Annotated in this window: 45 protein-coding genes (2 of these 45 running past the window's edge); 29 read left to right on the top strand and 16 right to left on the bottom strand. The window is 50.1% G+C overall.

Translation table 11 applies throughout. The features are described from left to right. From MKY96_RS25090 to MKY96_RS25050, 9 genes are all read left to right on the top strand, one after another. A protein-coding gene (locus tag MKY96_RS25090) for a BadF/BadG/BcrA/BcrD ATPase family protein (protein ID WP_340944229.1) crosses the window boundary here: on the top strand, window positions 1-880 show its 3' portion. Its footprint begins 101 nt before the window's first position; 880 of the gene's 981 nt are visible here — the last part of the coding sequence; its start codon lies off the left edge, out of view; the stop codon is at window positions 878-880. Beyond that, entirely contained in the window at window positions 877-2,205 is a 1,329-nt protein-coding gene (locus MKY96_RS25085) for a 6-phospho-beta-glucosidase (protein WP_340944228.1), read from the top strand. Before MKY96_RS25090 ends, MKY96_RS25085 begins: the two co-directional genes overlap by 4 nt. Window positions 2,206-3,051: 846 nt before the next feature. Beyond that, window positions 3,052-3,504 (top strand): peptidoglycan-binding domain-containing protein, encoded by a 453-nt coding sequence (locus tag MKY96_RS25080; RefSeq protein WP_340944226.1) that lies wholly within the window; start codon window positions 3,052-3,054, stop codon window positions 3,502-3,504. Window positions 3,505-3,518: 14 nt separating this feature from the next. Further along, complete coding sequence (locus MKY96_RS25075) at window positions 3,519-4,151, top strand: hypothetical protein (RefSeq protein ID WP_340944225.1); 633 nt, start codon at window positions 3,519-3,521, stop codon at window positions 4,149-4,151. A gap of 343 nt (window positions 4,152-4,494) precedes the next feature. Then, the gene (locus tag MKY96_RS25070; protein ID WP_340944223.1) at window positions 4,495-4,827 is read left to right on the top strand and encodes a nucleotide pyrophosphohydrolase; all 333 of its coding nucleotides are present in this window, start codon (window positions 4,495-4,497) and stop codon (window positions 4,825-4,827) included. Between the two features lie 15 nt (window positions 4,828-4,842). Then, entirely contained in the window at window positions 4,843-6,210 is a 1,368-nt protein-coding gene (locus MKY96_RS25065) for a DNA/RNA helicase domain-containing protein (RefSeq protein ID WP_340944221.1), read from the top strand. 505 nt (window positions 6,211-6,715) lie between these two features. Continuing rightward, window positions 6,716-7,909: a DNA adenine methylase gene (locus tag MKY96_RS25060; protein WP_340944219.1), complete on the top strand. Its 1,194-nt coding sequence runs from the start codon at window positions 6,716-6,718 to the stop codon at window positions 7,907-7,909. Further along, entirely contained in the window at window positions 7,906-9,723 is a 1,818-nt protein-coding gene (locus tag MKY96_RS25055; RefSeq protein ID WP_340944217.1) for an McrB family protein, read from the top strand. The genes MKY96_RS25060 and MKY96_RS25055 overlap by 4 nt, the downstream gene beginning before the upstream one ends. Then, a complete protein-coding gene (locus MKY96_RS25050; RefSeq protein WP_340944215.1) occupies window positions 9,717-11,621 on the top strand; it encodes a DUF2357 domain-containing protein in 1,905 nt (634 codons plus the stop codon). The genes MKY96_RS25055 and MKY96_RS25050 overlap by 7 nt, the downstream gene beginning before the upstream one ends. 18 nt (window positions 11,622-11,639) lie before the next feature. On the opposite strand, the gene MKY96_RS25045 is transcribed toward MKY96_RS25050, so the two are convergent. Together MKY96_RS25045 and MKY96_RS25040 are read right to left on the bottom strand one after the other, a co-directional pair. After that, window positions 11,640-12,530, bottom strand: coding sequence for a GIY-YIG nuclease family protein (locus tag MKY96_RS25045; RefSeq protein ID WP_340944214.1), 891 nt, complete (start codon window positions 12,528-12,530; stop codon window positions 11,640-11,642). Between the two features lie 181 nt (window positions 12,531-12,711). After that, on the bottom strand, window positions 12,712-12,963 hold the full coding sequence (locus tag MKY96_RS25040) for a helix-turn-helix domain-containing protein (RefSeq protein WP_340944211.1): 252 nt from the start codon (window positions 12,961-12,963) through the stop codon (window positions 12,712-12,714). Between the two features lie 152 nt (window positions 12,964-13,115). On the opposite strand from MKY96_RS25040, the gene MKY96_RS25035 reads away from it, so the two are divergent. The 7 genes from MKY96_RS25035 to MKY96_RS25005 all read left to right on the top strand — a co-directional run bounded on the left by MKY96_RS25035 (window position 13,116) and on the right by MKY96_RS25005 (window position 20,899). Beyond that, entirely contained in the window at window positions 13,116-13,613 is a 498-nt protein-coding gene (locus MKY96_RS25035) for a hypothetical protein (protein ID WP_340944209.1), read from the top strand. 140 nt (window positions 13,614-13,753) lie between these two features. Further along, a complete protein-coding gene (locus MKY96_RS25030; protein WP_340944207.1) occupies window positions 13,754-14,440 on the top strand; it encodes a nuclease-related domain-containing protein in 687 nt (228 codons plus the stop codon). Window positions 14,441-14,445: 5 nt separating this feature from the next. Further along, window positions 14,446-14,769 carry a nucleoside triphosphate pyrophosphohydrolase gene (locus tag MKY96_RS25025; protein WP_340944206.1) on the top strand — a complete coding sequence of 108 codons (324 nt, stop codon included), beginning with the start codon at window positions 14,446-14,448 and terminating at the stop codon, window positions 14,767-14,769. Window positions 14,770-14,811: 42 nt separating this feature from the next. Continuing rightward, window positions 14,812-17,064, top strand: a complete 2,253-nt coding sequence (locus MKY96_RS25020) for an MrcB family domain-containing protein (protein ID WP_340944204.1) — start codon at window positions 14,812-14,814, stop codon at window positions 17,062-17,064. Next, complete coding sequence (locus MKY96_RS25015; protein WP_340944201.1) at window positions 17,036-19,450, top strand: restriction endonuclease-like protein; 2,415 nt, start codon at window positions 17,036-17,038, stop codon at window positions 19,448-19,450. The genes MKY96_RS25020 and MKY96_RS25015 overlap by 29 nt, the downstream gene beginning before the upstream one ends. 54 nt (window positions 19,451-19,504) lie before the next feature. Next, window positions 19,505-20,302 carry a DUF6602 domain-containing protein gene (locus tag MKY96_RS25010; RefSeq protein ID WP_340944199.1) on the top strand — a complete coding sequence of 266 codons (798 nt, stop codon included), beginning with the start codon at window positions 19,505-19,507 and terminating at the stop codon, window positions 20,300-20,302. Window positions 20,303-20,368: 66 nt separating this feature from the next. Continuing rightward, window positions 20,369-20,899, top strand: coding sequence for an NADAR family protein (locus MKY96_RS25005; protein WP_340944197.1), 531 nt, complete (start codon window positions 20,369-20,371; stop codon window positions 20,897-20,899). Window positions 20,900-21,106: 207 nt separating this feature from the next. Here MKY96_RS25005 and MKY96_RS25000 read toward each other — a convergent pair whose 3' ends face one another. Continuing rightward, window positions 21,107-21,157: a hypothetical protein gene (locus tag MKY96_RS25000; RefSeq protein ID WP_229521449.1), complete on the bottom strand. Its 51-nt coding sequence runs from the start codon at window positions 21,155-21,157 to the stop codon at window positions 21,107-21,109. Window positions 21,158-22,180: 1,023 nt separating this feature from the next. Here MKY96_RS25000 and MKY96_RS24995 point away from each other — a divergent pair. Next, window positions 22,181-23,284, top strand: coding sequence for a slipin family protein (locus MKY96_RS24995; RefSeq protein ID WP_340944195.1), 1,104 nt, complete (start codon window positions 22,181-22,183; stop codon window positions 23,282-23,284). 64 nt (window positions 23,285-23,348) lie between these two features. Here the strand turns inward: MKY96_RS24995 and MKY96_RS24990 are convergent, their stop codons facing one another. The 5 genes from MKY96_RS24990 to MKY96_RS24970 form a co-directional block, all read right to left on the bottom strand. Continuing rightward, window positions 23,349-25,106: a hypothetical protein gene (locus tag MKY96_RS24990; protein WP_340944193.1), complete on the bottom strand. Its 1,758-nt coding sequence runs from the start codon at window positions 25,104-25,106 to the stop codon at window positions 23,349-23,351. A 57-nt stretch (window positions 25,107-25,163) separates the two neighbouring features. After that, window positions 25,164-26,054: a carbohydrate ABC transporter permease gene (locus MKY96_RS24985; protein WP_340944191.1), complete on the bottom strand. Its 891-nt coding sequence runs from the start codon at window positions 26,052-26,054 to the stop codon at window positions 25,164-25,166. A gap of 11 nt (window positions 26,055-26,065) precedes the next feature. Next, window positions 26,066-27,028, bottom strand: coding sequence for an ABC transporter permease (locus MKY96_RS24980; protein ID WP_340944189.1), 963 nt, complete (start codon window positions 27,026-27,028; stop codon window positions 26,066-26,068). Between the two features lie 192 nt (window positions 27,029-27,220). Next, window positions 27,221-28,786 (bottom strand): response regulator, encoded by a 1,566-nt coding sequence (locus MKY96_RS24975; RefSeq protein ID WP_340944187.1) that lies wholly within the window; start codon window positions 28,784-28,786, stop codon window positions 27,221-27,223. Window positions 28,787-28,798: 12 nt separating this feature from the next. Then, on the bottom strand, window positions 28,799-30,565 hold the full coding sequence (locus tag MKY96_RS24970; protein WP_340944185.1) for a sensor histidine kinase: 1,767 nt from the start codon (window positions 30,563-30,565) through the stop codon (window positions 28,799-28,801). Between the two features lie 215 nt (window positions 30,566-30,780). Here MKY96_RS24970 and galA point away from each other — a divergent pair, with 215 nt between their 5' ends. Continuing rightward, the gene (gene galA, locus MKY96_RS24965; RefSeq protein ID WP_340944183.1) at window positions 30,781-33,543 is read left to right on the top strand and encodes a beta-galactosidase GalA; all 2,763 of its coding nucleotides are present in this window, start codon (window positions 30,781-30,783) and stop codon (window positions 33,541-33,543) included. Between the two features lie 436 nt (window positions 33,544-33,979). Here galA and msrAB read toward each other — a convergent pair whose 3' ends face one another. From msrAB to MKY96_RS24940, 5 genes are all read right to left on the bottom strand, one after another. Beyond that, window positions 33,980-35,533 (bottom strand): bifunctional peptide-methionine (S)-S-oxide reductase MsrA/peptide-methionine (R)-S-oxide reductase MsrB, encoded by a 1,554-nt coding sequence (gene msrAB / locus MKY96_RS24960; protein ID WP_340944181.1) that lies wholly within the window; start codon window positions 35,531-35,533, stop codon window positions 33,980-33,982. A 17-nt stretch (window positions 35,534-35,550) separates the two neighbouring features. Then, window positions 35,551-36,267 carry a cytochrome c biogenesis CcdA family protein gene (locus MKY96_RS24955; protein WP_340944180.1) on the bottom strand — a complete coding sequence of 239 codons (717 nt, stop codon included), beginning with the start codon at window positions 36,265-36,267 and terminating at the stop codon, window positions 35,551-35,553. Between the two features lie 45 nt (window positions 36,268-36,312). After that, window positions 36,313-37,269, bottom strand: coding sequence for a HAMP domain-containing sensor histidine kinase (locus tag MKY96_RS24950; protein WP_445671498.1), 957 nt, complete (start codon window positions 37,267-37,269; stop codon window positions 36,313-36,315). Between the two features lie 83 nt (window positions 37,270-37,352). Continuing rightward, window positions 37,353-38,057: a response regulator transcription factor gene (locus MKY96_RS24945; protein ID WP_340944177.1), complete on the bottom strand. Its 705-nt coding sequence runs from the start codon at window positions 38,055-38,057 to the stop codon at window positions 37,353-37,355. 75 nt (window positions 38,058-38,132) lie between these two features. Further along, complete coding sequence (locus MKY96_RS24940) at window positions 38,133-38,675, bottom strand: hypothetical protein (RefSeq protein WP_340944175.1); 543 nt, start codon at window positions 38,673-38,675, stop codon at window positions 38,133-38,135. 223 nt (window positions 38,676-38,898) lie between these two features. On the opposite strand from MKY96_RS24940, the gene MKY96_RS24935 reads away from it, so the two are divergent. The 4 genes from MKY96_RS24935 to MKY96_RS24920 all read left to right on the top strand — a co-directional run bounded on the left by MKY96_RS24935 (window position 38,899) and on the right by MKY96_RS24920 (window position 44,525). Next, window positions 38,899-40,056, top strand: coding sequence for a 5-methyltetrahydropteroyltriglutamate--homocysteine methyltransferase (locus MKY96_RS24935; RefSeq protein ID WP_340944173.1), 1,158 nt, complete (start codon window positions 38,899-38,901; stop codon window positions 40,054-40,056). Between the two features lie 856 nt (window positions 40,057-40,912). Beyond that, on the top strand, window positions 40,913-41,980 hold the full coding sequence (locus MKY96_RS24930) for an ABC transporter substrate-binding protein (protein WP_340944172.1): 1,068 nt from the start codon (window positions 40,913-40,915) through the stop codon (window positions 41,978-41,980). A gap of 1 nt (window position 41,981) precedes the next feature. After that, window positions 41,982-42,749, top strand: coding sequence for a (2Fe-2S)-binding protein (locus MKY96_RS24925; RefSeq protein ID WP_340944171.1), 768 nt, complete (start codon window positions 41,982-41,984; stop codon window positions 42,747-42,749). A gap of 51 nt (window positions 42,750-42,800) precedes the next feature. After that, entirely contained in the window at window positions 42,801-44,525 is a 1,725-nt protein-coding gene (locus MKY96_RS24920; protein WP_340944169.1) for an AraC family transcriptional regulator, read from the top strand. 30 nt (window positions 44,526-44,555) lie between these two features. Here the strand turns inward: MKY96_RS24920 and MKY96_RS24915 are convergent, their stop codons facing one another. Together MKY96_RS24915 and MKY96_RS24910 are read right to left on the bottom strand one after the other, a co-directional pair. After that, entirely contained in the window at window positions 44,556-44,987 is a 432-nt protein-coding gene (locus tag MKY96_RS24915) for a hypothetical protein (RefSeq protein ID WP_340944771.1), read from the bottom strand. Next, window positions 44,987-45,190: a helix-turn-helix transcriptional regulator gene (locus MKY96_RS24910; RefSeq protein ID WP_036730779.1), complete on the bottom strand. Its 204-nt coding sequence runs from the start codon at window positions 45,188-45,190 to the stop codon at window positions 44,987-44,989. Before MKY96_RS24910 ends, MKY96_RS24915 begins: the two co-directional genes overlap by 1 nt. A 170-nt stretch (window positions 45,191-45,360) precedes the next feature. On the opposite strand from MKY96_RS24910, the gene MKY96_RS24905 reads away from it, so the two are divergent. The 5 genes from MKY96_RS24905 (at window position 45,361) to MKY96_RS24885 (ending at window position 52,646) form a co-directional block, all read left to right on the top strand. Beyond that, window positions 45,361-47,094, top strand: a complete 1,734-nt coding sequence (locus MKY96_RS24905; protein ID WP_340944168.1) for an ABC transporter ATP-binding protein — start codon at window positions 45,361-45,363, stop codon at window positions 47,092-47,094. After that, window positions 47,091-48,845, top strand: a complete 1,755-nt coding sequence (locus tag MKY96_RS24900) for an ABC transporter ATP-binding protein (protein ID WP_340944167.1) — start codon at window positions 47,091-47,093, stop codon at window positions 48,843-48,845. The genes MKY96_RS24905 and MKY96_RS24900 overlap by 4 nt, the downstream gene beginning before the upstream one ends. 73 nt (window positions 48,846-48,918) lie before the next feature. Next, complete coding sequence (locus MKY96_RS24895; protein WP_340944166.1) at window positions 48,919-50,466, top strand: GGDEF domain-containing protein; 1,548 nt, start codon at window positions 48,919-48,921, stop codon at window positions 50,464-50,466. Continuing rightward, window positions 50,456-51,394 carry a phosphotransferase gene (locus tag MKY96_RS24890; protein ID WP_340944164.1) on the top strand — a complete coding sequence of 313 codons (939 nt, stop codon included), beginning with the start codon at window positions 50,456-50,458 and terminating at the stop codon, window positions 51,392-51,394. Before MKY96_RS24895 ends, MKY96_RS24890 begins: the two co-directional genes overlap by 11 nt. An 82-nt stretch (window positions 51,395-51,476) precedes the next feature. Continuing rightward, window positions 51,477-52,646 carry a DUF4317 domain-containing protein gene (locus MKY96_RS24885; protein WP_340944161.1) on the top strand — a complete coding sequence of 390 codons (1,170 nt, stop codon included), beginning with the start codon at window positions 51,477-51,479 and terminating at the stop codon, window positions 52,644-52,646. A gap of 425 nt (window positions 52,647-53,071) precedes the next feature. Here MKY96_RS24885 and MKY96_RS24880 read toward each other — a convergent pair whose 3' ends face one another. Further along, window positions 53,072-53,674, bottom strand: a complete 603-nt coding sequence (locus tag MKY96_RS24880; protein WP_340944158.1) for a DUF4304 domain-containing protein — start codon at window positions 53,672-53,674, stop codon at window positions 53,072-53,074. Window positions 53,675-53,825: 151 nt separating this feature from the next. On the opposite strand from MKY96_RS24880, the gene MKY96_RS24875 reads away from it, so the two are divergent. Both MKY96_RS24875 and MKY96_RS24870 read left to right on the top strand, forming a co-directional pair. Beyond that, window positions 53,826-54,560: a hypothetical protein gene (locus tag MKY96_RS24875; RefSeq protein ID WP_340944155.1), complete on the top strand. Its 735-nt coding sequence runs from the start codon at window positions 53,826-53,828 to the stop codon at window positions 54,558-54,560. Between the two features lie 273 nt (window positions 54,561-54,833). After that, a protein-coding gene (locus MKY96_RS24870) for an S-layer homology domain-containing protein (protein ID WP_340944154.1) crosses the window boundary here: on the top strand, window positions 54,834-57,671 show its start. Its footprint extends 3,474 nt past the window's final position; only the first 2,838 of its 6,312 coding nucleotides appear in the window; its start codon is at window positions 54,834-54,836; the stop codon falls past the right edge of the window.

The following is a 57,671-nucleotide window of genomic DNA, read 5'->3' as shown; positions in this document are numbered from 1 at the left end:
CCATCAGATCATTGGAGTCCGGGCGGCGGTGCTCAACATTCGCGGAGCGCTGTTCGGTGCACTTGCGAAGGCAGGGGTAGGCATCGGCCAGCTCGATCATGTGCAGTTCGGTCTTGCGGGCGCTGACCGCAGGCCGGATATGGACAAGCTATATCCTGAGATCAGCAGTCAATTGGAGCTGCGGAGCTGGGATATCGTCTGCGATACGTTCGAGGGGCTTCGTGCCGGGAGCCCGGATAACACAGGAGTGGTGCTTGTCTGCGGAAGCAATACGAACGCGGCCGGCCGCAACCGGCTCGGGCAGACAGTGCAGATAGGCGGCTTCGATACTCTGTTCGGCGACCGGGCCGGAGGCTTCTATCTTGCGGCACAGGCGTTCAGCAGAGCGGTGCGCTGCTGGGACGGAAGGGAGCCGTACAGCGAGCTGGTGGAACGGATACCGCAGAGACTGGGTTTTACAAGCTTCGAAGAGATGGTGGACCGTTACCTCGACGATGAGATAACAGCAGCACCGCTGGAGCTATCACTGGTCGTTCATGAAGCGGCAGCGGCGGGGGATTGGCTCTCCCGCCAGCTGCTTACGGATATGGGCAGAGAGCTGGGGATCGCTGCGGCGGCTGTCATCCGCAGGCTGGGCGGCTTCGAAGACGAAGCGGTGCCGGTCGTCCTGACCGGGAGTATCCTGCAATCAGGGAGAAGTCCGCTGCTGCTGGATGCACTGCTTGAGGCAGTGTGGGCGGAGCATCCCCGCTGCACACTGGTCATTCCGGAGCTGCTGCCTGTATTCGGTGCCGTGATGCTGGCGATGGATCGGCTTGGCATCCCTGTAACCAGTGCAATACTAGAGCAATTCAAGAGAGACGGAGGAAATCACAGATGAAGAAGAAGCACTTGAAGCTTGCAGTGATCGGAGGAGGTTCCTCCTATACGCCGGAGCTGGTGGAGGGCCTGATCCGGTATCATGATGAATTTCCGGTTGCGGAGCTGTATCTCGCCGATATTGAGGCAGGGGCGGCTAAGCTGAACATTATTGGCGAACTCGCGCAGCGGATGATCGATGCCAGCGGCAAGCCGATCCGGCTACATACCACACTGGACCGGCGCGAAGCGATCCGCGGTGCGGATTTCGTGGCCACACAGATCCGTGTCGGCATGCTGGATGCACGCTCCAGAGATGAGAGAATCCCGCTGGCCCATCATCTCATCGGCCAGGAGACAACCGGAGCGGGCGGCTTCGCCAAGGCGCTGCGCACCATTCCGGTCATTCTGGACATCTGCCGGGATATCGAGGAGCTGGCTCCGGATGCGTTCATGATTAACTTCACCAATCCGGCCGGTATCATTACGGAAGCAGTCTCCAAGCATTCCCGGGTCAAGTCTGTGGGGCTATGCAATCTGCCGATCAGTACCAAGATGCAAATCGCTGAGCTGTACGGAGTTCCCCAAGCAGAGATGTTCATTGAGATTGTCGGCATCAATCACCTCAACTGGACAACCCGGGTGATGATGCAGGGGGAAGATGTGACGGAGGACTTCCTGAACAAGCTGGCCGGAGCTAAGGGGCCATCTATGGCCAACATCCCCGATCTGGAGTGGGATTCCGAATTCATTCAGTCCGTGGGTGCGCTGCCGTGCCCTTATCACCGTTACTATTATATGAAGGAAGAGATGTACCGGGAGATCTCCGAGTATTACCAGGAGACCGGCAAGACACGCGCCGATGACGTGAAGGAAGTCGAAGCCGAGCTGTTCGAGATCTACAAGCAGCCTGAAGTCAACAGCAAGCCGGCGCAACTGGAGAAGCGCGGCGGCGCCTACTATTCAGAAGCCGCCGTTCAATTGATGAAGTCGATCTATAACGACACCGGCGACATCCAGACCGTCAATGTGCGAAATCAGGGGATCATTCCTGAGCTGCCCGCCGATGTCTCCATTGAGATCAACTGCGTCATCAAATCCGACGGCCCGCACGCACTCGCCCCCACCAAGCCCCTCCCTCCCCAGATCCGGGGCCTGCTCCAGGTCGTGAAGGCGTATGAGGAGCTAACAATCGAGGCTGCCGTCAGAGGAGATTACGCCTCTGCCCTGCAAGCCCTCACCATCCACCCCCTCGTAGGCGACGAGCACCTCGCCAAGGAAGTGCTGGCCGACATTCTGGAGCAGAATGCCGATTATCTGCCGCAGTTTCGGGTGCGGGTGCGATAAGGGATTGGATTATGGATAGCCCCCACCAACAGCGACAACCCGCTGTTGATGGGGGCTGTTGTTATTTATGAGGGAGGATATGGCGTGAACCAACATTGCTGAAATAATAAGTAAGCTGGAGAATTATTTTGAATGATAAAGGAAAAAGAATGCGTCCCCTCGGGTCAATGTCATTAAGATAATTTAAGGATAAGACAGTACTGCGTCGGTTGCGATATGTAAATCTGAACCATCAATAGCCAGTAATCGATACCAGCGATAGTCTTTAACATTCGTGCAGGACTCCGTAAATTTATGAAACAAGCACTCCGCTGTAGAAGGCAGAATTTTATTCCTCGGGTAAACGATCTAAGGAGGCTTCTATAGAAGGAATAAGAGGCTTCTGTTTACCCTCTACCCATCGTATAACAAAGTGCAGTGGGGATGGGTCACCTCCGTAATGAATTCTCCGCGAATATTTTTACATGGTGCTGGTACGGTTACAGCGGTATCCAAGGTTAAGGATTGCAACTTTGGAGCTATATTCATTGCTGAAAATAGATAAATAGTTCGCTGGATGTCAAAAGTTGTCGAACGGCGGGCTTTTAATGCTGTCAGAAGATGTAAACAATCTATTTATCTTTAGTAACCTTTTTCAACTCTAAATGATATAACAACCTGAAGCCTAGATACTCCGCTCATATTCTACTGAAAATGGCACCATAGACCCAATCTATATATACATAAATGGTGTATAATGGAATTGTTGTATATCTGTTGAGAAAGAATATCCATATTCTTTCAAGGGAGGGCGATAAATACGCTGTGAGCTGTATGTAACTGTAAATTTAAAAGGAGGAATATCTAATGAAAAACAAAAAAATACTTTCTATAGGTTCTCTTTTACTTACAGGATCACTTTTAGTTAGTGGAATGGCTGCTGCTGCTGGATTTAATGGTTGGCCTACGCTGAGTCAAGGAGCATCTGGAGGTTATGTTAGGGGGCTGCAAGCCAATCTCTATTCCTTTGGGCAACAATCTTCCGTAGGCTCGATAGATGGAAACTTTGGGGCAGGCACAAGAAACGGATTAATTAATATGCAAAATTCCACAGGATTAACTTCCGATGGTGTAGCGGGTTCAGGCACATGGAATACCATGAACAGTTACTCCATCTTTGAGACGCAATACAATTGGATTGTTCATACACCCTTTAGTACGACATATCAAACATCATATAGCGAATCTGGTAGCTCATTGCAATATCGTCTTATGTATAAGAATACAAGCACCACTGTACAAAGCGGTTACATCTATTAAAGGAGGATGAAATTATGAAAAAGAAAATTATTATTGCTGCCTTAACGAGTGCACTTGTGTTGACTAGTAGCGGCATAGTATATCAGGCGTATGCTTCAGACGTAACCACAACAGTTCCAGTTGAGAATATAGTGCAAGATGCGACTACTCCTGTAGTTGCACCACAAACTGAAATAAAGATAGCTCCCGATCCAAACGCCCAACAAATAGGCGTCGATCTATCGGAAATTCCGAAGGGAGAACTCATTCTTCCTGAGACTATTGTAAGTCCTTCTAGTAAAGCAACAATAAGTAGCTCAATTTCTGCTCCTACATTAAAACAGACAAGCTTAAATGCCAAAAATTTAAATAATGGATTGAGCTTCCAAGCAACATACCAAGCTCAGGATGGATCTGAATACGTAGTCCTTCAAAACCCAATTGACACGGATGCCAATACAACAATTGGACAAATCAAAGATTTTTACCAAGAACCTGTTCAGGATACAGAACTAAACGGTCAACCGGCAGTCTATGTTGACGGGACAGCGAGAAAAGTTGTTCATTTCTTCTTGAAAGATCGCAGTGTAGCTGTATCCACATATACCGGGACGGTTGAAGACGCATTAAATGTTGCTAAACAAATAATTGAGGCATCTTCACTATAAAAATGAAATGAAATCGACTTTTTTCCAAATAAAAGAGCTGCTTACTCCAGTGGAGAAAGCAGCTCTTTTATTTGGAAATTAATCAGCGATGGATATGCCGCACTTAGGAGAGGGAACGTTATCTTACAGAGCACCAGATCAAGGATTAAATGAGGCGCTGATCTCCATTGCTGAATAGCCCAGGAACCTATTGAGGTCATTTATATACCAAAACTATCGTTAAATACATCATATGTAAGGATTCTGATCTAGCAGGAGCCTTTCTCTGCTTAATTTATGCTATCATTATTCCATACAGAGAAATTGTGGAAAATTGAATTTGACCAACTGGGCGGAGGTACACATGGACGAATTAATGCAGAGAATCATTCAATTCCGTGACGACAGGGACTGGAAGCAATTCCATGATCCCAAGGATCTGGCGCTCTCGATCACGCTGGAGTCTAGCGAGCTGCTGGAGCTTTTTCAATGGAAGAACAGTCAGCAGGCTATAGAGCAGCATTACTCCGACATGCAGGACGAAATCGCGGATATTCTCATCTACACGCTAACGCTTGCCCATGATCTGGAGATCGATGTTAAGGATACGATCCTCCAGAAGATAGACAAAAACGCGAAGAAATATCCCATATCCAGCTCCAAGGGAAGCTCACGCAAAAGCACACAGCAGGAATGAATAGGGGAGAGCTCTATGATTATCTATGAATCGACCAAGCAGCAATTTATGGATGATGTGACCGAGGATACGATTGCGGTAAAGATCCATAACCAGTACGTCCAAAAAATCGGCAGGGCCGCCATGGGCGAAATCAACGCATGGAACAATTCCATGAATTATCTATATAAAGTACTGAACACATCTGACATTCCAGATGACGTAGGAATCGCGATTGAATATAGAATTCCAGCGACCCCGAGAAGAGTTGACTTCATGATCACAGGCCTGAACGAACAGGATCAATACTCTGTGGTCATCATTGAGCTTAAGCAGTGGACGGAAGTGGAGACGGTTGAGGATGCAGATGGACTGGTGCAAACCTATTTTAACCGGACCAAGACTAGAACGTCGCATCCATCTTACCAAGCGTGGTCTTATGCCAGGCTGATCAATGATTATAATGAGGCCGTGCAGAACGAAGCTGTGCAGCTCTATCCCTGCGCCTATTTACATAACTACATTCAAACCGACAACGATCCGTTATTACATCCAGTCTATGATCCATACATTGAGGAAGCACCGATTTTCTCCAAGGGAGATGCGCTGAAGCTAAGAGGGTTTATCACCACCTATATTAAAAAGACCGATAGAACCAAATCGCTGTACCTTATCGAGCATGGCAAAATTAAACCCTCCAAATCGTTGCAGGATTCACTCCTCAGTATGCTCCAGGGCAACCAGGAATTCATTATGATTGACGATCAGAAGGTCGTCTATGAGGAAGCTTTAAGATTAGCGAAGCAGGCTCATTCTGGAAAAAAGCAAGTCCTGATTGTCGAAGGCGGCCCGGGGACAGGCAAGTCGGTGCTTGGCATTAACCTTCTGGTAGAACTGACCGCCCGGGAACTCGTCTGCCAATATGTAACCAAGAATAGCGCTCCGCGTTCCGTATACATGAAGAAGCTTCAGCAGAACGTGAAGAAGTCGGTGATTGATAACCTGTTCAAGGGCTCAGGCGTGTATTATGAGGCATTACCCGATGAATTCGATTGCCTGATTGTGGACGAGGCGCACCGCTTAAATGAGAAGTCCGGTCTGTTCAAAAATAAAGGGATCAATCAGACGATGGAGATCATCCGCGCTTCCCGGTTCTCGGTATTCTTCATCGATGAATATCAGAAGATTGCTATGCATGATGTGGGCAGCAAGGAGCAGATTCGACACTATGCGGAGCTGATGGATGCGGAGATCACGGAGTTGACCCTGGCGTCCCAATTCCGGTGCAATGGTTCGGACGGATATTTGGCATGGCTGGATGATGTGCTTGAGATTCGGGAGACGGCGAACGCCGACGGCTTCGACTTCGAGTATGACATCCGGCTCTACGATAAGCGCTGCTGAGTTAAATAGTTGCGAATGGCAGAGTGTTCGGGTACGATATCGGTATGAGACATTGTGATTTCCCCTTCGTGAAAAAGTGTGTTGTGGTGACTACTTTTTAACACAAGGAAAGCACTTTGTCTCTATTATTTTGCATTTTACAGTTTACTGGAGTGAATTTGCTCATTTATGGATTATAGTATTTAAAATCCTCAGCCGGATGAGATTTGGATAAACTAAAACTCATATAAGTCTAGTTTACAGCTTAAGCTATGAATGAGAACTAATGTTTGGTATACTGTTTGATAGAGTAATATTTTCTTTTATTGTATGATGCGAGATGAATTAATTGTATTAATTTTATTTATTGAATTGGGAAAAAAATTCTTGAACAGCTTAATTTCTTACAAGTTTGAGTGTGTTAAAATTAGATGATGGTGACTAAAAATTTATAGTTTATTATCTATATTAAGAGGGAACTGTCCACCATTAAACTGTGTTGTACGAAACAGGAAGGAATTATGAAATGACTTTAATTTATGATGATAACGTACCTCATATAATAAAATATATGGGTTCTAAAAGAAAAATTTTAAACCAAGTAATAGAAGCAATTAATAGCGTCTACAATACTGGAGACTTTATATGTGACCTTTTCGCGGGAACAAGTGTTTTATCTGGGGCACTAAGAAATTCTGCACCAATGATTTCTAACGATATCCAACAGTACTCAAAAGTATTAGCAAAAGCTTATCTTAGTGATTACGATTGGAGTCTATATCCAGATATAGTGCGGAAAATGATAGCACAAGCAGAAGATCACATATCATCATTTCGCTTCCAATTCCCCCAATATAATTTTCAGTATAATTCAGAAATGTCACTAGAGCGTTTTAATATCCTCGAACATGATCAGCAGTCACTAATCAATCAGAATTTTGAAGGTCATCCATATCACCTGTATGCTAAAAATTATTCTGGGACATATTGGTCATATGATCAATGTTTATGGATTGATGCGCTTCGTGCTGTATTAGAGAGTTACAAAGAGCACACAGCCCTTTACTATTCAGGAATGGCAAGTCTAATGTTTGCTATGTCATATACATCTCAAAGTACAGGACATTATGCACAGTATCGAGATGCTAGAAGTGAAGCATCAAAGAATGATATTTTATCATATAGAATGCGTGAGATAGCACCTCTTTTTGAGAGAAAAATGGTTGAATTTCAACAACAATTTGGTAAACAATTATTTAATCATTTGGTATATGCAGAAGACTATAGAGATTGTTTGGAATTAATACCCAATAGGACGACTGTTTATGCTGACCCGCCCTATTGTTTTGTTCATTATTCAAGATTCTATCACGCTATTGAAACTTTAGTAAGATATGATTATCCAGTTATTGAGCATAAAGGAAGATATCGCAATGATCGACATCAATCTCCCTTTTGTATAAAATCACAAGTTGAGGAAGCTTTTCAAGCTATGTTTCAGAGAGTTCGGGAAAGTGAGGGACAACTAGTTCTTAGTTATAGCAATACAGGAATGATTGAATTGCCAGATTTGCTTGAATTAGCCAATGATTCTTTTGGAGTTAAATATAAAATTGAACCCTCATATTTTGAGTATGTTCATAGTACTATGGGAAGAAAAGAAGATAAAAGCCGTGATGTACAGGAAGCAATCATTGTTGTTAGGAGGAGAGAATTATGATAAGAAACCTCCGTGCTTCATTAACGAAATACGGAATTATTGAACTTCTATCAATGCTACAAAATAATCAGGTGGAAAACTATTTGAATGGATCATTCACTCCTGGTCGTGTTATTGATGAGCCACAGTTTAGAGCTCTTCTTGGAATTGGAGCTGATAGACAACTTCCTAGCTATTGGACAGAAATTCGTAACTATCCGAATGAAATGGGTCAATTTTGTCTTGTAGCAGTTATATTTATGCATATTGATACAATTAATCTTTTTAAATCTGCTGGTTCTCAGGAATTTGGATGTGGAATAATTAGAAGTGATATGCTCGACAGGAAAGGATTTACTAATTTAAGAGGTATAATTGAAAAATTTTTAGAATTACGACCTGGGGCTGTTTCATTTGATGCTGTACCATACAATTTTTTAAAGATTCTAGCTTCTGGAGAAGTGGGGCTTTTAGTTAAAAAGCTTATAATAAACACATTGAATAAAATAGGTTGGAACGAACACCCACTAACAAACGAAGAGTTTTACAGATCTTTTTTAGAGCAATGCGAATTTTATGAGTTTAATAAAATATTTAATATTACAACTGAACAGTTTAGAATTTGGGTTGAAGGCCAGGGGATTATTTCAGGCACTGAAGAATGTAATACATCTTTCAGAAGTAACTGGGAAAGTGAAGAAGTCAAATTTGATCCTCATATTGTAGTTTCATTAGCCGCAAAGCCGTTTTTAATTATAACTGGGTCTAGTGGTACAGGAAAGACCTATGGAATTAGAAAATTAGCTGCTGAATTAAATCCTTCAACAAGCCTGGAATTTAATATGACTTTTATTGCTGTAGAAGCCGGTTGGAAAGATGGTCGACATCTTATAGGACACCGAAATCCATTTGGAGTTGACGGGGAAATATATCAGCCAACTCCTCTTGTAAATATGTTATTAAAAGCAAATTTCTCAGCCTTTCGACATATTCCATTCTTTGTCTTATTTGATGAAATGAATTTATCTCATGTTGAGATGTACTTTGCTAAATTTTTAGCTTTAATGGAAACCGCTCGGCATAGAGGACTCCATTCACAGCCATTACTTACAGATGCTGATTTAGATTTATTGTTAAAATACTATAAAAACAGTCATGAATATACCACATATATTCTTGAGGCAAAATCAAATGGTGGCCTTTTTATTCCACCAAATGTCTTTTTTGTCGGTACTGTTAATATTGACGAAACAACATACATGTTCTCGCCTAAAGTATTAGATCGGGCATTCGTCATTGAAAAAAATACATCTTTACCATCTACTTTGAAAAACATGACAACTAATGGATTTGTTAAATCATCTAGATCAACTTTGAATACCTTCCTTCTCGGTGATGAATTTAATGGGTTCCGTCAAAATCTTGATGGGCAAGAAGGTTTTGAAAAAATTAATATGAATGAAGAATCTATTGTTATCCCTACGGCTGTATTTGTCTTTTTGGATTCAGTGTATTCAATTTTGAGGGCTTTTCCATTTGGCTATCGAGTTGTCATTGAGTGTGCAGAGTATGTTCTGAAAGCAAGACAGCTCCATGAGGTAACTAACCAATCAATTCCTTGGCTCGTGGATCAAAATTCTTTATTTGATGAGTTGTTGCTTCAGAAAGTACTTCCTAAAGTTCATGGGAACAGAAAGCAAATAGGTACAACATTAAATGAAATAAAAAACATATGTGTGCAAGATACTCAAGTATTATTTCCTAAGACACTCTCAAAAGTTTTAGTAATGGAACATAATCTATTGACAGTTGGATACTGTGGTTTTGTATGTTGAAGCCAATATCTAAATGGTCGGTCCAACTAGAAGCTGGAACTATAGGTAGAGAAAGCGAATTTATGATTTTTCTAAATGGGTCAATTAGTGAGGGGCAATCATTTTTTATACCCATAATGCCTCATTATGAATTTTTTTCGGCATTAAATGAAACTTTAAGTTTATCTCAACGTGAAGTTCCTTTAATGGCTGTGCAAGATGAAGAGTCAGATTTATTCAGGCCAATTAGGATGAGAGAAGAATGCGAATTTGAGTTTGTTCTTAATGTTCCATTGTCAAAAAAAGAGATTCTTGAAAGACAAAGTGAGCCGGGAAATTCATTATTTCCGTTTAATAACTTACGTTTAAAATCTTTTGTTACATTTAATAACAATAGGATTTGGTCTGAAAAAGATGGTTATACACTTTTATCTGGTAGACTTCAATTTAAAAGTTTTGCTGGAGTTGTAAAGTTTGTTTTTTCAGAAGAAATTTCTGACCAACAAGTGGAAGTTGAAATTGTGACCTATAAGCTTAATTATGAGGAAGATTTTCGTGCTCTACTATCAAATTTGGCTGATTATCATGCAGAGCTAATCCTTCAGCTAGACAATCCTACAGAAGTAGCACTAAACATCAAACAAGCTGAGAATGTATCTAATCAAGTGCTATTGCTGCATTTTCGAAAACTGATGGAAAAGGAAAGAATACCATCAGCATTAGAAAATATTCTTTCTTCACCGCATACAAAGATAATTCATGAAACAAATTGGGATAATCCTTCTCTTGTGGCTAATGTGGACTTATTAGAACTAGAAAATAATTATATGGATTCTTTAATGCATAAAGGGGGAGCATTAAGGGAGGTTTTTCAAGGTTATACTCCTCAGCTACTTCCTGAAGAAACTACGGTGTCAACAATAGATACACAGGAAAACCGTTATGTTAAATTCTGTCTTAATGAGTTACAATTTTTAGTTTATACTTTAAGGCAGAAGATGAGTAAAACTAGGTTTGAATCGAGTTTTCTCTTTTTAGATTCCTGTGAACGAATTCTAGATGAGTATCTTCAGCAACCCTTTTTTGAAGAGATTGGAGCTTTTACTTATCTGACAAATTCCATGGTTATGCAGAAGCGGAATGGGTATAAAGATTTGCTTCAATATATGCAGCAATTCGAGATGGGAATTCAGCTGGAAAGTCATGTTGAAGAGTTGGATGTTGTAAATGGTGATTTAAGGCCTATCCATCAATTGTATGAATATTGGTGTTATTTTCAACTTTTGTATATTTTGGAGGAATTGACAGGCCAGACTTCTAATATTGCAGAATCATTAATTCAGAGTACTGAGCAAGGTTTTTCATTGAACTTAAAACATAGAGTGGAATGTAGAGTTCCATTTACTTATTTAGGGTTGGAAATATTTTTGTACTATAATCGGGATTTCAAGAGGTCCCTTGAGAATGAGTGGGAGGGTTCGTATGATGGTGGTATATACCATCCCGATTTTAGTATTAGAATAAGGCACAAGAATCAGATACATTGGCTCCACTTCGATTCAAAATACAAAATTGATTATTCAAAGTTGAAAAGAATGCTACGAGAAGGGCAAGACAAGGCAGCCTTTAAACAGAACGATATTCATACCGCTCATGCATATAGGGATGCAATTCTTGGGTCTAGAGGGGTATATATTCTTTACCCTGATGAGGTTGTGTTGAATAAAGATTTCATATTCGTTAGGCACCCGGATTCTGATTACCCGTACAATATTCCTTCAATTGGAGCATTTCCGCTCAAACCTGGTGTCAAATATATAGAGCAAATAGCAGAAATTAAACTGTACCTTAAGGATATCTTTGACTTGCTTGCTGAAGAAGAAAATATCTATAACGAAGAAACCGGATTAAATTACTAATCCGGTTTAATATTTTGTCTATGTTGCAGCATCAAATCGTTGTTGCTGATTTTGTTTATAAGTCCTGTTTTTAGCGTCAATCCACTCAAGTGGCCCTGATGCTTGTCGTCCTAAAACAACTGAAGTGGCTGCACTTATACTAGAAAAAACTGCATTTTCATTGAATTTGTATAACTCTCCATCATCTACTAAAATGCCTGTTTGTATTAATTTATTTCGAAGCTTGGTCCAGCTTTCTGATAGGGAACTAACTACTTGTTTAACACTTTGAGATCCTGCTAACACTACATATCCTTTGTCTGTTTCAACTAATGTGGCTGCGGCTTTTTTACTTTTTAAAGTGTAATAATCTTGTTTCAAAAGTAAGTCTCTATCAGAATTAATACTTTTAGATTGCTGAATAGTCGATGGAACTAAAAACATAAACGTCATAACTGGAAGAATTAACTTTATTTGATCCAAAAAATACTCCATATCGGAAATATCAGCTTCTGGAAGTGTTGAAAGTTCTGGTTGTACTGTATTGTCGATTTCTGCATTCTTTGCATTTTTTGCTAGTTGAATAATTTGAGATTCTAAATATTTAATATGCGACTTTGTGAGCATCTCATCCTTACTTATAAATGCAATGATTTCAATGAAATCTTTATCTGAATCGGCCAAATGCTTCTTCAATCTTTTTCTTAAATTTTCGGCCTCACCTATATAAATACGTTCGTTGAAATTTTCGTTATTAGGTAGAGATTTTAGTATATAGACTCCAGGTCTATCAAATTCCGATCTGGTAAGTATTTTAGGTAAGGAAGAACGCTGCGAATAAACTGCCTTCCCTGACCAATTACCGATCTCAATCGTTCTAGGCCCAGTTTCAGAACCGTCAACTAGAAAAATAGTTAGTTTTTTGCCCATAACTCCTCCATAGAATAGAATGTTAACATTGATTACTTTAAGCCAAAGCTTTATTTTGAGCTTTGTTGTTACAAGGGAATATGTTTTAAGTTAAAAATAAAAGGATGTTTGTTTGCTGCACTTAATACATAATGAGATACGGAAATTTTTTTGTTAGTCTAAATTTACTATATATTCTAAGTCACTTAATCTTTCCCTCCAACAACTCCCCAACCGAAACCTCCAACGCCTTCGCAACAGCCACCACCTCATAATCCTGAACAAGTCTATGCTGGCCCTCCAATCTCGATAAACTGGTCGGGCTGATATCTAATCCAAAGGTTTGTAACCGGGCAAGAAAATCCTTCTGCTTCATTTTCTTAGCTTTGCGAATTGCTACGACTCGGCTCCCGATGATGTTTTTGTCACCTGGGGGCTCTTTGCGATGTCTCATTTCTGTGTCACCTCACAATATTAACCAAATTGTATGCGAGGCAGGAGTTGTTTTAATGCGGATATCGAATTAAAATAAAATAAACCGATAAACGCATTAAAATGTCTATGCATCGTCTACTACAATAGCTTTGCCAGAAAGGTGAGGGTGCAATGCAGAATCTAATTCACAAGTATGAGGAGGAGAAGCAAAGGCTGAATGAACTCGGGCAGAGATTACTGGAAGAAGGGGTTCCGTTAAGCACTAATGAAGCGCTTCAGGCTCAGAGCCGTAGGGTGGATGAACTTATTAATCAGATGTACCAAGAAAGGAACGGATATTCGGAGGCTTTGCGTTTAAACTTCTGTCCAGGAGGAGATGTGGTGAATTTTCCGGCATGGTTTATACAAACAATTCAGGGTCGACTAAATGAGGTGACTGCACAAATAGAATATGAATCCGAGCCTAGACAAGCTTTTGAAGAGGAAAGTGAGGCATTTCAGGCGTTGTTCGATTCCTTAGATATCGCACGTATGCCGAAATTTGAGGATTGGGAGAATAAACTCCTGGTAAAGCAATCCGTTATTTATGAACGCTTATATCTACAAGGACTTAAAGATGGAATGCAGCTTGCACATTCCTTTAATGCTCCTTCTGCTCTCTCGGAATAGCACAATAGACAACATAAGCATATTCACGTTTGGGCTGTTCATGCGACAGTCCTTTTCTTATGCCCTTTTTGGGAGGGAATCCTTCCCATATTGTCGAATTATCATACATATTGTAAATCTAGAGGATATGGGGTTGGGTTATGTTTGAAGCACTTAAGAAACTCTTCCAAAAGTCAGACCCTAAGCCACAACGGGCTGTACATAAGGCACATGCTCCAAAAGCTAAGCCCAAGGTTGCTTCCACCCGAATCGGTGAACTAGGCGAGCATAAAATTAACATTCAGCTTGACCAGCTACCTAAGGACTGCAAATTCTTAAGTGATCTGTTGCTTCCTAATCCTAAGTCTAGAACAGGTTACGCCCAGATTGATCATGTTGTAATCTCCCCGTGTTGTCTATTTGTAATCGAGACGAAAAACTACAATGGAGAAATTAAAGGTGGGCGGGCGGATCAGCAATGGTCAGTGAGTAACCGGTACAAGATGTATAATCCGTTGAAGCAGAATTATGGGCATATCAAGGCCATTGAGAGTCTGCTGAAAGATGTAGCTATAGTAAAATACATCTCTATGATTTCATTCACGATGAGATGTAGGTTCAGTATTGATCCGGAGCTGCGGAAGATTCACTCAGATGAACTGGTTGTCTATGATGTGGAATTAAGTGAGTTTATCTCCAGGAAGCTGATCAGCTTGAAAACGGAAACCTCTGAGCCCCCCATTTCCGCGGCGCAGATCCAAACCATATATGATCATCTGGTTCATGCCAACATCACCGATGCCGAGATACGCAAGCTTCATATAGATAAAATCAAGAAACGGAGCTGATTGGAATGCCAATTTACAACAAGCTTGTTCGTGACAAAATCCCTGAGATTATCCAAAGCACGGGTAAGGACTCTAATTGCATAACTTTAGAGTATGAATCCTATGTTTCTGAACTGAAGAAGAAGCTTCTTGAAGAGGTAGAAGAGTATAACCAAGCCGCTGGTGATGCAGAAGCGGTGGAAGAGTTGGCCGATATCCTTGAGGTGGTCCATGCTCTTGCTCAATTACATAAGATCCTGCCAGAGGATCTAGAGAAGGTTCGTGCAAAGAAGGCTGAGGAACGTGGAGCCTTTAGAGATCGGACTTTTCTAATTGAAGTGACGGAATAGTCAAATTCGCTTGAAATCAAATGTGCCTATTGGGGGATCAACATGACATTACCAGAATCCATTGGTCAAATTTTCAGGAAAAAACAAAAATCATATAAGATGGTCCTTATCTTATCCTTAATTGAAGAGTTGAAAAGTACTAATCAGGAGAGAGCGGCCTTTGATAAGGTGAAGGAGCGATTTCTTGGTTATTATATACAGCAACAAGACAATGGGCAGAGAGTAGATGAGACACCATCTCGCTATCCCGCCCGGTGGAGGGAACTAACAAAGGGCCAACTTAATACTATTTTGACGACGCCTGTTAAGGTGCTTTCAGAAATGTTATCGGTTGATCCTGAAGATAATTCAATTGGGTTCAAACCAGAGGTGAAGCGTCAACTCGGAGAGGCTGGACTAAGCCAACTTGAGAATTTGGCACAAGAGGAGCTGCATGAGTACAATTCGGCAATGCAACAGTTCTCTCTGAAAAAACACCTGGAGAATATTATGGAGCATTATGTTCAGGCCAAAAGAGAGCCTTTTAAAGATCATTCCTTAGGCACCCTATTACGCAGGACGATTCCATCTGAGCTAAGAGCGTTGCCTTTCCTGAATGAGGAATACTATAAGATTCAAGGCTCTATTGGTCAGGGAAAGTGGGCGGATGTACCTTGGTTCTCCATACTAGATAAACGAATTACTAGTACCACGCAGAGTGGTGAGTATGTCGTCTATCTTTTTGCGGAAGATATGAGTGCGGTGTATCTATCATTTGCTCAAGGAGTAACAATTACACCGAAGGAGAAGGGTAGCAACGATAAGTATACCTACCTACGCAATAAAACCCAAGAAATTCGTAAGCTTATTCCTCTCACAAATATGAATAAGGACGAGAATATTCAGCTTCTGGGCCATGGCCGAGGGAAGGATTATCAGGCATCTACGGTTGCATACATAAAGTATGAACGTGGTAAAGTGCCTTCAGATGAGACATTGATACAGGATCTACAGAACGTAGTGGAAGATTATCGCATCTACGTTGAAGAGCACGTACTTAACGAAACGGCAAGCACTCTGGAGGTAGAGTCAGTGACAGAGTATATCGAATCCGTACTTGAGCCGATTGAAGACGCCGAAGTCCCATCCATCCTCCACCACATCCAATCCCACATCCGCCGCCAGGGCTTCTTTTTCCCGGAGCATCTGATTGAGAATTTCTACCTGTCGCTGAAGGCGAAGCCGCTGGTGATTCTGGCGGGAATCTCGGGGACGGGGAAGACGAGGCTGGTGAAGCTGTTCGCGGAGGCGCTGGGGGCGACAAGGGATAATGGGCAGTTCAGGCTGATTCCGGTGCGGCCGGATTGGAGTGATCCTGCGGATCTGCTGGGGTATAAGGATCTGTCGGGCAGGTTCCAGCCGGGGCCGATGATGCAGGTGTTCGTGGAGGCGCGGCAGCCGGAGAACCGGCATCAGCCGTATTTTATCTGCTTGGATGAGATGAACTTGGCCCGGGTGGAGCATTATTTCAGTGATCTGTTAAGTGTGCTGGAGACGCAGGAGTGGCGGGAGGGGGAGATCCAGACCCAGGCGCTGATCTCTCCGGCTACGCTGGGGAACCCTGAGGATGAGCGGACCTACGGCGGCCTGGGCATCCCGGAGAATGTGTTCCTGATCGGGACGGTGAATATGGACGAGACCACCCACCCTTTTAGCAAAAAAGTCCTCGACCGCGCCAGCACCCTGGAGTTCAATTACATCAATCTGCAGCAGTATCCGCAAGAGGCGGTTCAGGCTGGAGACGTTCCCGCTGAGCTTGCGGAGCTGAATCATCTGTTCGTCCGTTCGGATTATCTGAAGCTGGCAGATGCCTACGATAATTATCAGGAGCTCGTGGTGCGGACGACCGGGAGACTGGTGAAGATCAACGCGCTGCTGGAGGATATTCATGCTCATGTGGGGTTCCGGGTGCGGGATGCGGTTTGCTTTTATATGATCTATAACGAGCGATATGGGCTGATGGATGAGGAAGAGGCGTTCGACTGGCAGCTGCTGCAAAAGATTCTCCCGCGCATTCAAGGCAGTCATTCCTCGGTGCGCCGGGTCCTGCTGAGCCTGATCAAGGAGGCCACTGGCCAGGGGACGAGCTTAACGTTCAATATGGAATCGCTCATGGAGGATGCATCGCCTCTCTATCTGGCCTGGGCTGGCGGGAAAACTCCGCTAGGGCTGAAGCATCCGCAGAGCGCCCGCAAATTGGCGTACATGCTGAGGAGGCTGGAGGAAGATGGATTCACCTCATACTGGCTCTCGTGACCAGGCGGTAGAATTGCTGCGGGTGGAGACGGAGCTGTTCACGCTGTATCTCCTGGGAAAGCCCTATCATCCTACGGTGGAGACGTTGCAATTACATCGTTCCTCAGAGCAGGAGTGGGTGGAGGCCACGCTTGGCATCACTTGCTCGGAGCGGCTGGGTGAGGTGCAGATTAAGGTGTTCTCGCCGGAAACGTATGGGCTGGTGGAGTGGGTGCCGGGGGAGACGGCTTTTCCTTGCTTTTATGAGACGCAGTCTTACGAGCTGGTGGTTCAGCATAAGCAGGTGGAGAGTCTTACGTTCTATCATGAGAATGTGCTGCTCCGGCAGGCGGTGAAGCCGCTGGGGGACTCGATTCTGGCGGGTGTGCTGAACTTCAGGAATGAGGTCGGGCTGACGGAATGGGAGCTTCGGGTAGCGGGGAGGATGCTGCTGCGGGTGGAGATGGAGATTTTCCCCTCGAAAATGGATTACAAGCTGGACTACCAGAATATTCTGCATGAGGTGAACGCGCAGATCTATAATCTGGCCTTCGACTTCCTGCGCCGGACCTACCAGCTCACCGGGCTGCGGGAGACCCCGCATCAGAGCCTGACGGAATTCTTCACGATCCTCCAGCACATCTTAAGGCAACTGCTGGATGCGGTTGAGCGGATCAACAAGAACCCTCACTATGCGCTGCTCCAGGAACGAAGGCTAATGGATGCGGGCCGGGTCAAGCAAGCTGGAAAAGAGAACATTCGCGAGCTCGCCAAGCACCCTGAACGGTTAAGGGAGGATGCGAAGCACGGGTTCCTGACGATCGGTAACCGCAGCTACACGGCCACTCACTTGATGGAGACGCGCAGGCGCCTCGCCTATGATACGAATGAGAACCGCTTCGTCCGCTGGATGCTGGAACGGGTTCGCGGGAAGCTGAAGGAGCTTAAGCTCCGCTGGAGAGAGAACAACCGAACCTCAGACCCCTTGCTGATGGCAAGGGTGGATTCTATGCTGAAGCAGATGGACCGGGTGCTGCAGATGGATTTTGTGCGTGAGGCGGGTGTGATGAAGCAGATGTCCGTTACATTGGTGCTGCAGATGGCTCCCGGGTACCGTGAGGTCTACCGCTTCTATCTCATGCTGCTCAAAGGCCTGTCGATCCAAAGCGATCTCCTCCGGCTATCCATGAAGGATGTCGCGCAGCTCTATGAATATTGGTGCTTCCTGAAGCTGAATCAGCTGTTGGGGCAGAAGTATAAGCTGGTGAAGCAGAATATCATCCGGGTGAACCGGAGCGGGATCTTCGTCACGCTGGACCGTTCGCAGAGCGCCCAGATGGTCTATGAGAACCCGGTGAACGGGGAGCAATTCATCCTCTATTACAACTCGATTCCGGGCACGGATCAGACGCCGACACTGAGCCAGCGGCCGGATAATGTGCTCACCTTGAAGAAGAAGGATGCGGGTCAGGAGAAGGAGTATAAGTATGTTTTTGACGCTAAATACCGCTTGAATCCTGCCTATCCAGGCACTCCCTATGAGAAAAGGTACAAGCAGCCCGGGCCGGAGGAGGACGACATCAATACGATGCACCGCTACCGGGATGCGATTGTGTATCAGGAGAAGAGCTCCGGGGAGTATGAGCGCAGCATGTTCGGGGCGTATGTGTTATTCCCTTATCCGGACGAAGAGCGGTTCAAGAGCCACCCGTTCTACCGGAGCATTGAGCTGCTCAACATCGGCGCTTTTCCGTTCCTGCCGAATGCCACCGGTCTGGTGGAGCAATTCCTGGAGGAGATCATCCGTGACAGCCCGGAAAAGGCCTACGAACGCTCCACACGCCCGCGCGGCACGAAGGAGTATTATGCCGATAAGCTGGCGGGCAAGAATGTGCTGGTCGGATCGGTGCGGGGGCCGGAGCAGGTGGGGGTGGCGTTGCGGAACGCTTTTTATCATATGCCGCTTGAGAATCTTGCCAGCCAGAAGCTGCTGACTCAGATCGAATATATCGCGATGTGCCAATCCCGTAAGAAGTTCATTGATCCGGCCAAAACAGGGATTCACTGGGTAGGCAAGGTAGCAGATTGGAAGGTGCTGCGGCGTAAGGAGATTACCGAGGTTCCTTGCCGGCTGGGTACGGAAGAGGACTTGTATGTCCGGTTCACCATTGAAGAGTGGAAGAGGTTAGCTGATCCTATCGCGCTGGGCGGACAAGGGATTTATACCGTGCTCCATACCAGCAAATACATTCTCGACCGGGCCTTGGAGCTTGCCGAGCTTCGGCTGGAGACGGAGGAAGCGCTGCGGGAATGGCGGGAGAAGCGCCGCAGGGGCCGGGTGAAGGTCCGGCTGGATCATGAGGAGTATGTGGATTTGGGTCGGGTGGTGGAGGTACGGAATATATGAAGAAGAGAGTAAGCATAAAGAGGAATAGAACAATGCTGATGACAGAGGTGAAGTATGCCTGTTGAGAGAAGCTTGCCGAGTTATTATCAGAGCTTTAGCAAGGAATTAGATGTTGCAAAAAACCGGGTGAGAGACATCATCGGAAATGCTCATTGGATATCTGACGGGACACATAAAGAGGCTATTTTGCAGGATGTATTAAAGAGATTTATTCCTCAGAAGTATTCGATTTCAAGTGGATTTATACTCTCTAACGATGGGAAATCCTGTAGTAAGCAACTGGACATTATCATTTATGATCAAGCCTCTCCATTGCTTTTTAATGGGCCTAACTTTGTCATTATTCCAGATCAATATGTTAGAGCCGTAATAGAAGTGAAAACCAGCTTAAGTGTGGGGACGAAATTGACAGATGCTCTAGAGAATCTCTATACCGTACAATCAATAATGGAGCGGGCTTCTGACAACGTTTATTTTGGCATATTCTCATATGGCTATCAGGATTATCGAGACATTGGACCAGCGCTTGTCGCACAACGGTTATTTACGAGAATCCAAGAATTCTACCGGGATAAAAGACAACGTTATGATGGGACGGATCTGCAATTTTTGCAGACGAGAACTTTAACGTCTTTATGTATGAATGGGCAGCTTTATGGCCTACATTGGAATAATACAGCTCATAGTAAGCCTGAATTTGGATTATATGATACTGGAGAACAGTCCTTTAATTATTTTGTGTCCAATCTATTAAGTACATTAGATAATGATGCAATTACACTTTCAAAACCGTTATGGTTTCCTCAGTCTAAGGAGTCTAGTGTGCTTCTTAAGGAGAGGATTGGGTTTTAATTATATGAGATCAAAGTTATGAAATAGTTAAGTCCATACTACCAACACAAGGAGGCCAGACCTGCCATGGACACCCCGGAACACATTCAAAGGCTGCACGATGAACATCGAAAGGAATGGTTATCGGCTAAGCCAGAGGCGCGTATAATACGTTTCTATGAGACGGATAAGCCTTATGGTTGTTTTTCTAATTTTGCGAAGTATCCGATTCTGTTAAAAGGCAAAGAGTGGGCGACATCGGAGCATTATTTCCAAGCGCAGAAGTTCGCGGGAACAGAACATGAAGAGGAAATTCGGCTTGCCAGTACGCCGATGATAGCCGCCAGGATGGGGAGGGAACGGAATCGGCCGCTGCGCCCGGATTGGGAGGAGTGCAAGGTTGAGGTAATGCGGGAAGCCTTGGTCGCCAAAGTCGAGCAGCATGCTGTGATAAAGTCGATCTTGCTATCTACAGGGGATTGCATACTTGTTGAGCACACTGCGAATGATGCCTACTGGGGAGACGGCGGGGACGGTCAGGGCGGTAATATGCTGGGGAAGCTGCTGATGGAGATTCGGGACGGCCTGGAGAGCGAAGCAGTCACCGGAAGCTCTTAAGGAGTACGATGGGTACTTCAATAGATAACTTCATACATTTTCTTACTTTATGAACTGATTTGTGGTATAGTAAAGGCAGAAAAAACGTAGAATACAAAGAGAGCCGTGCTGCTAACACGACTCTCGGAGCAATAGCCGCTTTTAAGGGCGGTGGCTTCAAAAGGTAAACCAGTCAAGAAATAGACCGAATCCTTTGGACAGGGCGGTCTATTTCTTTTTGAGGTAATTTAGCAGCGCGATAATGAACATGCCAAACATGAACATCAGGGACAATGCTTGATAAACCTCCATTGGCGTCACCTCCCTTCCGGGAGATTAGCCGACCGCCCATATAAGCCTTTCTATTGCTCTTGCGATTATACCACGGATGGAAAATTTTGAATATACGAACAGCGCAGTCTCAACCAATGGAGCCCGCCGGAAGAGTGGGCTCAGGCTAATGAGAAATTTTGAGAGAGCGGTGCAATAGGCAGAAGAAAGTATAATGAATAAAGAGAGCCGTGCGCTAAAACGACTCTCGGAGCAGTATCCACTTTTAAGGGCGGTGGCTTCAAAGAGGTAAGGCAGTTAAAGAATAGACCGCTACCCTTCAGAAGGGCGGTCTATTTTTTGTAGTAATTTTGAATACACAAGCCCAATCCCCTACTCAAGCTCAAAAGCAGGCTCCCCCACCTGCCTTTGGGCTTTTTTTCATGCCTCTAAAAACTCCCCCCTGGAAATTTATTCTCCCCTCGTAATACTTCCGCCATGTTCGTTCCGCCCGATCTAAGCGATGATAGACCCTGTAAGATAACGCCAAGCGCGTTCATCCTACATCCGGTTCTTATCCGAACGGGCGTAACGAGGCGGGGATCTCCGGTGATCCCGCAGTGCCGGCATGTATGTTACGGTATCCTGTACGGTCCGTTGCGGTAAGAGCAAACAAGGGGTTCGATTCCCCGATCGCCTTCACAGCGACGTTGGTTACACTACTCGATTTCCATCGAGCGACTATTGAAGCACAATCAGAGTAAGGAAGCCAATGGACAGAGTCCCTGGCGGCTGGTCTAGCGCTACTGCGGCAGGGCTTTGTAATCCGTGGATACCGTCAGCAGGGAAGCTTGCGGAGACTAGGGGCAAGGACAGAAGGGAACGAAGGCTTACTGAAGTATAGGTTAGCTTCGGACCTCAGGCAGTCCTCCCGGACCTCCCGGCAGACCGCCTGTCTCAAGCGTGATTCCGCCCGGTCCGCAGCGGGATTCTGTCATCCATTGGTCAATCATGAAGGGGGTAATACATACGATGTTGAAGCCAATCACGATTCAAGCGGACCAGCGCGGTCTGCTCTTTCATAAAGGAAGTTATGTCAAGCGGCTGCTGCCGGGAACCTACCGTTATTTCTCATGGTCGCAGCATACGGTGGTGGTACTGGATATTGCCAAGCCTTTTAGCGCTGGCGGGAAGGACCTGCAGCTGTTCTTACAGGATGATGAGCTCCTGCGGGAGCTTGATGTGGTGCGCGTACAGGATCATGAGAACGTGCTGCACTATGAGGATGGTCAATTCATGCAGCTGCTGAAGCCGGGGGTGTATGCGTATTGGAACCTGCTGAGGAAGCATACCTTTGTACACACGGATATCCGTGTGCCGGAGCTGCCCGCCGGAATCGACCGCTCGATCATCGCGCGGCTGACACCGTATGTGCAGAGCTGCGAAATCGCCAGCTACGAGCAGGGATTCCTGTTCTATGATCATACGCTCCAGCGGGAGCTTACGCCGGGGAAGTATTATTTCTGGAAGGGACCGGTCTCGGTGCTGACCAAGAAGGTCGATCTGAGACAGCAGCAGATGGATCTGCTTGGCCAGGAGATGATGACGGAAGATAAGGTGACGCTGCGCCTGAACTTCGTCTGCCAGTACCGGATCGTAAGCCCGCACCGCGTGCTGGAGATGAAGGATTTCGATGAGCAGATCCACATCCAGCTTCAGCTCCTGCTGCGGGAGTATGTGGGGACGCTGAGATTGGACGATCTGCTGAAGCGGAAAGAGGATGTGGCCACCTTCATCCTGGACCGGATCCGGGAGAAGGAGGAAGAGTTCGGGGTGCGCTTCCTAGGGGCGGGGGTGAAGGATGTGATTCTGCCGGGAGACATGAAGGACATCCTCAACACCGTGCTGCTCGCTGAGAAAAAGGCCCAGGCGAACCTGCTGACCCGCCGGGAAGAGACGGCCTCCACACGCAGCCTGCTGAATACGGCGAAGCTGATGGACGAGAATCAGACCCTGTTCCGGCTCAAGGAGCTGGAATTCCTCGAGAAAATATGCGACCGGATCGGTTCCATCTCGGTTACGGGCGGCGGCGATCTGTTGGAGCGGTTAAGCTCACTCATCGGCAGCAATAAGTAGACCACTTAAGATATAAGTAAAAGACGCCCGGGAATGTCTCCCCGCAGCGTCTTTATTTGTTGCCTTATTGATAAGTTCCAGTATACTTCGGCGATACCAGCTTAGTGCCGGTGGCTTCTTTGAGTTCCTGGACGCGAACATTCTTCGCGGCTTCGATATCCTTCAGGCCCAGCTTGTCCAGGGTGGCGAGGGCTTCGGTGTAGACGGATTCGAATTCGGCTTCACTTTTGGCGAAAATGATTTTGGGAACGATTTGTGCCCAGTAGACATTGATCTTCGCTTCAGCATTGGCTTCCTTGGAGCCGGGCTCATAGGCATCGAACAGGTTGCCGGAATCCATAACATCATTGCTGAACATATATTTGGCTGTGCCGGAGAAGAGCTTGTCCATATATTCGGTCTGCTCGGTCTTTTCGGCTTCTTTGACATCCTTCAGCCATACCTCATTGACCATCCACCAGATGGAGTCGAAGCCCCATTTCTTGGAGGCGGCGTTCCAGTCCTTATTGATCGCTTCCTCAATCTCGGCGTTCAGCTTATATTTGCCGTCTGCCGTTACCGTGAAGGTCTCGCCTTCCTTACCGAAGCTGTTGACGGTCTGGCCATGCTCGCTGTACAGATACTCCAGGAACTGAATCGCACGGTCCTGCTGCTTGGATTTTTTGTTAATGAAGGTCAGGGTCCAGCCTTTGTTGAGCGATCTGCCGTATTGCGGCAGCGTGCCTTCCTTGGACTGAATCGCGTCAACGGTTACATATTTCGCTTCCTTATCCGCTTGATAGAGATTGTTGACCGGATCTTTGTAGTCGGCATAGCTGCCGATCTTCATGAAGATCGAGCCCTGCGTCATTTTCTCCGCAATCTGGTTGTGGTCGCTTGTGAAGTTCTCCAGCGATAGCAGATCTTCCGAATACAGCCGGTTGACGAACTTCAGCACGTTCTTGAATTCGCTGGTGCGGCGGACATCTGAATAAGAGCCGTCCTCGGTCTCGCTAACGGCGCCGAAGGAGCCGCTCAGCACGCCCAGAGAGTCGTTGATATATTTATCCTTATCGTCCAGATAGATCGGAATGACATCCATGCCGTTATATTTCACCCCGGCGGCCTTCACCTTCTTCAGCGCTGCAATCAGGGAATCCTCCTGCTGCAGGTCTTCCATAGTAATGCCAAGATCGTTCATGATGTCCTGGCGGACCAGAATCTGGCCATTGGAGCGTTCATTGTAGAACTTCTTCACCCCGGGATACTGATCCAGCATCTCCGGAGATACATAGTAGTTCGGAATGGAGTAGAGATTGCCGTCCGGCTGGGTGTACCAGTCCACCATGGATGGCGGCAGAATGGTCGTCAGGTACGGATCATACTCCTCCATCAGCTTGTTAAGGGGAGCCACCGTGCCGCTGCTCATCAGCGTCTGGATCAGTGAGTTGCTGTTCCAGCGGTCCAGCGTGATAATGTCGGGCAGATTGCCGGTAGCCATCATCACGTTGAATTCGGAGTTCACATCATTCCCGGCGAGTACATAATCTACGCTGACGCCGGTCTCCCCGGTAATAAGCTTGTCTACATAGTTGTTCTGTGCATCCCATTTCTTGGAGTATCCCGGTACGCCTACATACCAGGACAAGGTGGCAGGTGCCGTGTTAGATTTCCAGCCGGGTTCTGAGGATGTCGCTGCATTCGCGCTTGCGCCTTCGCTGCCGGCAGCCGCTGTAGGTGACGGGCTGGCTTCGTTAGTGGCGTTGCCCGCTTTGGAGCAGCCGGTTAATACGAGTGTCAGACTGAGACAGATGGATAATAAGGCCGTTGCTGTTTTCTTCATTTTTTTACCCCCAAGTTATCATCGTAAGCTATATGTTCATCCCACCTTAAGGCGGATTTATCCTTTGACAGAGCCAATGAGCATGCCTTTGATGAAATACTTCTGTACAAAAGGATAGATCAGCACAATCGGGAGCGATGCGGCGACCATGGCGGAAAGTTGCAGGGTCGTTGTCGTGACGGTACTGTGCGATGTGCCGACGTTGCCCGACATATTAGCCAGCAGTAAAGCGGCTTCTGTGCTTTGAACCAATTTCAGGATATAGAGCTGGACCGTCTGCAGATGATCGCCGAACGTATAGATCATGGCGTCATAATAAGCGTTCCAGTGGCCGACGGCCGTGAAGAGTGAGACCGCAGCGATCACGGGCTTGGACAAAGGTAGAATAAACTTGAAGAATATGGTGTATTCCCCCGCGCCGTCGATTTTGGCGGATTCGATCAGTGCTTCCGGCAGCTCGGCGAAATAGGAGCGGAACAGAATCACATTCCAGAAGCTGAACAAGGCCGGAATAATGAACACCAGGAAGTGATTGTACAGCCCCAGCGAGTTGATCAGAATGAAGAACGGAATCATTCCGCCGCTGAGGTACATGCTGCTGAGCCCCAGCATAGAGTAGAATTTCCGGTATTTCAGGTTCCGGCGGGAGAAAGCGTAAGCGAACATAGCTGTAAACACAATATGGGTGAACGTACCGATCACCGTCCGGGCGACTGTAACCCCGAAGGCCCGGATCAGAGCGCTGTCGCTGAACAAAGCGCTGTAGTTGTCCCATGTGAACTGCCGGGTGAACAGGTACACGCCGCCTCTGGCGTAGTCAGCGCCTTCATTGAAGGAGCCGATTACGGAATACCAGAACGGATAGAGCGTAAATACAATCAGAATGAGCATAATCAGAACATTGCATGCATTGAACAGCTGTTCACTCCATGAGCGATCCTTAACCACAAGCGTACCCCCTAGAAGATTCCTCTTTTTGTTATTTTTTTGGCCGTGAGATTGGCGAGATAGAGCAGGATGAGCGCGATGACCGTCTTCATTAAGCCAACAGCCGTAGCGTATTCCATACGGAACTCCCTTAGCCCCACCTTGTAGACATAAGTGTCAATGACCTCACTGTTATCAATATTCAGAGGATTCTGAAGCACGAAGAACTGGTCGAAGCCGCTGTTCAGGATATTACTAATGGAGAATACGAGTAAAATGACAATCGTGCCGGTAATAGACGGCAGTGTAATGTGCCAGATGCGCTGGAAGCGCGTGGCCCCGTCCATGTAGGCCGCTTCATACATTTCTTGATCAATGCCCGCAATGGCGGCGAGATAGAGAATGGCACCCCAGCCCAGCTCCTTCACGAGATTCGTCAGCACGGCAAGCAGCCAGAAGTAGTCCTTTTCCCCAAGGAAATGGATCGGCTCGGAAATGATCCCAAGCTGCAGCAGCACATAGTTAACGACCCCGCTGCTCGGCGACAGAATGTTGATAATCAATCCGCCGAAGATGCTCCAGGAGATGAAGTGGGGCAGATAAGTGACCGTCTGCGTCAGCTTCTTGAAATGCTGGGAGGTCAGCTCGTTGAGCATCAGCGCGAACAGGATGGTCAGGGGGAAGTTGATGAGCAGCCCCAATAGATTGATGCCCAGCGTATTGCGCAGCATATTCCAGAAGTTGATATCGTTCACGAACTCCTTGAAGTTAGCCAAGCCGACCCACTCTGCAGTAAAGATGCCTCTGATCCCTGTGACGATGTTGTATTCCTTGAAGGCAATCAGTACCCCATAGAGCGGAATAAACGTAAAGACGAGAATGAATATAATACCGGGAAGAATCATCGTCTGAAGCGATAGCTGATCCTTGTTCTGGAAGTTTGTACTTGTGCCCGGGGATTTGCGCGCCGCAAGCGTAACCTCTGAATCTGTCATCTGGCAACCTCTTTTCTCTTGTGCTCATCCAATTGTAAGCGGATTAAGAAAGCGATAACAGGATTGGAGGTTATGAAAAGGTATCATTATTCATCCTGATCAGACAAAAAGCCCCTCATTTCGCGTCAGCGAAACGGGGAGCTTGCCGTCATGAGGCAGAGTGGGGCGGAAGAATCACCGCTTAGGTTGAATTCACCGGGATTGCTTCTGGAATTCCTTCGGACTGACCCCGAAATAGCTTTTGAAGACGCGGGAGAAGTTCTTGGGGTTGCTGTAGCCGAGCTGCTCGGATACTGTGTGGATTTTGACATTGAGTCCGCTGAGGGCCTGCCTGGCGTATTCCATCCGCTTCATCGTGACATAATCCTGGAAGTTGACTCCGGTGCTGTCCTTGAACATTTTACTGAAATAGTTATAGCTCATATTACAATAATTGGCGATAAAAGCCATGTTGATGCCGTTCAGCAGCTGCTCCTGCACATAGGTCTTGGCAATCTCCACTACATCACCGGTGTGCACCAGGCTGGCACGGGCTTCGATCATGTGCAGGATGCAGGACTTGAGGTACAGCCGCAGGGCCTCGCTTCGTTCGAAGGTAGAGAAGTCGCGCTTCTGGCCGGGAATCCAGCCGATCGTGTGCAGAATGATATCGTAATTGTGGCGAATGCTGCTTATGCTGCTGCTCTTCAGGGCTTCTTCGTTAAAATAATGCTGGATCAGCGGGAGCACCTGCTCCCGGCGCCCCATATCGATCAGCTCCACCAGCGTTCTCAGATGCTCCGGCTTGATCCGATTGTCTTCCTTGTTCAGTGTGTCCTCGTACAATATAAGGCTCTGCCGGGAGGCGATCAGCTTGTACTGAAGGGTGTCCAGCGCACTCTGATACGCATACGCCAAGCCGCTGGTGCGGCTACCGGACTCAGTAGCACCGGCTGCTTCGGGCTGAACCGCGCCGGGTGCGCAGTGGACCGCAGCACCGACGGCAACCGCGGCGGAGCCATCTGCCAAGAATGGCTGGAGCAGCTTGTGTATGCCGCCAGCATCATACAGCTGATCATTATAGTTGAGCCAGAGGACCAGGTCATTATGGCGGTTATAGAAGGGGAGCAGCGTAAGCTGGGGCTGATCCCAATCGGCGGCCAGAAGGATATGCTCCCAGTTGCCGCTGGCGGAAGGCTCGTGCGGAGCCGGTTGGTTCACGGAGACGATGGCCGCCGCAGTGACAGGATGAGGCAAGCGGCAGCCCAGCTCATCCAGTACGGCCTGGATGGCGTCATGGTCATCCGGGGCAGTGTGCAGAACCTGATTCATGCTGCGGCTGGCTTTCTCCAGCAGGGCCAGCTTGTTCTCGGAATGGCCTTCAAGGTCCTGCTGCTGCTCCTGCTGAAGCTCGTGCACCGTCTTGTTCAGCACCTCGGCAAGGTCGCCCGAATGGACGGGCTTCAGCAGATAGTCGCGCACGCCCAGCTTGAAGCTCTCCTTCACCAGATGGAAATCATCGTATCCGCTGATGACGATGATCTTGTGGCGCTGGTGCCGTTCCTTAAGCGAACGGATCATCTCCAGCCCGCCCATGCCGGGCATATTGAGATCCGTCAGCATGATCGACGGTTCTTCCCGCGCGATCACCTCCAGCGCATCCGCGCCATCGCGCGCAGTCAGCAGCGGGCCGATATGAGGCACCTTCAGGTACTCGATAATATCCTGAAGACCTTCGCGCACGATTTGTTCATCATCTACGATCAACAGCTTGTACATCCCTGTGCCCTCTCATTCATAAGGAATTCTAATCTGAACCTTCGTATAGTCATTGCTCTTGCCCTCCATGGTAATGGGGTAGGCGTCGCCGTAATACAGGCGCAGTCTGGAGTTGATATTGTGCAGGCCGATGGAGCGGCGGGGCGGCTCGGCCGCAGGGTCCTCGTAATGGAGCGGGGCGCGGAACTGTTCATTCAGGCCGGCAATCAGCTCTTCTTCCATGCCCCACCCGTTATCGGTGATGTCAATGATAAGCTGCTGCTGTTCGGCGTAGGCCCGCACCTGGATATGCAGCAGCTCCCGCCGGGCGGTCTGTCCGTATTTAATACTGTTCTCCACGATCGGCTGGAGCAGAAACTTGATCACCGGAAATGCTTTTAACGATTCATCGATCTCAATGTCCAGCCTAATTGCCTTGCTGCTGCTCAGCGATTGCAGACTGACGTACTTGCGGATTAAGCCGATCTCCTCGTTCAGCGTCGTATGCAGGGTATTGTCGCTCAGGTTGTAGCGCAGGATCTTCCCGAAATCCGCCAGCCGGTCCGCCGTGTCGAAGATCTTGGCCTTAATCAGCTGCATCCGGAAGATATCGAGTGTATTGTAGATGAAATGCGGGTTGATCTGATATTGCAGCGCCTTGATCTGGGCTTCCTTCCGCAGCCGCTCCTTCATGACCACCCGGTGGATCAGCTCGTTATTGCGCTCGATGAGGTCGTTGAAATCATGCGCGAGCTGTCCCAGCTCATCCGGTCTGTTATCGGGAATGCGGAGCGAAGTGTTGCCGGTAATGACCTGGCGCATAACCGACACAATTTTGTTGAGCCGCAGAAAAATCATTTTGAACATGAAATAACAAGTGATGATCAGCAGCAGAATACTGAACACGATCAGCAGGATCTGATTCCACACATTTTTGCGGACAGAGGCATTGAGCTGCTCCAGCGATACCTTGTACACCAGGCTCTGTCCGATGGAATCGAGGTTGCGATGCAAATATAAATATTCTCCCTGGATAAAATAAGCTCTCTTATCGCCGATATGCTGCTGCAGGACGGCCGCTTCCTCTGCTTCGTCCAGCTCTGCGGTAGACAGTCCGATCTGGCCGCCGGAATAGAGGAATTGGGCGTTCGACAGATTGGCGGGCTCTTCCTCGATGCTGAACAGGCTGTCCTCGGCCAGCGTGACCACGGCAAGTCCCAGCATGTCGCGGGCAGGCGAATACAGCTTGGTAAGCAGCGTATATTTCCTGCGCCCATCGTGTAAGCTGGCGGGGCCAAGCTCACGGTCACCGGGCAGCAGCCACAGTCGGGTCTCCGACTCCTTTTGCACAAATTGCTGTAGCTTCGGGTGGGAGGAATAGTTGCTCAGATGAAAGAAATAAGGCCACGACTCCGGGATGGCGTCATTCCCCATAAAGATACGAATGGAGTAATCGTCGCTCTCCGAGAAAGCGGTCGCATATTTGATAATAGGGGTGACAGTGTCCAGATATTCCTTCAAAAATTCCGATTGATCCCCCAGATAGGGGTCACTGATGAATTCGAGCATTTTGTTATTTCGGCTGACCATGGAGGTCAAATCCGCTGCCACCTGGATGCGGCCTTTAATATCCCGATAGGACTGGTCGAAGGCATGGGACATATTGGTGATGAAGCTGTCCTGGATGTTGCGCGTGGTATGGGTGCTGTTCCATACGAGCAGGATGGAGAGCAGAATAAACGGAATGGTATAGAATACAATCATTTTGACCATAATGCTGTTTCTTGGTTTGGATATCATAGCGTTGTCACCTTCTGCGGCAGGTCTTTACGGGTCCGGGAAGCCGGTCGCCGTATGGGTATTTACGATCTACTATGAACGCTGCCGTCCAAAAGAACAATCGAAAATGCATTAATGTTCATTTTGTGCTGTTTTATCCCTCCCTTTGTACTAACGTCTTTCGTTCCGCTTTTCTACAATAGAAGTATTACAACGATAGAGAGGTATTGACCTATATGAGAGAACGGTTAAGCATGGACAAGGATTGGTTGTTTCATCACGGGGATGTAGCCATCCCGGTGGAGAACAGCCACAAAGCGGTATACGGCAACGCCAAAGCAGGCGGCATCATGGGAGCAGCCAGCATTGAATGGAACGATAATGAGTGGGAGACGGTGGGGCTGCCGCATGACTGGTCTTACCGCCAGCCGTTCGACCGTGAGGGCGGGGTGCCGGACTTCGGCTACAAGCCGCGCGGTATTGGCTGGTACCGCAAGAAGTTCAAGCTGGAGCCGTCCGACAACGGCAGACAATTGCTTCTGGAGTTCGACGGAATCGCCACCTATGCAACGATTTATTTGAACGGTAGCGTGCTGGGGCGGAACTTCTGCGGCTATACCAGCTTTGTGGTGGATATCACGGACCATGTCTTCTATGGAGACCGCCCTAATCTGCTGGTGGTGAAGGTGGACGCCTCGGTGTCCGAGGGCTGGTGGTATGAAGGTGCGGGCATCTACCGCCATGTGTGGCTTACGAAGAAGGATCCGCTGTCCATCGCCGATCGCGGCATCTGGGTCAATCCGGTGAAGCAGGACGGGGACAAGTGGCTGACGAACGTGGAGACGAGAATTACGAATGAGCGGGAGACGGCAGCGGAGTACGAACTCCTGTCCCGTGTGGTGGATGCCGATGGGACGTTAGTGGCGGAAGAACGGACCGCAGGCCGCGTGGAAGCGGGGGAAGCTGTCGTTCTGAAGCAGGAGCTGCTGCTTAGCTCGCCGCTGCTGTGGGATGTGGAGGCTCCCCACCTGTACAAGCTGTACTCCACTCTGCTGGTGGACGGAGAAGAGCGGGACACGGTCACGACTTCTTATGGTTACCGCAGCATTCGGATCTGCCCCGATACCGGATTCTATCTCAATGAACGTCCGCTCAAGATCAAAGGCACCTGCAACCATCAGGACCACGCCGGGGTTGGGGTTGCGTTGCCGGACTCGCTGCATGAATACCGGATACAGCGGCTGAAGGAAATGGGGAGCAACGCTTATCGCTGCGCCCATCACAATCCTGCGCCGGAGCTGCTGGAGGCTTGCGACCGGCTCGGCATGCTGGTGATGGACGAGAACCGCAACTTTGACAGCTCGCCGGAAGGGCTGCGCCAGGTGGAGAATATGGTGACGCGCGACCGCAATCACCCGTCTGTTGTATTCTACAGCTTGTTCAATGAAGAACCGCTGCAGGGTACACCGGTCGGGCGCAAAATATTCAAGCGGATGAAGCAGGCGATCCGGCGTCTGGACGATACCCGTCCGGTGCTGGGGGCCATGAACGGCGGCGTGATGGAAGACGGCGGAACGGTCGACGTGATGGATATCGCCGGATTCAACTATATGCATGGCGGCTATGACCGCTTCCATGAGAAGCATCCCGGCCAGCCGATGATCGGGTCCGAGACGGTCAGTGCTTTTGCCACAAGAGGGACGTACGTCAGCGACACCGCACTGCAGTTTTTTGACAGCTTCGACCGGGAGCGGGCGAATTGGGGCAACACCGCAAGAGAGTCGTGGCAAGCCATTAATACCCGTGACTATATGATGGGCACCTTCGTCTGGACGGGCTTCGATTACCGCGGCGAGCCGACGCCTTATGAATGGCCCAGCGTCAGCACCCATTTCGGTATCCTGGACACCTGCGGCTTCCCGAAGGATTCCTATTATTTGTACCAGGCCTTCTGGCTGGACGAGCCGGTGGCGCATATCGCGGGTGGCTGGAACTGGCCGGGGAAGGAAGGGCAGCCCGTGACCGTCATGACGCATACCAACTGCGATGAAGTGGAGCTGTATGTCAACGGGGAGCTGCGGTACCGGCAGGCTGTCGATATTTATGAGCAATGCCAATGGGAAATTCCTTATGAGCCGGGAACGCTAAGGCTGGAGGGGTATCGTCAGGGCAAGCGGGTTGCGGTGGATGAGAAAATAACACCCGGGGCTGCTTGCGCGCTGCGGGTGGAGACGAGCAAGCCCGCTCTGCTTGGCGACGGGCGGGACGCGGTAGTTGTCAATGTCTACGCCATCGACGCCGAAGGGCGGTTTGTGGAGACAGCGGGGCAGCAGGTCTCCTTCTCGTTAACCGGCAGCGGCATTATTCTGGGAGCGGGCAACGGCAATCCCAACTCCCACGAGCTGGATCATCTCATGGAGCGCTGCCTGTTCAATGGCTGTCTCCAGCTGATTGTCGGCAGCGATGCGGGGCATACCGCTATTGAACTGACGCTTCAGGGGGAGGGCTTGCAGCCTCTGGTGCATATCATCCCGGTAGAAGTGGTTGACGAGCCTCCTTATGTATTGTCCGTTCATGAGCGTTATATCAACAACTGGCTGCTGACACAGGAGCTCTCCCAGGAACGTCCGGACCCCAATGTGGAGATTCATCCTACGGACATGAATTCCTGGGAGAAGGTGGACGTCAGCTTCGGGCCGCAGCAGCTGCTTCAGGGGGCGGACGGCTATGTCATTTACCGCAGCTCCATCGCCCTGACGGAACGGGAGAAGAGCAGCAGCCCGTATCTGTATTTCCACGCGCTTAGCGGGCATACCGAAATCTATGTCAATGGCAGCCTGCTGGCCAAACAGTCCTCTCCATGGCCTTCTACCCTGGAGGTTGCGCTTGACGATGTGGAGCTTGGCGACGAGACGGTATTGTCCGTGCTGGTCGGCATTCAGCCGGATGTGTACAAGCCGGGTATCAACGGTGCTGTTTCGATGGGATTGAGGGGGTAGAGGGCCGTGCGGCTAACGCTACTCTCGGCGGCGCAATAGCCGCTTTTGCTTGGTTAACTACACGCTGCATCAGTGGAAATGTTGTAATTATTGCAACATGAATACGAAGATGCCATGTGTTCGTGAGGCTTGTTGCACAAATTGCAACAATTGTCCCGCTAATCCGCGTGGAGAAGAGGAAATGTTTCCTTTTGTGCAGCATTTTTGAATTTGAGCCGAAATAAACAGAGGAATGTTGTATTATAGGCAGGATTTTTAAGTCGGCAGATTCACGTGGCAATGTCAGCTGCCCGGGAAGTCCCCTTATTCACTTGGGGCAGGCTGGATGATGATCTTAAGAAACACAATCGCCCTCCACACAGCTCAGCTTATGAGCCAGTGGAGGGCGATTCTTGTTGTATGAGAAACTCCTTCATCGGGTACCATTCCGCTTAATCTACTGCACCAGCCCCGTCAAATACCCGTAATGCTCCCCCTCCATCTGGTCCAGAGGGATGAAGCGGATGGAGGCGCTGTTGATGCAGTAGCGCTTGCCGCCACGGTCAGCGGGACCGTCGTCGAAGACATGGCCTAGATGAATGTCACCGGATTGGCTGCGGACCTCGGTGCGTTCCATGCCGAAGCTGGTGTCCGTATCGTAGGTTACCACCTCCGGGGTAATGGGCTTCGTGAAGCTGGGCCATCCGCAACCGGAGTCGTATTTATCCTTGCTGGAGAACAGTGGCTGGCCGGTGGCGATATCGACATACAGTCCGGCCTCGTAGTTATCCCAGTATTCGTTGCTGAAGGCACGCTCGGTGTCGTTATTGACGGCTACGGCATATTGGTCGGAGGTTAATCGCTCCTTCAGTTCTGCGTCGGAAGGGCGCGGGTACTGGGCCGGATCGATCACCGGCTCTTGCTCATCCAGGATGCTTAAGTCGATGTGGCAGTACCCGTTCGGATTCTTCTCCAGATAATCCTGATGATATTCCTCCGCCAGATAGTAGTTCTCCAGAGGAAGGACTTCCGTTACGATCTTCTGGTCATACTTGGTCTGCTCCTGCGCTACTGTCTGCTGGATAACCGCTACATCCTCCGGGGAGGAGTAGTAGATTCCTGTCCGGTATTGAACGCCCCGGTCATTGCCTTGCTTGTTCAGGCTGGTCGGGTCAACGACCTTGAAGTAAGCCTCCAGGAGCTGCTTCAGGGTGACCTGCTTCGGATCATACTTCACATGCACAGTCTCCGCGAACCCCCGGTCCCCGCGAATGACATCCTCGTAAGAAGGATCCTCGCCTTTCCCGTTGGCATAGCCTGAGGTGACATCCTGAACTCCCTGAATGCGGGACATGTACGCCTCAACGCCCCAGAAGCAGCCGCCCGCCAGATACAGGTCACGCAGATCCTTGTCCGCTATAGTTGCTGTCTTGACCGCTGGAACCGGGGTGGCGGCTGAGGCGGAGCTCATTCCCGCGAAGGTGTCCTGAATCTGCTCGTTGGAGGCATGACCCGGGAGGGACTTCACCAGCAACCCTTCTTCATCGATATAAAAAGAGCTGGGATATGCCCGTACCTGAAACTCCTTGGCCCATGTCCCATCTTCATCGAGCAGCACGGTCAGATTGTCATACGACTGCTTGTTGAACCATTCCGTGAACTCCTTGGCGGATTTCTCGCCTTTGTAGCCGGGGGTTACAATCGATACGACCTCGAAATCCTTCTCCTGTCCGGCCAGCGTATTCAGTTCCTCCAGACCGGCAAGACAGATGGAGCACCAGGAGGCCCAGTATTTCACATACACGTTCTTGCCTTTCAGATCCTCCAGCTTCATAGGGTCGCCCTTCAGATCATTTAATGCGAATGCGGGTGCTGGCTTCCCCTTGTTCATGGCTGCCGGGGAGTCCGTCGTACCGGATGCTGTATCGGGCTTCGCACCGCATGCAGCCAGGATTGACAGCAGGCCGCCAATCACCAGCATATATCCCATCCACTTCCATATCTTTTTCATACCAGATTCCTCCACAGTTATTGAATCCAGCTCACAATCGTATTCAGCTGGTCTGTCATTAGCAGCAGCCCCATGGCGATCAGCATACAGCCGGAGGCGATCTTGATCCCTCCCATGAACCGGTACAAGCGGCGAATCCGCTGCACCAGAACCTCCGAGAAGACGGATAGTACGAGAAAAGGAATCGCCAGACCCAGCGTATACAGCAGCATCAGGAATCCTCCGTAAGCAGGGGAGCCTTCCCCGGCAGCGATACTGAGAATACCCGCGAGTACCGGGCCGATGCACGGCGTCCACCCGAAGCTGAACGTCAGGCCGAGCAGGAAGGCCCCGAGATAGCCGCCGCGTGCAGCGCGGGGACTGGACAGCTTTTTTTCCCGTTCCAGCCAGGAGATCTTGATCAGTCCGGTCTGGTAGATTCCGAATAAGATGACAATCGCTCCGCAGACGGCAATGAACCTGGAGCTTGAAATGACATTGCCAAGAATGCCGGAGCCGAAGCCCAAGGTGATGAAGACCACAGACAGTCCAAGCACGAAGATTAGGGTCCGCAGCATGAATACCGAACGGAACCGCAAGGAGCCTGTGTCCACTCCGCCCTGATTCACATTGCCCGCCAGGCTTCCGGACAGATACGAGACATAGACCGGAAGCAGCGGCAGAATACAGGGTGCAAAAAACGATAATACCCCTGCGCCGAAGACGCCGAACAGGAATACAAAATCACCAGCCATCTCTGTCACCACCTATTATGAATACTGCTTCTCTAACGCTAAGGCTTACCGGCTAGTGTAGATGGGAACTGTGAACCAGAAGCAGCTTCCTGAACCCTTAGTGCTCTCTACACCAATCTTGCCGCCATGCAGCTCCACAATGGATTGGGCGATGGCAAGGCCCAGTCCGGCGCCTCCGCTATTCTTACTGCGGGATTTATCTATCCGGTAGAACCGTTCGAAGATCCTTGCGGTCTCTGCCGCTTCGATTCCCTGCCCCTCATCGCTCACGGCGATCCGCAGGAAGTGGCCTTCCTCGGCGGCGGACAGCACGATATGGCCTCCTTCAGGAGAATGTTGAATGGCATTCTGCACAAGATTGGACAGTACCCGCTTGATTTGCGTGGGCATCATCAGGGCCGCGGGCAGCTTATCCGGCAGCTCAATCTCGACCTTCAGCCGCTTCTCCGCCAGATGGAAGGAGAAGCTCTCCAGCGTGCTGATCAACAGCTCATCTGCATGGCAGGGCTGCGGGTCGAAGGTTCCGCCGCTGGCCTCCAGACTGGATAGTTCAAAGAGGTCCTGGATCAGCCCGGCCAGCCGCTTTGTCTCCAGCCGGATCGTATTCAGATACCGTTGGAAGGTCTCTTCGTCCTTGATCACATCATCCTCCAGCGCTTCCACGAATGACTGAATGGAGGCAAGAGGGGTCCGCAGATCGTGGGAGACATTCGCGATCAGCTCCCGCCGGGCGGACTCGGACTGGTGGAGATGGTCGAAGCTCTCTTTTAGCTTACTGCTCATCTCATTGAATTGCCGGGCCAGGAGCTTGAACTCGTGCGGGCCGATCGTGGGGACTTCGGTGTGGAAATCCCCCTCGGCAATCCGTACCGTCTGCTCCGTAATCCGGGCAATGGACTTCTCCACCGGCCGTGTCAGCAGATGCTGGACGATGAAGGAGAACACGCCGATTCCGGCGGTGATGCCGGACAGATAATATAGCTGATCGATGGTCAGCAGCATCCGGGAATAACTGACGAATAGACAGATCAACAATACGCCGATCCCCGTGAGACTGGACAATAGTAGATAGGTACGCAGCTTCATCAGATGCCATCACCCGCAAACTTGTAGCCTATTCCCCAGACCGTCTTGATGTATTTCGGGTCAGAGGGCGTCTGTTCGATCTTCTCGCGTAATCTCCTTATATGCACCGTAACGGTAGTCGTATCTCCTTCATAACTGAAATCCCAGATCTTGCTCAGCATCTGTGTCCGGGAGAACACCTGCCCCGGATGGCTTGCCAGCAGATAGAGCATTTCGAATTCGGTCACTGTCAAGTCAATCTCCTGCCCGCTAATCTCCACGGTACGCTTCCCGACATCGATGGTCAGTCCCTCGTATTTGATCGTGTGCTCAGCAGCGGTAACCGGCGATACCTGGACATATCTCATTCTGCGCAGAATCGCCTGCACCCGCAGGACGAGCTCCCTTGGACTGAAGGGCTTGGTCAGATAATCATCCGCTCCCATCGTCAGCCCCATCAGCCGGTCCTGTTCCTCGCCGCGCGCCGTCAGCATGATGATCGGAAGATCTTCGGTCTGCCGGATCTCGCTGCACACTTCCCAGCCATTCTTATGCGGCATCATCAAGTCGAGCACAATCAGGCTTGGAGACTGGCTGCGCCATAGCTCTAGCGCTTCCAAGCCGTCCTTGGCGGTGGTGACCAGATACCCCTCCCGTTCCAGATACCTGCGGCAGACATCGGTAATATTCGGATCATCATCCGCGACCAGCACTCGTTCATTCATCCTAACCCACCCCATATCCGGAAAAATCCATTTGATTCCATCATATCACAGGGTGAGGACATTGCTCATCCTGTCTTATTTCATGGCCTTGGCAGGCTTCATGTACATGGTCACTACCGTATCCGCCACATAAGTGCTGCCGTCATACAAGGCCGGAGCCATGCTCAGATTGACCGTTTTACCGTCCACCATCATTTTTTTCGACCCGATCATTACCTTGATCATCTTGGCTGCCGGCTTCATGCCGTCGTCCATCATCATGCCGTCGTCCATCATCTTGCCGTCATCCATCATCTTGCCATCGTCCATCATCTTGCTGTCGTCCATCATCTTGCTGTCGTCCATCATCTTGCCATCATCCATCATCTTGCCGTCGTCCATCATCTTGTTATCGTCCATCATCTTATCCATGTACATCAGCGATACGGAGCGGTCCTTGCTGTTCCATTCAATGCTGTAGCCGTACATCATGGCGGCCTGTCGTAGGTTCATCAGCTCCATGCCGTCTTTCTTCATCGTCTTGATGCCTGCTGCCGCGCCGGCGATGCCGGACACCGCCAGAGAGAGTACCAATACTGCCGCCATCATGAACCGTTTGCCTGCTTTGCTGTTACCCATGCTTATCACGCTCCATCTCTTTTTTTTGGATTACATGGAACAGCATAAGCGGCAGAGCTTACGATTCTCTAAGCGAAACCTTACGATTGTATTACGGCAGCGCACAGAGCGTATAACTTCTCCCTATAGCCAGGTATCAGTTATAAGTGTTACTCCTAAGGCCGCACTCCATGCTAGAATTTATACACAAAGACAGAACAGTGGAACTAGAGGAGGGCTAATCATGTGTGATAGATTTCAGATCGTAGGCAGCCTGCTGCGTCCGGCGGAGCTATTAGAATATAAGCAGCAAATCGAACACCGGGACGATATTCAGTATCCTTTTTACGAGGATTTCCAGGGCTATGAGCAGTGTGAGGCGAAGGCGATTCAGTCGGTAGTCGAGCAGGCGAGCGAGAATGGGCTGAGCATTCTGACGGATGGGGAGTACTCCAAGTCGATGTGGCATCTGGACTTCGTGTGGGGCTTCCAGGGAATTCAGCGCTATATTGCGCCTCACGGGTATTTCTTCAGAGACATTGACGGCACCTCCAAATACGAGACGCGAAAAGACATCGGTCTGCGCATCACAGGTGAACTCGGCGGAAAGAATCACCACTTCCTTCAGGCGTACCGCCAGCTTCAGGAGCATGCCGGAGACCGGGAGACGAAGCTGTGCGTGCCTTCACCGTCCCATATCTTCGGAGAGCTGTCTTGGTCGGATAACCTTGGCGGCGAGGGTGCAGTGTACCAGAACCGTGATGAGCTGAAGGCCGGTCTGGTGACGGCGTATAAGGATTTCGTAGGGGAATTCGCAGCCGCTGGCGGTAAGATTCTGCAATTCGACGACTGCCTCTGGGAGCTGTTCGCGGACGATAATCCGAATTCGCCATTTACCGGTGAGAAAATTAACCACGAGGAAGTACAGAGTCTCGCTACCGAATTCATCGATATCAACAACACCATTATTGATTACGGACATAGCTTGGGGCTGAAAATGTGGACTCATAACTGCCGTGGTAATTATGATTCCCGGAATATGGGCGGCGGCTCTTATGTGAAGATTGCCAACCTGTTCCTGAAGCAGCTGAAGTACGACCGCTTCTTCCTGGAGTGGGACGACGAACGCGCTGGCTCGCTGGAGGCACTTGCTGTGTTCAAGGATAGACCGGAGACGGAAATTGTACTTGGCTTGCTGTCTTCCAAAACCAGTACGCTTGACGATGAGACCCGTGTCCTCCGCATGCTGGATGAAGCGTCCACGATCATTCCCAAGGAGAGATTACTGCTCTCCCACCAGTGCGGCTTCGCCTCCTGTGACGGGGGGAATGAGCTGACGGAAGCGGAGCAATGGGCGAAGATCAGACAGGGTCAAAAGATTGCCCGGCAATATTGGGCTTAACTTCATTAATAGGTAGCAGCTGTTCATAAAAGCAAGCCCGCATCTGGCAACTGGATGCGGGCTTGCTGCTGTTTAGGAAGTCCTCTGAATGAGGAGCAGATGGAATGTATATGAAAAACCGAACACAATATGCTACCACGAAGGTAAGTTGCCCAATGTATACGGAAATCCGAATACATTGGGTGCTGCTGTGATGAAGCGTCGCGCTATGCTCCACAGCCAGTAACATTTATAGAGAAATCCTGCAGGAAGTGCAACAATACTGCCCCATAGATGCGGTCTATGCTGAAATCCTGCAAGAAATGCAACAAATTCAGCGCTAATCTGCTCTAAACACCGAAATTTGTGCAAATAATGCAACATTGTACTTCAGCCAGTAATAGGTAAGGAGGAATCCTGCAAGAAGTGCAGCAATTCTCTATACAAGCGGCTGGTGAAAGAAGGCATCAGCATCCTTCACCCGGTAGGGTGATTTCCTAATGTTTCCTTCTATATCACCTGCTATATAGATTAAACTTGAAAATTTAAGTTAAGGGAAAAGTGGCGGAGGGGAATTTTGGAACTGTAGGAGCGGTAGCGTCCGCCTTTGTGTTTGAATTTCCACCGTGCGTAGCAGTTTTAATCAAGAAATTCAAACACAATAGCGGCCGGAAGTCCAAAACTTCTCTGGAGTTACGGCCATCCCAAAACAAAAAAATCATTAGTTCAATTTATATAGCTAAACACCATGTCGCATTTATCCGGCTGCAATGTCGCAAAAGTACATGGAAACAGAGGCAGCAGATCGGATATACTCGCTGTAACAATTATGATAATGAAAATCATTATCACATAATGCATAACAGGGGGAGTCAGCGTGAACAGAGCAACACAGAAACAAGAGGCCGGCAGGAAGAAATTCGCCGCCCGGCAATCAGGATTATTCATGGTATGGATGCTGGCGCTGGTACTGGTACTTACAGCTTGTGGTTCTGGGGGAGGCACGAATGCAGGTACAGCCGCACAGCCTTCTGCTTCAGCTGAGCCGTCTCCATCGCCTGAAGCACAGACGCAGGCAACACCGGAGGCACAGGCTACAGCAGCCTACCCGGTTACCTTCAAACATATCAAGGGCGAATATACGCTTACGGAGAAGCCGAAGGTGATTGCTGTGCTTGATGTGAAATTCGCCGATCAGCTGATCGCGCTTGGAGAGAAGCCGGCAGGCAGCGTAGTTGCCGGAACCAAGGACGAGTTCCCGGAATATTTGAGTGCTCAAATGGACGGGGTGAAGGTCCTGGGTACACGCGATGAGCCCAATCTGGAAGCCATTGTGGCACTGAACCCGGATCTGATCTTGATGACGGATTTTCAGGAAGAAGCTTATGAGAGTGTCAGTAAAATCGCGCCTACAATCGTCCTGGACTTCTATGAGGATTGGCGGGATACGCTGGCTACCATCGGTACAATAACAGGGAAGCAGGCAGAGGCTGAAGTAGTGAAGAAAGCCTATGAGGATAAAATCACCGGACTGCGTGAGCAGCTGTCGGCGAAGCTGGGCGACGAGACGGTGGCGCTGATTCGTCCAAGACCGGAAGGGATTCGCGTACATGGTCCCGAGCACCGGACCGGAAGCATTCTGTATGAGGATCTGGGATTAAAGGCTCCAGCGTTCGTTCAGGCGATCAAGGATGATACCTCGGTTGAAATATCGATGGAGACTGTCTCTGATATCGGGGCAGACCGCTATTTCCTGCTCTCGGATGATCTGTTCGCCAAAGAGGCAGAGGCTCTGGCCAGCAGCCCGATCTGGAAATCCCTTGATGCAGTGAAGAATAACCGTGCCTATGATGTGAATTCAACGCTCTGGATCGCTTACTATGGTCCCCTTGCGATCAATATTATTGTAGATCAGGCCTCGGAAGCGCTGCTTGGAGCTAACTGAGATGGACCAATATCTGTCGTCGGCCCCCTGGAGGGAACTGGCGGAGGATTACCGGATGAGGCTGGGGGAGCCGCCTGCGGGCAGTGTCCGTACCATCGCTCTGAGTGAGCTGCAGGATGAAGCGGTATGCCGCGAATATGTTAGCTGGCTTAAGGAGTATATCGGTGCGCCGGACCTGCAGGTTGCGGCTTCCATGCTGGCCAAGCGGATCGGCTATCTGTGGATCGCGCCAATACTGACCGCCATGACCGTTCATAATCGTGAAGTCTTCTTCCCGCTGGACAGAAGCTTCCTCTATCATCCGGCTTCTGCAGAAGAGACGACATTCCCATTCCTGGCGCTGGACGGGCTTCACTCAGCCTCACCACCGGAGGATAGGGCCGTGTGGCGCGAAGCTGTTATTGAGGAGAATTTTGCGGCACGGCTTGCGCCGATGCTGCAGACGCTTGCCGCAGTTGGACCTGTCTCCATGGCTGTGCTGTGGGAGAATATTATGGTGCGTATTGCCCCACTGTATGCGCCCGGAGCAGATCTGTCCGGCGAAGAAAGGCTGCGGATGCAAGAGGATTTTACGTATCTAACCCGGATGGCCGCCGGTCCATTGTTCAGCGCAAGACGCAACCCGTTCACCCGGTTCACCGAGGGGAGTGACGAGGCTCCGGTTGCGAAGAGCAAGCGTATCACCTGTTGCTTTTACTACCGGATGTCCGGGGAATATTGCAGAAAGTGTCCGAAAATTGACAATGAGAATGAATCTCAATTAAAATGACAGCAGGTCTATCCGTTAAGCAAAGGATACTGTTGTCAGGAGATGAGAGAAATGCCGCAACAAGAACAGGCAAGTCTATGGAGTGATACAGCGGTCAAGACGCTTGATGTGCGCAGCGGTACTGTGCCGCCCGGCGGTGTGCTGAGCGAAACGGGACTGGCGGCAAATCAGCTGCTGCTGGCCATCGGCGGGCAGGGAGGGCTTGTGATGAATGGTGAAGGCTGCCATGTCCAGGCCTCTTTTGCTTGTCATGCTGCCAAGGGATCAGCCTATACTCTGAGTGCGGGATCAGACAACATTCATTATACAGCTATTAGCTACAAGGCCATTCCTGTGGCGGGAGCTGCACATGTCCTCTTCCCGCAGCGCAATCACCCGCTGCGCACTTCGTTCATTCACCATTCCGGGTCCCCGGCGGAGCTGCATATGGCGGCGGAGAGAATTGCCGCCAAATGGAGCCGGGGAGAAGGGCTGGAACGCTTCCATGCCAATGCGCTGCTGCAAGGTATGCTCTACGAGCTTATTATGGAGCATGAACGCGGTCAGGGCGGGGGTGAGCCCGATATGGTGGAGGTTGTTGCCGCCTATATCGAGGGGCATTATCGTCAGGAGCTGGGGCTGAAAGAGCTGGCCGCGCTGGCCGGATGCGGCGTGCGGCAGCTCCAGCGGCGGTTCAAGCAGGAGAAGCGGCTCGGACCCATGGAATACGTAATCCGGCTGCGGATGGAGAGCGCAGAGCGGATGCTGCGTTATACGGATGCTTCCATCGGCGAGATCGCTGAGCGGACAGGCTACCGCGACATGTATTATTTCAGCAGGGCGTTCAAGAAGCATTATGGAGTTCCTCCGCTGCTCTACAGGCGTGCTGCCGCTTCAGAACAGGGAACGGTTACCGTTCCTTTGGGATTGCCGGAACGCTTGGCCTTCCCGCACAGATCAGCACAGGGTCCGGTGATCCCCCATCTGCGCGGCGAATATCGTGTTACCGCTGCTCCGCAGCGGATCGCCGTGCTGGACGTCCAATATGCTGACCATTTGCATGCGCTGGGGATATCCCCAGCAGGAAGCGTAGGCTTCGGAAGCGGGGCGCTGAATTTCCCCGCTTATTTCCGGGAGAGGCTTGTGGCAACGGAAATGCTCGGCACCTATGAGTACCCGGACCTGCAGGCTGTTGAACGGCTGCGCCCGGATCTGATTATCTGCACCGAGGTGCATGCTCCGCACTATGAACGCTTAAGCCGGGTAGCGCCAACGGTCATGTTCAAGCGCAATGAGAGCTGGCAGACGATTCTGCGCCTGTTCGGCGAACTGACCGGCAAGCAGGGGGAGGCAGAGCATATGATTGCCGATTATCTGCGCCGTACAGCACTGCTGTCCGCAGAGCTGGCTCCGGTACTCGCGGGTAAGAGTGTGGCTCTGATCCGTCCGCGGGAGTCCATCGTCCGGGTACATACGGCTTCTCACCGCACAGGCGCTGTGCTGTACCGGGACCTTGGTCTGCCTGCTCCGTTATTTGTGGCGGACACCGCCTCTGACACGGCCTATCATATTTCCGTTGATAGACTTCCGGCTGTGCAAGCCAATTATTACTTTCTGCTTAGCAACGAGAAGATGCAAGAGGGAATATCGATGACAGAGCACAGCGTGAGGGGCATGCTGGGTGCAGATCAGCGGCAGCTTATATACCCGGTGGATGCTGCTACCTGGATCGGCTGTTATGGACCTACAGGCATCAACTGCATTCTGGATCAGGTGGCCCAGGCCTTGCTGGCTTGAGCGGATCACGACAGTCAGAACGGTCGCCGCTCACATCTCCCGATCATACTTGAACCGGTAATAGATGCCGTATCCAATCGTGAACAGGTAGCCGAATACCAGTAACAGCACAACGGTGAGTTCAGTTTCCATTAAGGCAAAGGCGAGCATTAAAGCCCCGAATACAAAAACCATCATATCATAGGCCTTCGCCTTCGCCCGGGTGGCAATGGCGATATTGCGCTCATCGTTCTTGTTGATCTCCATCTGCTTGGCGATGGCGGGGCTATTCTTCAATGCGCGCTGTCCGATGAGTTCCCCCATCCCGCTGCCGAACAGGCCGGAGCCCAGTCCGATACAGATAAAGGGCAGTGTCCGCAGCACCCCCTCCGGCTCTTGAACTGTTCTAATGAAGTACAGACTGCCTGCCAGCAGGACTACACCTGCAATAACCAGAAGATAAGCCGAGACGGATTTCTTCATCAATTCTCTTCCTCCTCATAAATGAAAATCTCCTCGATGCTCAGCCCGAAATAACGGGCGATCTTGAACGCGAGCAGGATGGACGGGTTATAGCGGCCGTTCTCCAGTGAACCGATCGTCTGCCTGGATACTTCAAGCGCCGCAGCTAATTCCTCTTGCCGGATTCCGCGCTGTTTGCGTAATTCTTCCAAACGGTTGTTCATGGAATCACTCTCTTCATGGAAAGTTAACTTTACATGGAGAGTGTATCGCATGATGTTCCGAATGTAAAGCTTACTTTCCATTTTTGGGTGAATGGAGAGGTTGGTCACTCCCTATATGCGAACATCCGTGCTACAATATTCCTTGTGAATATATGGAAGGCGGTGGGGCTGTGACTCCGAGACAATGGATCATCAAGTTCATACGGATGCATAAGCGGGTGTTTGTATGCGGTTTCTTCGTAACTACGTTAATGACCTTAGTGAACCTGTTGTATCCGTTCCTGGGCGGGAGGCTGATCAATATCGCTTTTTATGACCAGGATCTGAATACCTTCCTGAAGCTGTGTCTGATCTATGCCGGAATCCTTCTGTTCAATCAGTTCATTGTGGCGACGCTCAATAATCTGATCTCTTCTCAAATAATGACGGGATTCGTGTTCGATATCCGGCGGGCGCTGCTGCGCAAGATTCTGCATCAGAAGGGGAAGGACCTCTCCGGGATGTACAGCGGCGATCTGATCAGCCGGATGAACCGCGATGCCAAGGACATTATGAATCTCGTCTTCTGGAGCGGACTGTGGGGGTATTCGAATCTGCTGCATATCGTGTTCGCGGTGGGGTTCATGTTCTATTATCATGTCCTGCTGGGCGTGTTCACGGTGGTGCTGGTTCCTGTCGTGTTCATGGTCTCCAGGGTTTTCAAGCAGAGAGCGCTCAGGGTCAACCGGGATCTGGCGGCAGAGCAGGGGAGGCTGTCCTCGTACTTATTTGAAATTGTGGCCAATATGCGGGAGATCAAGCTGCTGAATGCGGGGAGGCTCGTAACCCGTACATATCTGAGGCGGACAGTCTCTATCCATCACAAGAATGTGGACAATGGAAGAATCGAGGTAACCACCGAGCGTATGAACGCATTTATCATGCTTGCCGCACAGCTGCTGCTGTTCATTATCTGCGCCCGGCTGATTGTGAAGGGGCAGATGCAGCTTGGTGTTTTTGTGGCTGCCGCCAGCTATTTCAATATGGCTGTGACTTACTTCAGCTCGATGGGCAGCAAGATTACCGATACTTGGGGGCAGACGGTGTCCTTGCAGCGTGTTGCGGAGCTCCTGAATGAGCAGGAGGAGGACTACAGAGAAGCCCAGGTGCCCACACTGATTAAGGAGGGGACGATTGAATTTCGTAATGTCAGCTTCGGATATACGGAGGAGAGGCGGGTACTGGACGGGTTCAATCTCCGTGTCGAGGGAGGAAGCACTGTGGGCATTGCCGGAAGGAGCGGAGCCGGGAAAACAACGCTCGGAAGCCTGATTTGCAACCTGTATCCTGTTGACGGCGGCGAGCTTCTAATCGATGGCCGCAATGTGAACGAATATAACCTGCACAGCTTGCGGAGTCAGGTGGGCGTGGTTCATCAGGAGACGGTTCTGTACGATAACACGCTGCGGTATAATCTCTCTTTTACGAATAACCGTGATCAGGACGGTATGTTAATTGAAGCACTTAAGAGAGCTGCGCTGCATGAGCTGGTCCTGAATCTCCCGGACGGGCTGGACACGGTGATGGGGACTTCCGGGCAGGCATTATCGGGCGGGCAAAAGCAGCGTCTCGCTATTGCGAGAATCCTGGTCAAGAATCCGAAAATTCTGGTCTTCGATGAAGCGACTTCATCCCTCGACAGCAAGAATGAGGCGCTGATCCGGCAGATGACCGGTGAGCTTGCGCAAGACCGGACGCTGATCATCATCGCCCATCGTCTGTCCACGCTTAGAGGCTGTGACAGGATTGCAGTGCTGGAGGATGGCCGGGTCACAGGCTATGATACTCACGATGTGCTGATCAGAAGCAACAAAACGTACATAGAACTATTCAGCGAACAGTGCGCAGGAGGCGAAGCAGTATGACCATGACAAGATGGGCTGTTTATAAGGTGCTGACACAGGGAATTGAAGGTGTCCGTAAGCCGCTGCTGGCGCTCGCGCTGTTCAAGCTGTGGAATCTGGTCTGCGGGCTGCTTCCGTTATTTCTGTACTCCCTGCTTGTCAACCGCGTGCTGGTAGAGAAGCAACTGAGTGGCCTATGGCCGGTTATCGCGGGGTATCTGGCGGTATTCCTGCTTACGACGGCCGGGATTGCGGTCAGCCAGCGCTACTCCAACCAGCTGCTCCTGAAGTATGACCTGAGGCTTAAGCGCAAGCTGCTGAATACAGTGAGCAGCCTGGATTATGAGGAGTATAGCGGGTACAGCATTGGTGATCTAAAAAGCCGGATCGAGCAGGATTCAGCCGCAGCCGGACGGTTCTTCACGGTGCATCTGTTAGATTTCAGCTACGCTGTCCTGTATGCTGCTGCGCTGGCTGTGATTCTTGTAAGCTATGACTGGCGGATCGCCCTCCTTAGCTTCGTCTTCGTTCCGGTCTCCCTGCTGACGGTGAATGTCCTGGGCGAGAAGACGAGAAAGGCGGGGGAGGAGCTGTGGACGCTGCAGAACAGGTACGAATCTTTTTTACATGCGAATCTGCAGAACTGGAAGGATATTAAGACCAATAATCTGGAGGAGGCCCAGCTGGAGGAATTGAACGGGCATTATGCAGCTATCCGTCCGGTGTGGTTCCGCAGCCAGCTCTACCAGCATCTGGGCGTTACTTATTCATTCTTCACCAAGAACTTCATTACCCAACTGTTCATCTATTTCATTGGCGGACTCTTCGTGATTAAGGGTTATTCGGAGGTCGGTGTGCTGCTGGTGTTCATCAGCTTCTACGGGCAGTTCTTCGGGTTCATCGAGACGATCAGCAACGGCCTGATGAATTACAAGAATGATTCGGTGAATATCAGTAAAGTGATCGGACTGTTGCAGGCAGAGACGGACCAGCGGCCTTACAAACGCATTAGCGGACAAAAGATTGAGGTTCAGAATTTGCAGTTCCGCTATGAGGGGGAGGCTGCCTTCGCACTGGACGGGATTTCTTTCTCGGTGGGGAAGGGAGAGCATCTAGCCATCGTAGGGCAGAGCGGCAGCGGCAAGTCTACCCTTGCCAGGCTGCTGACGGGACAGATGAAGCCTCAGGGAGGGAGCGTCCGCATCGGCGGCACGGATCTGCATGCAGTGAACAGCGGGAGTGTGGCGGCCAGGGTAAGCATCGTGGTGCAGGAGCCTGTTCTGTTCAATATGACGATCCGGGAGAACCTGCTGCTGGCGAGGGACGGGGCAACGGAAGCGGAGCTGATAGCCTGCTGCCGCAGCGCCAATATTTATGACTTCATTGTATCACTCGAGCAAGGGCTGGATACGGTTATCGGGGAGAAGGGGATGAAGCTCTCCGGGGGCCAGAAGCAGCGGCTGTCGATTGCCCGGGCGCTGGTGCAGGAGCGGGACATTATTATTTTCGATGAAAGTACAAGTGCCCTGGACCCTGAGAATGAGAGCGACATTAGGAATGAGCTGAAGCGTCTGTCTGCCGGCACAACCATGATCTCAATCGCGCACCGCCTCTCTACGATTCAAGACTGTGATAAGGTGCTGGTTCTGCAAGCCGGGAAGGTGGCAGCCTGCGATACCCATGCTAACCTGCGTAACCGGAATGAAGCGTATGATCTGCTGTTCCGCAGCCAATACGACGCCTTAAGCCATACCGCAGAACTTGTTCATTGACGGCGTCTCCGCCCGGTAATATATTAAAATTAAGATTAACTATGTCCGTGACAGACTGTAGAGGAGAAGAGAAATGAGCCCGACCCATGTATGGATACCTGTCGTATTTTATTGGCTGCCGATGCTCTTCTTTTTCTACATGGGAATGGATGTGCTGCTGCGCAACCCGCGGAAGATTGAACATCGTCTGGTAAGCGCTACAATTCTGTGCTATTTCCTGATGTTCCTGGAGGAGTACTTCCGGTATATGCTGCCAATGGAATATAGTCCGCTGCTGGCTGCGGTCTGGTTCGCCAATGCGGGTATCCTTATTCCAGGGCTGGGCTTCCATCTGATTGCCCGGTTAATCGGCTTACATAAGCGGATGCCCCGGCCATGGTACCCCTATCTGTTCCACATATTAACGCTGGCCATTCCGGCGGGACTTATTGGTCAACGCTCCTATACCTCCGTCCAGCTGTTCACGGTATCCGGGGTGTGGAAATGGCCGGTGGCCAATACAGCCTATTACGGGACCTTGACGGCAAGCCTGTTGCTTAGCTTAGTCCCCATCGTCATGCTGCGAAGTAGGCGCAAGTGGAGTGCCGCAGATCCTGCCTATCAGGAGCATGACGGTATCTTCAGGCTGCTGGAGTATGGCTCCTGGGTGACGTTTCTCTGGGTAGCGGTGTTCGGCTATTTCCGCTTCAATGAAGTGCTTCCGCCTTATACGTATATCTACGGAGGGCTGATCTGGTGCTTCGTGCTGCGGCTGTCCATGCAGCGGTATGAGTTCCTTAATCATTCAGGACAGCGCTACAAGAAGATGTTCCAGATCAATTCGCAGGCTGCGCTGCTCGTCTCGTTGTCCGGCAGCATTAAGGAAGCGAATCCGAGTGCCGGTAAGATGTTCGACCGTCTGACTCTGGGGAAGGCTAACCTTGCTGATCTGGGCGGTGCGGGGATCGTAGCGAAGCTTAAGGCACAGGACGATATCGGTGAGCTGGAAATGGTGCTGCATAACGGGGACAGTCTGATCGAGGTAATGATTAACGGAGACTATGTGACCGTGGACCATGAGCTTCATGCCGTCCTGCTCATCCGCGATATCCGGCTGCGTAATCAGCATGCGCGGCAAATTGCCTTCATGGCTTATCATGATCCGCTAACCGGGCTGCCGAACCGCAGGCAGTTCTACGATAAGCTGGAGGAGGCACTTGCGGAAGCCGGGCAGACCGGCGGGGAGCTGGCGATACTGCTGCTGGATCTCGACCGGTTCAAGCAGGTGAACGACCGCTGGGGGCATGAGGCCGGAGATCAGATGTTATGTAAGGTAGCGGCTATGCTCCATCAGCTGGTCCAGCCGGACGGGCTTGCGGCCCGCTTCGGCGGCGACGAATTCGTGCTGTTCTGCCCCGTGGCCCGGGGCGGGCTGACCGCAGCAGAGCTGGAACACCGGCTGCTGACGGCGGCTGCACAGGCCACGCTGGATTATGAAGGCGAAGAGCTGAAGATCGATATGAGCATCGGCATCAGCTTGTATCCGCAGGACGGAACGGCTCCGGATGCTCTTTTGCGCCAAGCCGACAAGCGGATGTATGCGATCAAGCGGGGAGAGGCGGAGGGAAATCATGAGATTTGAGATTGGCGGAGGGATGGATTTAATTGAGGAGACTGTGCGGCAATTCCTGTCTGATAAGGCAAAGGTCCTTGATATCGACAGCACTCCGATACACTCTGGCTATCAGGCGGTGGATTTATTCCGGCACAGGATTCTCGTGGAGATTGAAGGCAGACAAGAGTATAGCTCTGTGATTACCAAAATGGCGAATGGAATTGAACGGCGGGTAATGCACCGGTTATTGGATCAGGGGGCTAATGTTCCTTTTAGCAGAGCGGGTAATCTGGATTCGGACCATAGGGTGCTTCTGTGTATTCAGGACGTAGATTATAAGACGGATTATCAGAATCTGGATACCGGGATGCTTCAGCACAAGGAAATGCAGGCGCTGGCTTATATTCATAACCGTAATCGTGGTTTGCAGGAGGAGTTAGCCTGGCTCCCCCGGGTTAACCGTGCATACATAGAGACTATAATTCATGGAATATGGAAGCCCGCATGGGAAGAGGCCAAGCACAATGAACGGTTCGTGGAGACCTTCGGGACCTATATATCTGAGATCGATGCCGTATCGGGGAAAATAGTGGACGAGCTTGAAGCCGTCTGGAAGGATGAAACCACACACACGCTTATACATAATGATCTGAATCCCGGAAATGTATTGGTACACAATAATGATGACGTTATGTTCATTGACTGGGAAGAAGCGCGGTACGGCTCCCTGTTCCTGGACATCCCGATGCGAATTGACCGGACTCAAGCTGTAGAATACCGTGAGGTGCTGGCTTCGCTGGGATGGGAGCTTCCTGCGGATACGTTCGGGCAGAGCTATAGAGCTGCTTCGCGGTATCTCGGCCTGCGTTATATGACTTGGAGCCTGGGGGAGTGGCTAAGGGACCCTGGTACTGAGGCGGGGCTGCGGCGGTATTTGGATATGGTTATTGTGTAGTAGAATACTGAACTAGCGAAGGATTATGCTATCGTTTATACTGATACAACCAATTCATTTCATAGGAGCTGTGTCACAAGCCATGATCAAGAAAGAAGCCGCACATATACGCAAGCAGTTCAAGATGGACCATGATCAGCTGAATCTGTACGATATTCTGAATGTCTATATTATGAAAGAAACGAACGAAATCTACCACTTCGAGCGCCAGCCGTTCGCCATGCTGGAACGTGAGAAGCAGGAGCTGTATATGAGCAACTTCCGCAAGCTGCTGACGGGCGAGCTGGACCAGAAGCTGTTCGAGCTGAAGTTCCTGGAGGAAGCAGAGGAGCCGTCGCAGGTGATGCTGCACCAGGGGCTGATAACCGGTGACCCGGAGGAGTGGCAGGACCTGATGCTCATGCTGGTGGACAAAATGCTGGTGGATGCCAAGTATGAGAAGGATGCGGTCATCACATTCGTAAGGGGGCAATACTTCCGGCCGACCAAGGCGCGTAACGACGAAGCTGAGGAGACCGGCAAGGACGAGGTATTCGCGCATCCGTTCATTCTGTGCAGCGTGAATTCCACGGAGCAGCAGCGCAAGACGCTTCTGTTCGATTATGTGGAGCGGGAATTCAAATATAATATCATGGTTGATCCCATCATCAAGCTGAGCACGCCGGAGCAGGGCTTCTTCTACCCGAGTGTGACGGACAACTATTCGGATATCAACCGTGTGCTCTATTGCACAGGGAGTTCGAATAACCCGAATGCGCAATTTATCGAGCAGGTTCTCAATGCGGAGCGGTCGGTGACGGCGCTGGAGGAACGGTCTATTTTTGAGGACATCGTGAAGGAAGTGGCGGGCGAACAGATCGATGTGGCGACCATTGCCCAGGTGTACGAGGAGATTCATCAGGTGATTGAAGACAACGCGGAGGAGGAAGAGCCGCCGAGACTCGATTACCGCGATGTGGAGCGTGTGCTGAAGGCCAGCGGCGTGGAGGATGTGACGGCGGAGAAGGTGGAGCGCGCGTTCGAGACCATTGTGGACAATAAGCACTATGAGCTGAAGGCCAGCAGCGTCATCCCGAAGTTCACCTCCAAGTCGATCAAGATCGATACGAAGGTCGCTTCCATCACGATCAGCCCGCAGGACTTGAGATATGTACGGCAGGTGAATTACCAGGGCAAGCGCTGCATCATGATCGAGATTGATGAGGATGCGGTGATCGAAGGTTTCACGCTGCTGACGGAGAACTTATCCTAACCTGAACAGATGTATATTGAAAAAGGGCTATCCCGATGTCTCCTTACGAGAGCGGGAAGCCCTTTTATTTGTGGAGGGGCGAGTACGCACGGCCCAACCTATGCCACAACAAACCTGCCTTTCAAGGCACAACGCCAGCATGAAAATGAGTAGCGGGAGTTTATCGCAGGTTGTACCAAACGTATTTTCACAGAAAACCAACCACAATTGGACCGGGTGCGCCGCGAAGGCGAAATGTAGTCGGAAAACCGACCACAATTGGACCGTGTGCGCCGGGCAGGCGAAATGTAGTCGGAAAACCGATCATAATTGGACCGGGTGCGCCGGGTAGGCGAAATGTAGTCGGAAAACCGATCACAATTGGACCGTGTGCGCCGGGTAGGCGAAATGTAGTCGGAAAAGCGATCACAATTGGATCGGGTGCGCTAGGAAGAGCTTCCGTATTTCTCCCAGACCGCTGCATACTTCTTCTCCAAGATCCCCCAGCGCTTCTCGGCGCCGTATTTCGCTTGGAGCTGTTTCAGGTATTGCTCCGCAGTCTCTGTATCCCCAGTATCCAGCAGGAACCCGAAGGTCTCCTCACTTAAATGCAGTGCTGTCCGCTGCATATAGTATTCAATAATGGCCCTGGAATCGGTTAAGGTGTACAAGAATTGAAGACCCTGATCCAAGTGGAGCAGCAGGTCTGCCGTGAACTTGTCCACATCTACCTCCGGCGTCAGGAAGTAGCGTTCCGGGGCGGCGGGGACGATGTTCCCGATCCGGGTATAGAAGTGAGCCAAGCCCAGAGACACAGCAGGCCTATATTGCGCAAGATCTTCGGAGTGAATACTGTAATTTACATAGAAGCTGAGTTGCTTGTGTGTATTGTACTTATATTTCTGAATATTGATTTTATAGCTGAGCTGGCCCTCTGTTCTGTAGAAATTCAGATCCTTTGTACGATAATCCTGTGCGGCGAAAAAAGGTTTGACGTCTTGCTTGATGATCTGCTTGAACAATTGCTTCATATCTAACAATTCATTCATAGTAAATAAATCCTCCTTCACCTGGGTTGATAATAGGCTGCATATTATAACATGTGGCCGACAGCTATAATTGTACTATAAACAGGATCGCCTCAAATGACTTCATTCTGGGTAAATATAGGATAGGAGGCGGGAAAGGAGAATGGATTAAGTGATGAAGAATGTTAAGATTCTATTGTTTTTCTTTGGGTTTGCGGCTGTGATGGTGCTGCTGTTTGGATGGGGGCTGCCGGTAGTTTTTCAATTATTCCTACATAACGATTACATAAGAAGTCTGACGTTGCTGGTTGTGTTCAGTATTGTGGTGTTAGTCAAAAGGTTGAATTGGTCCGCTTATTTGGTCTTTGCCGTCGCCCTCTTCTCGTTCTTGGGCATGATGATCGACACAGCCGGGAACCCCGTAACCAACAAGCCGCTGGAATGGATCGTCTCACCTATAGGTCAATTGCAGCTGAACCAGGATGTTAATAATTATGCGCCAGGCCAATACGTCATTTCGGATAATCTCGCCGTTCTGAAGCCAGGTGGGAAGGTGGTCACGTTAAGTACCATATGGTTATACCTGTATCGTTTGGCCCAGTATATGGTGCTCTATTCGCTTGTAGGTACTTTGCTCGCAGCAGTCCGGGGGAGTAAGCCGGAGCGCTGGCCGGTGCCTGCCGCGGCTGTAGACGAGACGTTGACACCGGATATGGAGCAGCGGGTAGCCGCGGAGCTGAAGCGCCGGGAGGCAGCAAGCACTTCGTTGAAGGCCGTTCCCGAAGAAGTTCAGGAGCATGTCCGTCAGCTAAAAAAGGAGGGACAGCTCATTTCCGCCATCAAGCTGGTCCGCCAGCATACGGATATGCCCCTTGGTGAAGCCAAGCGGTATGTGGAAGAAATGTAGAAGATATTCATCAGCCCGTTCTGTTAAATCGGCAGAGCGGGCTTTTTTGCGCGCATTTTCATCTTTTTATTTCTTGCAAGGACTTAATACACATTTATTGTCGGAATATTTAAAAATAATTTGTCGGAATTGTTAACTTAATCTCGAAAAATGTCGATAAACCAGTATGAAAAACTAATGCTTGCTAATGTCGAGCATGTGCAGAGCATGTTCAGAATTTTGCGGAAGCGTTATCAATATTATGGAAATGGTCATTCGACAAGGAGGAAAGCGATGTTTAAGAAATTGGGGAAAATCGGGCTGGCTGTGGTATTGGTGATCGGACTGCTGCCCATGATGTCACTCCGTGTCTATGCGGCGGTGCCGTCGTTCAATGAAGCGGCTGATTTTGTAATTGAGCCTCCGGTTACGTATGCGGCGGGCAAGAATCTGGCAGATGCGCAGGGTCTACAGGATGGAAGTACGGCGGTCCTGCTGAATTCATTCGTCTATCAGGGGAATTCTTACACGGCATCTAACTCTTTGAGAGTCTTTAACAGCGCAGGAACGCTTATGACGGACGTTAACCTGGGCAGCCTGATGGACACCTATTACAAAATGACGTATGTGAGTATGCTTGCACTCAATAACGGCAATTTGCTGATTATGTACAGTAAAAGCGACTCCAGCGAGTACAACACGCAGCTAGGCACAGTTATCGAGAGTACACCAAATGCCTATTTCATAGTGCTGGATAAGAACGGCCAGAAGGTGACCGGCCAGACCCGGCTGAATACCTTCAGTGCGGCCAGTCTGCCGCAGCTAACGCGCTTTATCTCTGCGGCTGAGCTGTCTAACGGCGATATCGCTTTTTCCTGGCAACGAAATGACAATAAAAGCACGGTTACCCGTGTCTTCACTGCTGCCGGCGTACCGGTATCAAGCGAAACCCTGCTGGTAGATGCTAATGCGAGCATGTCCTACGTAGCCGCTGGTGATGGCGTGTATATGGCTGCGTACAATTCGGGACCCTCAAACGATAATATCTATCTGCAGTTATTCAATAACAACGGAACCTCCATAACCACCATTAATGTTGGCGCGAGAACGAATGAGAAGCAGCTGTATCTGTCTACGCTGAGCAACGGGAATTTCATGTTCAGTCAATACAGCTGGCAAACCGGAATTACCAGTGCCTCCTTATATGACAATGCGGGTGTAAGCCAAGGCGGATTTAACGTAAATGGTTCGCTGGGCGAGGCATCTGCCGCTGTCTATAAGGCAGGCGCACTGCCGGGATTCGTAACGGTAAGCACGGATGCCGCGTCGAATAAGGCCATTGACGATGCCTATAACTACGGCACAGAGTGGTCGGGAACCCAGTACGCTTACCTGAATTACTATGACAATGATGGAACCCTGCTGTATACAACGGATCAGGCTGTGGCTTCCGCTCCGGCTGTATTTCAGGGATACAATGAAGACACCTGGATGTTCAATGTGGAGTACTATGCGAAGTTCGCTGTATATCCGGCCTTTGGAGACAAGATTGTTTTCATCACAACAGATAACACAGATGCCACTCATTTCCGAATCACCGGCAAGCTGTTCAACAGGGTGGCCTTAACTCCGGTAGTGCTGCAATCGGCAGTAGCAGACGGCGTACCCGGAACAACCACTTCAACGAAGATTGACCTGACCTTTGATGCTGCGATAGCCGGGCTGACGGCAGATGATATCACCATTACAGATGGTACAGGCTCTGCGGTAAAAGGGTTCTTGAGCGGGTCGGGGACGGCCTGGAGCCTTGCGCTTACTTCAGTGACCGGCGAGGGCGATGTATCCGTAGCTGTGAATTCGCCAAGCGGATACACGGTCAGCGGTTCGCCGCTGACGGCAACCGTATCGCTGTTCAAGCCGGCGCTGGAGCCGACTCCGGCAGCGGTGATCGACTATGAGGCCGAGCAGCTGAGCGGTCTGACGGCGAATGGCACGTATACCGTGAACGGTACAGCGGTAACGGCGAGTGCGGCTGGCACGCTGGCGCTGGAGCAGAGTTGGCTGGGAGAGTCCCTGAGTATTGTGAAGCAAGGAAATGCTACGACAACCGTAGATAGTGCGGCGCAGGTGCTGGTCATTCCTTCCCGTCCTGGGGCACCAACAGGTGTGACGGCAACGGATGAACTGGGAATAGAAGCGAACAACGGTACACTTGCGAATGTGAATGCTGCGATGGAGTACAAGCTAAGTACCGGGGGAGTATGGACAGATGTGACCGGTACAGCAGTGACGGAACTGGCTCCGGGTACGTACGAGGTCCGTGTGAAACGGACGGCGTCGTCTTTTGTATCGGAAGCGCATAGTGTAACGGTGAATGCGTATGTGCCAACGGCAGAGCCGACCCCGGCAGCGGTGATCGACTATGAGGCCGAGCAGCTGAGCGGTCTGACGGCGAATGGCACGTATACCGTGAACGGTACAGCGGTAACGGCGACTGCGGCTGGCACGCTGGCGCTGGAGCAGAGCTGGCTGGGAGAGTCCCTGAGTATTGTGAAGCAAGGAAATGCTACGACAACCGTAGATAGTGCGGCGCAGGTGCTGAGCATTCCGTCCCGTCCCGGGGCACCAACAGGTGTGACGGCAACGGATGAACTGGGAATAGAGGCGAACAACGGTACACTTGCGAATGTGAATGCTGCGATGGAGTACAAGCTAAGTACCGGGGGAATATGGACAGATGTGACCGGTACAGCAGTGGCGGGCCTGGCTCCGGGTACGTACGAGGTCCGTGTGAAACGGACGGCGTCGTCTTTTGCCTCGGAAGCGTATAGTGTAACGGTGAATGCGTATGTGCCACTGGTAGAGACCACCCCGGCAGCGGTGATTGACTATGGGGCCGAGCAGCTGAGCGGTCTGCTGGCGAATGGTCTCTATACGGTGAATGGCACGTTATCAATACAGGCGGATGCGGCGGGCAAGCTGGCGCTGGATCGCTCGTGGCTGGGAACCTCCCTGAGCCTTGTGAAGCAGGGAAATACGTCAACGACCATTGACAGTGCGGCGCAAACCGTGAGCATTCCTGTTCGTCCGGCAGCACCTGTCGGAGTTACGGCAACGGATGAGACGGCGATT

Source organism: Paenibacillus sp. FSL R7-0302 (assembly GCF_038006885.1).
Classification (GTDB): Bacteria; Bacillota; Bacilli; order Paenibacillales; family Paenibacillaceae; genus Paenibacillus_AQ.
This window is presented reverse-complemented; position numbering and strand designations above follow the sequence as displayed.

Bases quoted from the DNA above. Each gene is read 5' to 3' on its own strand.
- MKY96_RS24890 (WP_340944164.1), top strand. From the start codon at position 50,456: ATGAGATTTGAGATTGGCGGAGGGATGGATTTAATTGAGGAGACTGTG.
- MKY96_RS24885 (WP_340944161.1), top strand. From the start codon at position 51,477: ATGATCAAGAAAGAAGCCGCACATATACGCAAGCAGTTCAAGATGGAC.
- MKY96_RS25035 (WP_340944209.1), top strand. From the start codon at position 13,116: ATGCAGAATCTAATTCACAAGTATGAGGAGGAGAAGCAAAGGCTGAAT.
- MKY96_RS24990 (WP_340944193.1), bottom strand. From the start codon at position 25,106: ATGAAGAAAACAGCAACGGCCTTATTATCCATCTGTCTCAGTCTGACA.
- MKY96_RS25070 (WP_340944223.1), top strand. From the start codon at position 4,495: ATGGACGAATTAATGCAGAGAATCATTCAATTCCGTGACGACAGGGAC.
- MKY96_RS25010 (WP_340944199.1), top strand. From the start codon at position 19,505: ATGCCTGTTGAGAGAAGCTTGCCGAGTTATTATCAGAGCTTTAGCAAG.
- MKY96_RS24900 (WP_340944167.1), top strand. From the start codon at position 47,091: ATGACCATGACAAGATGGGCTGTTTATAAGGTGCTGACACAGGGAATT.
- MKY96_RS24975 (WP_340944187.1), bottom strand. From the start codon at position 28,786: ATGTACAAGCTGTTGATCGTAGATGATGAACAAATCGTGCGCGAAGGT.
- MKY96_RS24950 (WP_445671498.1), bottom strand. From the start codon at position 37,269: ATGCTGCTGACCATCGATCAGCTATATTATCTGTCCGGCATCACCGCC.
- MKY96_RS24940 (WP_340944175.1), bottom strand. From the start codon at position 38,675: ATGGGTAACAGCAAAGCAGGCAAACGGTTCATGATGGCGGCAGTATTG.
- MKY96_RS24880 (WP_340944158.1), bottom strand. From the start codon at position 53,674: ATGAATGAATTGTTAGATATGAAGCAATTGTTCAAGCAGATCATCAAG.
- MKY96_RS24925 (WP_340944171.1), top strand. From the start codon at position 41,982: ATGGACCAATATCTGTCGTCGGCCCCCTGGAGGGAACTGGCGGAGGAT.
- MKY96_RS25075 (WP_340944225.1), top strand. From the start codon at position 3,519: ATGAAAAAGAAAATTATTATTGCTGCCTTAACGAGTGCACTTGTGTTG.
- MKY96_RS24980 (WP_340944189.1), bottom strand. From the start codon at position 27,028: ATGACAGATTCAGAGGTTACGCTTGCGGCGCGCAAATCCCCGGGCACA.
- MKY96_RS24970 (WP_340944185.1), bottom strand. From the start codon at position 30,565: ATGATATCCAAACCAAGAAACAGCATTATGGTCAAAATGATTGTATTC.
- MKY96_RS24915 (WP_340944771.1), bottom strand. From the start codon at position 44,987: ATGAAGAAATCCGTCTCGGCTTATCTTCTGGTTATTGCAGGTGTAGTC.
- MKY96_RS25040 (WP_340944211.1), bottom strand. From the start codon at position 12,963: ATGAGACATCGCAAAGAGCCCCCAGGTGACAAAAACATCATCGGGAGC.
- MKY96_RS25065 (WP_340944221.1), top strand. From the start codon at position 4,843: ATGATTATCTATGAATCGACCAAGCAGCAATTTATGGATGATGTGACC.
- galA (WP_340944183.1), top strand. From the start codon at position 30,781: ATGAGAGAACGGTTAAGCATGGACAAGGATTGGTTGTTTCATCACGGG.
- MKY96_RS25045 (WP_340944214.1), bottom strand. From the start codon at position 12,530: ATGGGCAAAAAACTAACTATTTTTCTAGTTGACGGTTCTGAAACTGGG.
- MKY96_RS25005 (WP_340944197.1), top strand. From the start codon at position 20,369: ATGGACACCCCGGAACACATTCAAAGGCTGCACGATGAACATCGAAAG.
- MKY96_RS25020 (WP_340944204.1), top strand. From the start codon at position 14,812: ATGACATTACCAGAATCCATTGGTCAAATTTTCAGGAAAAAACAAAAA.
- MKY96_RS24995 (WP_340944195.1), top strand. From the start codon at position 22,181: ATGTTGAAGCCAATCACGATTCAAGCGGACCAGCGCGGTCTGCTCTTT.
- MKY96_RS25050 (WP_340944215.1), top strand. From the start codon at position 9,717: ATGTTGAAGCCAATATCTAAATGGTCGGTCCAACTAGAAGCTGGAACT.
- MKY96_RS25015 (WP_340944201.1), top strand. From the start codon at position 17,036: ATGGATTCACCTCATACTGGCTCTCGTGACCAGGCGGTAGAATTGCTG.
- MKY96_RS24935 (WP_340944173.1), top strand. From the start codon at position 38,899: ATGTGTGATAGATTTCAGATCGTAGGCAGCCTGCTGCGTCCGGCGGAG.
- MKY96_RS25085 (WP_340944228.1), top strand. From the start codon at position 877: ATGAAGAAGAAGCACTTGAAGCTTGCAGTGATCGGAGGAGGTTCCTCC.
- MKY96_RS24955 (WP_340944180.1), bottom strand. From the start codon at position 36,267: ATGGCTGGTGATTTTGTATTCCTGTTCGGCGTCTTCGGCGCAGGGGTA.
- MKY96_RS25055 (WP_340944217.1), top strand. From the start codon at position 7,906: ATGATAAGAAACCTCCGTGCTTCATTAACGAAATACGGAATTATTGAA.
- MKY96_RS25080 (WP_340944226.1), top strand. From the start codon at position 3,052: ATGAAAAACAAAAAAATACTTTCTATAGGTTCTCTTTTACTTACAGGA.
- MKY96_RS24895 (WP_340944166.1), top strand. From the start codon at position 48,919: ATGAGCCCGACCCATGTATGGATACCTGTCGTATTTTATTGGCTGCCG.
- MKY96_RS25060 (WP_340944219.1), top strand. From the start codon at position 6,716: ATGACTTTAATTTATGATGATAACGTACCTCATATAATAAAATATATG.
- MKY96_RS25030 (WP_340944207.1), top strand. From the start codon at position 13,754: ATGTTTGAAGCACTTAAGAAACTCTTCCAAAAGTCAGACCCTAAGCCA.
- MKY96_RS25025 (WP_340944206.1), top strand. From the start codon at position 14,446: ATGCCAATTTACAACAAGCTTGTTCGTGACAAAATCCCTGAGATTATC.
- msrAB (WP_340944181.1), bottom strand. From the start codon at position 35,533: ATGAAAAAGATATGGAAGTGGATGGGATATATGCTGGTGATTGGCGGC.
- MKY96_RS24910 (WP_036730779.1), bottom strand. From the start codon at position 45,190: ATGAACAACCGTTTGGAAGAATTACGCAAACAGCGCGGAATCCGGCAA.
- MKY96_RS24920 (WP_340944169.1), top strand. From the start codon at position 42,801: ATGCCGCAACAAGAACAGGCAAGTCTATGGAGTGATACAGCGGTCAAG.
- MKY96_RS24945 (WP_340944177.1), bottom strand. From the start codon at position 38,057: ATGAATGAACGAGTGCTGGTCGCGGATGATGATCCGAATATTACCGAT.